The organism is Pseudomonas sp. P7779 (assembly GCF_013386315.1).
GTDB lineage: Bacteria > Pseudomonadota > Gammaproteobacteria > Pseudomonadales > Pseudomonadaceae > Aquipseudomonas.
The window spans coordinates 1-49,539 of record NZ_JACARZ010000114.1 but is presented as its reverse complement, the minus strand read 5'-3'; the positions used below and the strand labels follow the sequence as shown (position 1 = coordinate 49,539).

At 60.9% G+C, this 49,539-nt stretch carries 49 protein-coding genes and 1 pseudogene; 29 read left to right on the top strand and 21 right to left on the bottom strand.

All coding sequences use genetic code 11. The features are described from left to right. The first annotated feature begins 62 nt into the window (after positions 1 to 62). Positions 63 to 476 (top strand): alternative ribosome rescue aminoacyl-tRNA hydrolase ArfB, encoded by a 414-nt coding sequence (arfB, locus tag HX869_RS27610; protein WP_003212972.1) that lies wholly within the window; start codon positions 63 to 65, stop codon positions 474 to 476. On the opposite strand, the gene HX869_RS27605 is transcribed toward arfB, so the two are convergent. The 3 genes from HX869_RS27605 to HX869_RS31650 form a co-directional block, all read right to left on the bottom strand. After that, complete coding sequence (locus HX869_RS27605) at positions 473 to 1,672, bottom strand: MFS transporter (RefSeq protein ID WP_003212974.1); 1,200 nt, start codon at positions 1,670 to 1,672, stop codon at positions 473 to 475. The two genes, arfB and HX869_RS27605, sit on opposite strands and share 4 nt — an antisense overlap. A gap of 86 nt (positions 1,673 to 1,758) precedes the next feature. Further along, a complete protein-coding gene (locus HX869_RS27600; RefSeq protein ID WP_178903954.1) occupies positions 1,759 to 1,932 on the bottom strand; it encodes a hypothetical protein in 174 nt (57 codons plus the stop codon). A gap of 74 nt (positions 1,933 to 2,006) precedes the next feature. Next, entirely contained in the window at positions 2,007 to 2,135 is a 129-nt protein-coding gene (locus HX869_RS31650; protein WP_003212978.1) for a hypothetical protein, read from the bottom strand. 362 nt (positions 2,136 to 2,497) lie between these two features. Here HX869_RS31650 and HX869_RS27595 point away from each other — a divergent pair, with 362 nt between their 5' ends. Then, on the top strand, positions 2,498 to 3,772 hold the full coding sequence (locus tag HX869_RS27595; protein ID WP_052024259.1) for an MFS transporter: 1,275 nt from the start codon (positions 2,498 to 2,500) through the stop codon (positions 3,770 to 3,772). On the opposite strand, the gene HX869_RS27590 is transcribed toward HX869_RS27595, so the two are convergent. Beyond that, positions 3,769 to 4,353, bottom strand: a complete 585-nt coding sequence (locus HX869_RS27590) for an HD domain-containing protein (protein ID WP_003212982.1) — start codon at positions 4,351 to 4,353, stop codon at positions 3,769 to 3,771. The two genes, HX869_RS27595 and HX869_RS27590, sit on opposite strands and share 4 nt — an antisense overlap. A gap of 33 nt (positions 4,354 to 4,386) precedes the next feature. Then, positions 4,387 to 4,698: a DUF962 domain-containing protein gene (locus HX869_RS27585; protein WP_177027643.1), complete on the bottom strand. Its 312-nt coding sequence runs from the start codon at positions 4,696 to 4,698 to the stop codon at positions 4,387 to 4,389. Between the two features lie 161 nt (positions 4,699 to 4,859). Here HX869_RS27585 and HX869_RS27580 point away from each other — a divergent pair, with 161 nt between their 5' ends. Continuing rightward, positions 4,860 to 5,915 (top strand): AraC family transcriptional regulator, encoded by a 1,056-nt coding sequence (locus tag HX869_RS27580; RefSeq protein WP_003212986.1) that lies wholly within the window; start codon positions 4,860 to 4,862, stop codon positions 5,913 to 5,915. Here the strand turns inward: HX869_RS27580 and HX869_RS27575 are convergent. From HX869_RS27575 to HX869_RS27545, 7 genes are all read right to left on the bottom strand, one after another. Then, positions 5,872 to 7,326, bottom strand: coding sequence for a TrkH family potassium uptake protein (locus tag HX869_RS27575; protein ID WP_008430983.1), 1,455 nt, complete (start codon positions 7,324 to 7,326; stop codon positions 5,872 to 5,874). The two genes, HX869_RS27580 and HX869_RS27575, sit on opposite strands and share 44 nt — an antisense overlap. Positions 7,327 to 7,589: 263 nt before the next feature. Then, a complete protein-coding gene (locus HX869_RS27570; RefSeq protein ID WP_003212990.1) occupies positions 7,590 to 8,927 on the bottom strand; it encodes an imelysin family protein in 1,338 nt (445 codons plus the stop codon). 162 nt (positions 8,928 to 9,089) lie between these two features. Beyond that, on the bottom strand, positions 9,090 to 11,141 hold the full coding sequence (locus HX869_RS27565; RefSeq protein WP_003212994.1) for a bifunctional diguanylate cyclase/phosphodiesterase: 2,052 nt from the start codon (positions 11,139 to 11,141) through the stop codon (positions 9,090 to 9,092). Positions 11,142 to 11,411: 270 nt separating this feature from the next. Beyond that, positions 11,412 to 11,609, bottom strand: coding sequence for a hypothetical protein (locus HX869_RS27560; RefSeq protein WP_003212995.1), 198 nt, complete (start codon positions 11,607 to 11,609; stop codon positions 11,412 to 11,414). A 158-nt stretch (positions 11,610 to 11,767) separates the two neighbouring features. Beyond that, positions 11,768 to 12,364: a superoxide dismutase gene (locus HX869_RS27555; RefSeq protein ID WP_003212997.1), complete on the bottom strand. Its 597-nt coding sequence runs from the start codon at positions 12,362 to 12,364 to the stop codon at positions 11,768 to 11,770. A gap of 175 nt (positions 12,365 to 12,539) precedes the next feature. Continuing rightward, positions 12,540 to 13,142: a LysE/ArgO family amino acid transporter gene (locus HX869_RS27550; RefSeq protein WP_003212999.1), complete on the bottom strand. Its 603-nt coding sequence runs from the start codon at positions 13,140 to 13,142 to the stop codon at positions 12,540 to 12,542. 5 nt (positions 13,143 to 13,147) lie between these two features. Continuing rightward, complete coding sequence (locus HX869_RS27545) at positions 13,148 to 13,549, bottom strand: ACT domain-containing protein (protein ID WP_003213000.1); 402 nt, start codon at positions 13,547 to 13,549, stop codon at positions 13,148 to 13,150. Positions 13,550 to 13,647: 98 nt separating this feature from the next. On the opposite strand from HX869_RS27545, the gene HX869_RS27540 reads away from it, so the two are divergent. The 10 genes from HX869_RS27540 to HX869_RS27495 all read left to right on the top strand — a co-directional run bounded on the left by HX869_RS27540 (position 13,648) and on the right by HX869_RS27495 (position 24,821). After that, on the top strand, positions 13,648 to 14,541 hold the full coding sequence (locus HX869_RS27540) for a LysR family transcriptional regulator ArgP (protein WP_003213001.1): 894 nt from the start codon (positions 13,648 to 13,650) through the stop codon (positions 14,539 to 14,541). A 52-nt stretch (positions 14,542 to 14,593) separates the two neighbouring features. Beyond that, positions 14,594 to 15,592 carry an NAD(P)-dependent oxidoreductase gene (locus tag HX869_RS27535; RefSeq protein ID WP_178903953.1) on the top strand — a complete coding sequence of 333 codons (999 nt, stop codon included), beginning with the start codon at positions 14,594 to 14,596 and terminating at the stop codon, positions 15,590 to 15,592. Positions 15,593 to 15,710: 118 nt separating this feature from the next. After that, positions 15,711 to 16,538 (top strand): hypothetical protein, encoded by an 828-nt coding sequence (locus HX869_RS27530; RefSeq protein ID WP_003213005.1) that lies wholly within the window; start codon positions 15,711 to 15,713, stop codon positions 16,536 to 16,538. Between the two features lie 156 nt (positions 16,539 to 16,694). Next, positions 16,695 to 17,954 (top strand): AGE family epimerase/isomerase, encoded by a 1,260-nt coding sequence (locus tag HX869_RS27525; protein ID WP_003213007.1) that lies wholly within the window; start codon positions 16,695 to 16,697, stop codon positions 17,952 to 17,954. Positions 17,955 to 18,060: 106 nt separating this feature from the next. Next, positions 18,061 to 19,347, top strand: coding sequence for an ABC transporter substrate-binding protein (locus HX869_RS27520; RefSeq protein WP_177035217.1), 1,287 nt, complete (start codon positions 18,061 to 18,063; stop codon positions 19,345 to 19,347). Positions 19,348 to 19,435: 88 nt separating this feature from the next. Next, positions 19,436 to 20,344, top strand: a complete 909-nt coding sequence (locus HX869_RS27515; protein ID WP_003213011.1) for a carbohydrate ABC transporter permease — start codon at positions 19,436 to 19,438, stop codon at positions 20,342 to 20,344. Then, the gene (locus HX869_RS27510; protein WP_178903952.1) at positions 20,337 to 21,182 is read left to right on the top strand and encodes a carbohydrate ABC transporter permease; all 846 of its coding nucleotides are present in this window, start codon (positions 20,337 to 20,339) and stop codon (positions 21,180 to 21,182) included. The genes HX869_RS27515 and HX869_RS27510 overlap by 8 nt, the downstream gene beginning before the upstream one ends. Before the next feature lie 2 nt (positions 21,183 to 21,184). Continuing rightward, positions 21,185 to 22,345, top strand: coding sequence for an ABC transporter ATP-binding protein (locus tag HX869_RS27505; protein WP_178903951.1), 1,161 nt, complete (start codon positions 21,185 to 21,187; stop codon positions 22,343 to 22,345). 105 nt (positions 22,346 to 22,450) lie between these two features. Next, positions 22,451 to 23,797, top strand: a complete 1,347-nt coding sequence (locus HX869_RS27500; protein ID WP_003213016.1) for a carbohydrate porin — start codon at positions 22,451 to 22,453, stop codon at positions 23,795 to 23,797. Between the two features lie 178 nt (positions 23,798 to 23,975). Beyond that, positions 23,976 to 24,821: a D-hexose-6-phosphate mutarotase gene (locus tag HX869_RS27495; protein WP_003213018.1), complete on the top strand. Its 846-nt coding sequence runs from the start codon at positions 23,976 to 23,978 to the stop codon at positions 24,819 to 24,821. Between the two features lie 142 nt (positions 24,822 to 24,963). On the opposite strand, the gene HX869_RS27490 is transcribed toward HX869_RS27495, so the two are convergent. After that, positions 24,964 to 25,824: a MurR/RpiR family transcriptional regulator gene (locus tag HX869_RS27490; protein WP_173406104.1), complete on the bottom strand. Its 861-nt coding sequence runs from the start codon at positions 25,822 to 25,824 to the stop codon at positions 24,964 to 24,966. Positions 25,825 to 26,042: 218 nt separating this feature from the next. Here HX869_RS27490 and zwf point away from each other — a divergent pair, with 218 nt between their 5' ends. The 3 genes from zwf to HX869_RS27475 are packed head-to-tail and all read left to right on the top strand — an operon-like array spanning position 26,043 to position 28,892. Further along, positions 26,043 to 27,509, top strand: coding sequence for a glucose-6-phosphate dehydrogenase (gene zwf, locus HX869_RS27485; protein ID WP_063027707.1), 1,467 nt, complete (start codon positions 26,043 to 26,045; stop codon positions 27,507 to 27,509). Then, on the top strand, positions 27,496 to 28,209 hold the full coding sequence (gene pgl, locus HX869_RS27480; RefSeq protein WP_178903950.1) for a 6-phosphogluconolactonase: 714 nt from the start codon (positions 27,496 to 27,498) through the stop codon (positions 28,207 to 28,209). Before zwf ends, pgl begins: the two co-directional genes overlap by 14 nt. A 17-nt stretch (positions 28,210 to 28,226) precedes the next feature. Further along, the gene (locus HX869_RS27475; RefSeq protein ID WP_003213027.1) at positions 28,227 to 28,892 is read left to right on the top strand and encodes a bifunctional 4-hydroxy-2-oxoglutarate aldolase/2-dehydro-3-deoxy-phosphogluconate aldolase; all 666 of its coding nucleotides are present in this window, start codon (positions 28,227 to 28,229) and stop codon (positions 28,890 to 28,892) included. A gap of 99 nt (positions 28,893 to 28,991) precedes the next feature. Here the strand turns inward: HX869_RS27475 and HX869_RS31645 are convergent. The 3 genes and pseudogenes from HX869_RS31645 to HX869_RS27465 form a co-directional block, all read right to left on the bottom strand. Continuing rightward, a pseudogene (locus HX869_RS31645) lies at positions 28,992 to 29,099 on the bottom strand (outer membrane lipoprotein carrier protein LolA); the annotation flags it as partial. Beyond that, a complete protein-coding gene (locus HX869_RS27470) occupies positions 29,090 to 30,271 on the bottom strand; it encodes an aminotransferase class V-fold PLP-dependent enzyme (protein WP_178903949.1) in 1,182 nt (393 codons plus the stop codon). The pseudogene HX869_RS31645 and the gene HX869_RS27470, both read right to left, overlap by 10 nt. Positions 30,272 to 30,283: 12 nt before the next feature. After that, on the bottom strand, positions 30,284 to 30,520 hold the full coding sequence (locus tag HX869_RS27465; protein WP_003213031.1) for a DUF3820 family protein: 237 nt from the start codon (positions 30,518 to 30,520) through the stop codon (positions 30,284 to 30,286). A 206-nt stretch (positions 30,521 to 30,726) separates the two neighbouring features. On the opposite strand from HX869_RS27465, the gene HX869_RS27460 reads away from it, so the two are divergent. Continuing rightward, complete coding sequence (locus HX869_RS27460; RefSeq protein ID WP_003213033.1) at positions 30,727 to 31,194, top strand: PA2169 family four-helix-bundle protein; 468 nt, start codon at positions 30,727 to 30,729, stop codon at positions 31,192 to 31,194. A 55-nt stretch (positions 31,195 to 31,249) separates the two neighbouring features. On the opposite strand, the gene HX869_RS27455 is transcribed toward HX869_RS27460, so the two are convergent. Beyond that, positions 31,250 to 31,720 (bottom strand): MaoC family dehydratase, encoded by a 471-nt coding sequence (locus HX869_RS27455; RefSeq protein ID WP_003213034.1) that lies wholly within the window; start codon positions 31,718 to 31,720, stop codon positions 31,250 to 31,252. A gap of 58 nt (positions 31,721 to 31,778) precedes the next feature. Continuing rightward, on the bottom strand, positions 31,779 to 32,723 hold the full coding sequence (locus HX869_RS27450; RefSeq protein WP_003213037.1) for an alpha/beta hydrolase: 945 nt from the start codon (positions 32,721 to 32,723) through the stop codon (positions 31,779 to 31,781). A gap of 209 nt (positions 32,724 to 32,932) precedes the next feature. Here HX869_RS27450 and fadD2 point away from each other — a divergent pair, with 209 nt between their 5' ends. Continuing rightward, the gene (fadD2, locus tag HX869_RS27445; RefSeq protein WP_178903948.1) at positions 32,933 to 34,621 is read left to right on the top strand and encodes a long-chain-fatty-acid--CoA ligase FadD2; all 1,689 of its coding nucleotides are present in this window, start codon (positions 32,933 to 32,935) and stop codon (positions 34,619 to 34,621) included. Positions 34,622 to 35,015: 394 nt separating this feature from the next. Then, positions 35,016 to 36,707 (top strand): long-chain-fatty-acid--CoA ligase FadD1, encoded by a 1,692-nt coding sequence (gene fadD1 / locus HX869_RS27440; RefSeq protein WP_003213041.1) that lies wholly within the window; start codon positions 35,016 to 35,018, stop codon positions 36,705 to 36,707. A 183-nt stretch (positions 36,708 to 36,890) separates the two neighbouring features. Here the strand turns inward: fadD1 and HX869_RS27435 are convergent, their stop codons facing one another. Next, positions 36,891 to 37,268, bottom strand: coding sequence for a hypothetical protein (locus tag HX869_RS27435; protein WP_003213043.1), 378 nt, complete (start codon positions 37,266 to 37,268; stop codon positions 36,891 to 36,893). A 199-nt stretch (positions 37,269 to 37,467) separates the two neighbouring features. On the opposite strand from HX869_RS27435, the gene HX869_RS27430 reads away from it, so the two are divergent. The 3 genes from HX869_RS27430 (at position 37,468) to def (ending at position 39,322) form a co-directional block, all read left to right on the top strand. Continuing rightward, positions 37,468 to 37,653, top strand: coding sequence for a CsbD family protein (locus HX869_RS27430; protein ID WP_003213044.1), 186 nt, complete (start codon positions 37,468 to 37,470; stop codon positions 37,651 to 37,653). A gap of 181 nt (positions 37,654 to 37,834) precedes the next feature. Then, positions 37,835 to 38,779, top strand: coding sequence for a YihY/virulence factor BrkB family protein (locus HX869_RS27425; RefSeq protein WP_177008473.1), 945 nt, complete (start codon positions 37,835 to 37,837; stop codon positions 38,777 to 38,779). A 3-nt stretch (positions 38,780 to 38,782) separates the two neighbouring features. Further along, complete coding sequence (gene def, locus HX869_RS27420) at positions 38,783 to 39,322, top strand: peptide deformylase (protein ID WP_003213049.1); 540 nt, start codon at positions 38,783 to 38,785, stop codon at positions 39,320 to 39,322. 136 nt (positions 39,323 to 39,458) lie between these two features. On the opposite strand, the gene HX869_RS27415 is transcribed toward def, so the two are convergent. Together HX869_RS27415 and HX869_RS27410 are read right to left on the bottom strand one after the other, a co-directional pair. Continuing rightward, positions 39,459 to 40,277: a class I SAM-dependent methyltransferase gene (locus tag HX869_RS27415; RefSeq protein ID WP_177019384.1), complete on the bottom strand. Its 819-nt coding sequence runs from the start codon at positions 40,275 to 40,277 to the stop codon at positions 39,459 to 39,461. A 60-nt stretch (positions 40,278 to 40,337) separates the two neighbouring features. Continuing rightward, the gene (locus tag HX869_RS27410) at positions 40,338 to 40,775 is read right to left on the bottom strand and encodes a GNAT family N-acetyltransferase (RefSeq protein ID WP_178903955.1); all 438 of its coding nucleotides are present in this window, start codon (positions 40,773 to 40,775) and stop codon (positions 40,338 to 40,340) included. 334 nt (positions 40,776 to 41,109) lie between these two features. Between HX869_RS27410 and HX869_RS27405 the strand changes: the two genes are divergently transcribed. From HX869_RS27405 to HX869_RS27375, 7 genes are all read left to right on the top strand, one after another. Continuing rightward, positions 41,110 to 42,051 carry a fatty acid desaturase gene (locus HX869_RS27405; protein WP_008431594.1) on the top strand — a complete coding sequence of 314 codons (942 nt, stop codon included), beginning with the start codon at positions 41,110 to 41,112 and terminating at the stop codon, positions 42,049 to 42,051. 9 nt (positions 42,052 to 42,060) lie between these two features. Further along, complete coding sequence (locus tag HX869_RS27400) at positions 42,061 to 42,840, top strand: phosphate/phosphite/phosphonate ABC transporter substrate-binding protein (RefSeq protein WP_008431597.1); 780 nt, start codon at positions 42,061 to 42,063, stop codon at positions 42,838 to 42,840. A 218-nt stretch (positions 42,841 to 43,058) separates the two neighbouring features. After that, positions 43,059 to 43,568 (top strand): sigma-70 family RNA polymerase sigma factor, encoded by a 510-nt coding sequence (locus HX869_RS27395; protein ID WP_178903947.1) that lies wholly within the window; start codon positions 43,059 to 43,061, stop codon positions 43,566 to 43,568. Next, positions 43,565 to 44,500: a FecR domain-containing protein gene (locus HX869_RS27390; protein WP_178903946.1), complete on the top strand. Its 936-nt coding sequence runs from the start codon at positions 43,565 to 43,567 to the stop codon at positions 44,498 to 44,500. The genes HX869_RS27395 and HX869_RS27390 overlap by 4 nt, the downstream gene beginning before the upstream one ends. A 253-nt stretch (positions 44,501 to 44,753) precedes the next feature. Further along, complete coding sequence (locus tag HX869_RS27385; protein ID WP_102369756.1) at positions 44,754 to 47,393, top strand: TonB-dependent receptor; 2,640 nt, start codon at positions 44,754 to 44,756, stop codon at positions 47,391 to 47,393. 146 nt (positions 47,394 to 47,539) lie between these two features. Further along, positions 47,540 to 48,553, top strand: coding sequence for an ABC transporter substrate-binding protein (locus tag HX869_RS27380; RefSeq protein ID WP_178903945.1), 1,014 nt, complete (start codon positions 47,540 to 47,542; stop codon positions 48,551 to 48,553). Beyond that, the gene (locus HX869_RS27375) at positions 48,553 to 49,479 is read left to right on the top strand and encodes an aliphatic sulfonate ABC transporter substrate-binding protein (protein WP_087693173.1); all 927 of its coding nucleotides are present in this window, start codon (positions 48,553 to 48,555) and stop codon (positions 49,477 to 49,479) included. Before HX869_RS27380 ends, HX869_RS27375 begins: the two co-directional genes overlap by 1 nt. The last annotated feature ends 60 nt before the right edge of the window (positions 49,480 to 49,539 follow it).

The window sequence follows — 49,539 nt, the reverse complement described above, 5'->3', positions numbered from 1 at the left end:
GCCCCCAGCAGCCCAACACATTGGCGTATCCTTACCCCTCCACCCCAAGGCCCGATCAAAAAATGCTGGTGATATCCAACAACGTGCACCTCCCCGACGCCGAGATCGAACTGACAGCCATCCGCGCCCAGGGCGCTGGCGGTCAAAACGTCAACAAGGTCTCCAGCGCCGTGCACCTGCGTTTCGACATCCCGGCCTCGTCCCTGCCTGACTTCTACAAGGAACGCCTGCTGGCCCTGCGCGACACCCGCATCACCAGCGAAGGCGTACTGATCCTCAAGGCCCAGCAATACCGCACCCAGGAACAAAACCGCGCCGACGCCCTCGAGCGCCTGGTGGAACTGATCCTCAGCGCCACCAAGGTCGAAAAGAAACGCCGCCCCACCAAACCCACCCTGGGCTCAAAGAAGCGCCGCCTCGAATCCAAGACCAAACGCGGCAGCATCAAGGCCGGCCGCGGCAAGGTGGACTTCTAACTCGCCTGACGTTCTTCGCGATACTTCGGCGCCTGCCGATACAAATACAGGCTCAACAGCAACCCGCCAAACGCCGCGATCGCCGCAAACAGGAAGATCGAGGCAAACCCGAACCCCGCCGCAATCGCCCCGGCCAACGGCCCGGTGATCCCCAACGACAAATCGATAAACAGCGAATACGCCCCCACCGCCGCACCCCGGCTCGAGGCGGGCACCAGGTTGACCGCCTCCACACCCAAGGCCGGAAACACCAGGGAAAAGCCAAACCCGCTCAACGCCGCACCCGCCAACGCCAAATGAGGATCCGGCGCCAGCCACAGCAGCAGCAGCCCCAGCGTCTCCACCGACAAACAGGCAATCGCTACGCGAAACCCGCCAATGCGGTTGATCAAATTGCCGAACAACAACCGCGCCCCGATAAAGCTGGCACCGAACAGGCTCAGGCACAGCACCGCGTTATCCCAATGCTGGGTCGCGTAATACAAGGTGATGAAGGTGGCGATGGTGCCAAACCCGATCGAGCCCAGCGCCAGCCCGCAGCCGTGAGGCAACACGCGCCCCAGCACATGCATGAACGGCAGGCGCTCGCCCACCACGATCGGCGCGGCGACTTTCGGCCAGGCCAGCAGCAGGCCCAGCACCGCCAGCAGGATGATGCTGACGCCCATGCTCCACAGCCCGAAATGACTGACCAGCAACACCCCCAGCGGTGCGCCGATGGCCAGGGCGCCGTAGCTGGCGATGCCGTTCCAGGAGATGACCTTGGCGGTATTCGCCGCGCCCACCCGGCCAATGCCCCAGCCGATGGAACCCGAGCCCACCAGGCTTTCAGCGCTGCCCAGCACCAGGCGGCCAATCAGCAGACTGGTGAGGCTCAGCGCCGGCAGGTGTGACAGCCACGCCGAGAGCAACATGAACACGCCGCTCAACCCGCAACCGGCCAGGCCGTACATGACGGCGCGCTTGCTGCCGCGATTATCGATGATGCGTCCGGCATAGGGCCGGCTCAGCAGAGTGGCCAGGTATTGCACGCTGATCACAAGGCCCGCGATCACGGCGCCAAAGCCCAGGTCGCTGTGCACATAGCCAGGCAACACGGCCAGGGGAATGCCGATATTCAGGTAGCCGATGAAGGTGAACAAAACGATGGAAACGACTTGCAGCGTGACCGCCATGGGGCGCTGGGTATCTGGCATGGGGAGAGGTCCACTGTCGCAGCAGGAAAAGATAGGCTGCTTATGATACCGATGCTGGGCGCGTGCGGGGGCAGCAAAGCAAACTTTTAGCGATCGGCGGGGTTGAGCAGTTGCGTGGTTACCAACGCGGCGAGGGCGTTTTCCTGGGTGCCGAAGCGCTTGAGCAGGAGGGCCTGTTTTTCCGGGGTGAGGCGGTTCCATACGTCGACCATGTGCAAGGCAGTGTCGAGCAGGGCGGTATCGGGGGGGGTGTCGGTCATGGCGGGGCTCACGGTGTTCAGGCGGTGTGGAAAGCGCGCAATGTCACGCTTTCCACACGGTCTGGGTACGGCTCTCAGTCTTCGCTCTTGCGGTCGACCGGTTTTGCCTCTTTGGGCTCGGGCTTGGTGGCACCGGCCTGTTGCGGGGTTGGCTGCTCAGTTTCGTGCAGGCTTGGGAAGGGGAGATTAGGGATTTCGTGCATCGTCGTCGCTCCTCGCAAGATCTGTTTTATCAATCGCAGGTGATTCCGCGCGTTCAAAAAGCCTGTGCAGGATACAGCACTGTAAATGACAGAAAGATTTTATCTCAGAAAATGAACGCGTCTTCATCCCGCCGCGCAAGTGACGTGGCGCCACAGGGGTGTCGATTGTCATCGTACAACATCACCCTTCACGGATTGACATCGTACTGCGGACTGAATATAACGCTAACAGTTGTATGACGACATATGACGTTACAGTTTTATAGCGCCCGTAATACGGATGCGCTCGGTCGCAGAACGTACGCCTCAAATCTAAAAATAATTAAGGTGAAGCGATGAAAATCAAAGGCATCCGTTGGTGGATGGTCGGGCTGATGACGGTCGGCCTGATTATTAACTACCTGGCCCGCAACACGCTCTCAGTCGCAGCCCCCACGCTGATGACCGACCTGAGCATCTCCACTGAGCAGTATTCCCACATCGTTGTTGCCTGGCAGGTGTGCTACGCCTTGATGCAGCCGATCGCCGGTTATGTGATCGATGCGATCGGTACCAAGATGGGCTTTGCCATCTTCGCCATCTCCTGGTCGGTAGTCTGTGCCCTGGCGGCATTCGCCACCGGTTGGCAGAGCCTGGCAGTGGCCCGTGGCGCACTGGGGCTGACGGAGTCGGCGGGCTTCCCCGGCGGCGTCAAGGCGATTACCGAGTGGTTCCCGGCCAAGGAGCGCTCCGTCGCCATCGGCTGGTTCAACTTTGGTTCGTCGTTTGGTGCGTTGCTGGCGCCGCCACTGGTGGTCTGGGCGATTTTGCACAGCGGCTGGCAGTTGGCATTCCTGATCGTTGGCGGCATCGGCCTGGTGTGGAGCGGGCTGTGGCTGCTGCTGTACAAGCACCCGCGTGACCAGCGCCTGCTGGCCCAGGCCGAGCGTGAGTACATCGAGGCCGGCCAGGAAACCCACCTCAAGGAAGGCGTGCAGAAGAAAGCCAGCTGGAAGCGCATCCTCAAGAGCCGCAACTTTTTCGCCATCGCCTCGGCGCGGATGCTCTCGGAGCCGGCCTGGCAGACGTTCAATGCCTGGATTCCGTTGTACCTGATGACCGAGCGGCACATGAACATCAAGGAAATGGCGCTGTTCGCCTGGCTACCGTTCCTGGCCGCCGACATTGGCTGTGTGCTGGGTGGCTACCTGAGCCCGTTGTTCCACCGCTACTTCAAGGTCTCGCTGTTCACCTCGCGCAAGCTGGTGATGCTGTTCGGTTGCCTGTGCATGATCGGCCCGGCGTGCATCGGCCTGGTGGACAGTGCCTACACCGCGATTGCCCTGCTGTGTGTCGGCGGTTTCGCCCACCAGACCTTGTCGGGTGCGCTGTTTTCCATCGCCTCGGACTCATTCGGCAAGAACGACGTGGCCACCGCCACCGGTGGCGGGCAGATGTGCGGGTTTATCGGGGCTGCGGCGTTTACTGCGGTGTTCGGCGTGCTGGTGACCAAGGTCGGCTACAGCCCGCTGTTTGTGGTGCTGGCGATTTTCGACATCATTGCGGCCATCGTGATCCTGATGGTGGCCCGGGAGATCGTCAAAGATCCGGAGCCAGCCACCCAAACCGGTCACGGCGGCACATTGCTGCCGGTTTAACCCTGGCGTTCCATCGCCGCCTTGTAGAGCGAGTTCTTCGGCTGGGCAAACACCCGCGCCAGCATCGGCTCGAAGAAGCTCAGCGGCAGGGTGTCGTAGGCCGGGTCGAACGCCGCCGCGTCGTACTGCGCGCAGAACTCGATGGTTTGCCGGTACTGCGGGTGGTCGCCAAATTGCTCGCGCAGGTGGCGGTCCATCCCCAGGTGGTGGAAGAAGTAGTAGCCCTGGAAGATCCCGTGCTTCTCCACCATCCACAGATTCTCGGCGCTCACAAACGGCTTGAGGATCGCGGCGGCGATGTCCGGGTGGTTGTAGGAACCGAGGGTGTCGCCGATGTCGTGGAGCAGGGCGCACACCACGTACTCTTCATCCCGGCCATCGTGCCAGGCGCGGCTGGCGGTTTGCAGCGAGTGGGTCAGGCGGTCCACCGGGAAGCCGCCGAAGTCGCCCTCCAGCAGCCGTAGATGCGCCAGGATCCGGCTTGGCAATTGCCGTGCGTAAGCACTGAAATCCTTGGCGATGATCGCCCAGTCTTCCTGGGTACCATCCTGCATATGGGTGAAACGGGCCTGCTGGTTCATCAAAGCCTCTCTTATTATTCTTTAAGCGTGGGGCTAGAACGGCACCTTGCCCAGAATCATGTCGCGGTACATCACGAAATCCCCCAACAGGCTGTACAGCGGATGCTGGAAGGTCGCCGGGCGATTCTTTTCAAAGAAGAAATGGCCGATCCAGGCAAAGCTGTAGCCGGCCACCGGCAGCGCCAGCAGCAGTAGCCACGCACCTTTGCCGATCGCCAACGCGAGAATGAAGATAACGAGGCTGGTGCCGATAAAGTGCAGGCGACGGCACGTACTGTTGCCGTGTTCGCTCAGGTAATACGGGTAGAAATCGGCGAAGCTGTTGAATTGCCTGGCATTTTCCACAGTGGTCGGCCCTCTGGTTATTGTTCTGCCCGACAGATGTTCGGCGGGGAGCTTATTTGAGTCTAGAGTCATCAGTGGTAACAGCCAGTGACAATAGATGCCACTTTAGTATCCTTCGGATTCCTGGCTGTCGTTTCAGCCTTCCTTGTTAAGAAAACGCCATGAGCGAACGAACGACTTCTGCAAGCTGGGCGATGGGGATAGTCAAGGCGCTGGAAATGGACGGCCTGGATTGCCGTGCCTTGTTCAAGCAGCTTGGCCTGGATTACGCCGCGCTGAATGACCCGGATGCACGCTTCCCCCAGGACTCCATGACCCGGCTCTGGCAGCGCGCGGTCGAGCTGTCGGGCAACCCGGCGATTGGCTTGAACATGGGCAAGGTGGTGCGCCCGGCATCGTTTCATGTGGCCGGCTACGCCTTGATGTCCAGCAATACCCTGGCCGAAGGTTTTATGCGGCTGGTGCGTTACCAGCGAATCATTGCTGAAAGTGCCGACCTGAGTTTCCGCCTGTTACCCGAAGGTTATGCGCTGATTCTGACGGTGCACGGCGACCACCTGCCGCCTACCCGGCAAAGTGCCGAAGCGTCCCTGGCCAGTGCCCTGGCGTTATGCGGCTGGCTGACCGGGCGCACGTTGCAACCGCGCAAGGTGCTGGTGCAGGGCGATCAGCCAGCGGACCTGGCGCCCTACAAACAAGCCTTCCATGCACCGCTGGTGTTCAACGCGCCCTATGACGCGCTGATCTTCGAGCGGGCCGATATGGAAGCGCCGTTGCCCACGGCGAACGAGGCGATGGCGTTGTTGCACGATCGTTTTGCCGGGGAGTACCTGGCGCGGTTTTCCGAGAGCCGGGTGACCCACAAGGCGCGGCAGGTGCTATGCCGATTGCTGCCCCAGGGCGAGCCCAAGCGTGAAGTGGTTGCGCAGACGTTGCACCTGTCCCAGCGCACCTTGCAGCGCCGCTTGCAGGAGGAGGGCACGAGTTTCCAGACCTTGCTCGACGACACCCGCCGCGAACTGGCCGAGCAATACCTGGCGCAGCCGAGCATGACCCTGCTGGAAATTGCCTACCTGTTGGGGTTTGCCGACCCGAGCAACTTCTTTCGTGCGTTTCGCCGCTGGTTCGATGCCACGCCCGGCGAGTACCGGGCGCGGTTGCATGAGCTGCCTGTCAGTGACGCCAAAACGCCGGAATGCACAGCACAAACACCGTAATGATCTCCAGCCGGCCCAGCAGCATGCCGAATGACAGGATCCACTTGGCCGCGTCCGGCAGGGTGGAGAAGTTACCGGCCGGGCCGATGGTTTCACCCAGGCCCGGGCCCACGCCGGACACGGTACTGGCGGCGCCGGTCAGCGCGGTCATCCAGTCCAGGCCCAGCAACGACAGGGCCAGGGCGATGGCGCAGATGGTGATGGCGAAGAAAAACGAAAAGGTCAGGATCGAACGCACGATTTCTTCATCGAGGCGATGACCGTTGTACTTCTGCTTGATCACCGCCCGTGGGTGAATCAGCTGGTTCAAGTTGGCCTTGAGCAGGATGTAGGCGACCTGGAAACGGAAGATCTTGATCCCGCCAGCCGTGGAGCCGGAGCAACCGCCCACAAAGCCCAGGTAGAAGAACAGCATCAGCGAGAAATTGCCCCAGATGCTGTAGTCCCCCAGCGCAAAACCTGTGGTAGTGACTACCGAAGTGACGTTTACCGCCACGTGGCGCAGCGCCTCCAGCCAATGCAGATTGGTGGTCCACCAATACCAGGTGCCGAGCACCAGCCAGGTCACCACCAGCAAACCGAGCATGCCCTGCACCTGCTGGTCCTTGATCAGCGCCCGGCGGTTGCCGCGCATCGTGGCCACATAGAGGGTGAACGGCAGACTGCCGAGAATCATCACCACCACGGCCACCCAGTGCACCGCCGGCTGTTTCCAGTGGGCCAGGGATTCGTCGGAAGTGGAAAACCCGCCGGTGGAAATCGCCGACATCGCATGGTTGATCGCATCGAACAGCCCCATCCCGGCCCACCAGAACGCCAGGCTGCCGAGGATGGTGATGCCCACGTACGCCGCCACGATCAGGCGCGCCACCATGTGTGAGCGGGGCATGACCTTTTCCGAGCGGTCGGAGGATTCGGTCTGGAACAGGCGCATGCCACCGATGCGCAGCAGCGGCAGGATCGCCACCGCCATGCCGATAAAGCCGATACCGCCGAGCCAGTGCAGCAGCGAGCGCCAGATGAGGATGCCCGGGGACATGGTGTCCAGGCCGCTGAGCACCGTGGAACCGGTGGCGGTGATGCCCGACATGCTTTCGAAGAACGAGTCGGTGTAGCTGATGTGCTGGGTCAGCAGGAACGGCAGTGCGGCGAAGATGCACACCACCAGCCAGCTGGAGACGGTGAGCAGGTACATGTCCCGCGGGCGCAGGTGCACATGTTCCGGGCGGCCGGGGATGACCAGTGCCAGGCCCGCGATAAAGGTAATCAGGCTGGCCCAGAGGAACGACGGCAGGTCGCTGGTGCGTTCAAAAAACACCAGGGTCGCCATGGGGATGACCATGGCGATCGCCAGGGTGATCAGGAAGATGCCGATAATGAAACCGATTATCCGTAAGGTCGGCAACGCCATGAGGTCCGCTCGGGGTGACAGGAAAGGCGCCATTCTACCTGCGGTGCAGGGCAAGTAAACCGGGGGGCGTTGGAGACGTGGCAGATCAAGTGTGGGAGCGGGCTTGCTCGCGAAAGCGGTGTATCAGTCAACGGATGCATTGGCTGACCCACCGCTTTCGCGAGCAAGCCCGCTCCCACAGGAGATTTGTGCTGGTTGATGGAGCTTGGAGGGCAGGCACAAAAAAGGCGACCCGAAGGTCGCCTCATTCAACGCGGCACTGATCAGAACTCGTGATCAGCGTTATCCGGGTTCAAGTCACTGATGCCCAGCTTGCCAGCAGCCTGTTCGATCGAACCGGTCTGCTTCACCAATGCGGCGATGGCGTCACGTACGATCTGGTTGCCTTTGTCGTTACCGGCAGCAATCAACTGGTCGTAGTGTTCGCCGTTGTTGGCGTGGTCCACCATCACCTGGATCTTCGCTTCGGTGGAGGCCAGGTCAGCCTTCAACGCTTCATCGGCCGCCGGGTCGGCCTTGGCCACCAGGGAGGACAGGCTGGCGCCGGTCATCTTGGTACCGTCGGTGCGGGTGTACTCACCCAGGTAAACGTTACGAATACCCTTGGCGTCGTAGAAGTGCGAGTTGTGGGTGTTGTCGCTGAAGCAGTCCTGTTCGTCTTCCGGCGAGTTGGCTTCCAGGGAAACCTTCATGCGCTCACCGGCCAGCTCGCCCAGGGACAGGCTACCCATGCCGAACAGCATCTTGCGCAGGCCATCGGTCGCAGGTTCTGCTTCCAGCGTGGCGCGGTAGTTGTCTTCGACGTTGGGCTTCCAGTTGCCGACCATTTCTTCCAGGTCGCTGACCAACAGTTGAGTCACGGCGCGCAGGTAGGTGCGGCGGCGCTCGTTGTGGCCGCCAGTGGCGCCATCACCGGTCATGTAGTCCGACGCTGGACGGTTGCCGGCGCCCGGGCCGGTGCCGTTCAGGTCCTGGCCCCAGAGCAGGAATTCAATTGCGTGGTAGCCGGTGGCTACGTTGGCTTCGGAACCGCCCAGCTCATTCAGGCTGGCGAGTTTTTCCGGGGTGATGTCTTTGACATCGACCTTGTCTTCGCCGACCTGGATCTCGTTGTTGGCGATGATGTTGGCGGTGGCGCCAGGGTTGCCCAGGGCGTGTTCGTAGGTCTTGTCGACGTAGTCGATCAGGCCTTCGTCCAGGGGCCAGGCGTTCACCTGGCCTTCCCAGTCGTCAATGATGGTGTTGCCGAAGCGGAACACTTCACTCTGCAGGTACGGCACGCGCGAGGCGATCCAGGCGGTACGGGCCGCTTTCAGGGTGTCGTCGTTCGGGTTGGCAAGGAAAGTGTCGATCGCGGTTTGCAGGGTTTTCGCGGTGGACTCGGCATCGCTGTACACCGCGAACACCATGTCAGCGTAATGCGCGACCACGGCCTTGGCGGCGGCCTCGTCTACCTGGCCTGCCGGGGCAGCCGCCGGGGCGGTGGTGCTGGCGGCGGCCGGGGCTTGAGGCGCGGCGGCCTTGTCTTTGCCTTCACCGCAACCGGCGAGCGAAATGGCAATGGCGAGAAGGCTGGCGGTGGCCAGGGGCATACGAATCATGGCGAACATCCTGCTTCGGTTGTTGATGGGGCACGCGGGGGGCGCGCAAAACTGCGACATAATGCGAAAGATTTGCATTTTGTGTAAAGCGTTATAAGCAGGAAATATTTAGTATCGATTTGCCGGCCATCGGCGCGCGTGGCCCCGATGGCCGGCATCGCTTCAGAGGATGGCGGCGTTATTGCGCTGGGCCTGTTTCAAGTAGGCCACCAACTCCCGTGCCGGCAAGGGTTTGCTGTAGTGGTAGCCCTGACCCTCGTGGCAACCCTCGGAGATGATGTAGGCCTCCTGTTCGGCGGTCTCCACACCCTCGGCGATCACCTGCATGCCAAGGCTTTTGCCGAGCTGGATGATCGCCCGCACGATGGTCGCATCGTCGTCGTCATCCAGCAGGTCCTGGACGAAGCTCTTGTCGATCTTGATCTTGTCCAGCGGCAGGCTTTTCAGATAGCTCAGGGACGAATAGCCGGTGCCGAAGTCATCAATCGCAATCAGTGCCCCGGAGCGGCGCAGGCTCAGCAGGTGCTGGGCGGCGGTGCTGATGTCTTCCATCAGGCCGGTCTCGGTGACTTCCAGCTCCAGGCTACGCGGCGGCAAGCGGTAGATTTGCAGCAGGTTGTTGACCACCCGTGGCAGCTCGGCGTGGTGCAACTGCACGGTCGACAGGTTGACCGCCATGCGCAGCTCGGTGAAGCCCAGGTCATGCCATTCCCGCAGTTGCCGGCAGGCCTGGTCCAGTACCCATTCGCCGATGGCAATGATGGTGCCGTTCTGTTCGGCCAGGGGGATAAACAGGTCGGGCGGCACCAGGCCGTGCTCCGGGTGCTGCCAGCGGATCAACGCTTCGACACCCACCACACGGTGGTCGAGATAGCTGATCTGCGGCTGGTACACCAGGTGAAACTGCTCGCGGCTCAAGGCGTCGCGCAGATCCTTTTCCAGCTCGCGGCGGCGGCGCATTTCGCTGTCGACGCTGGCGATATAGAACTGGTAGCGGTTGCGCGAGCGGCTCTTGGCCAGGGTCATGGTCTGTTCGGCTTTTTGCAGCAGCTTCTCGGTGCTGTCGCCGTCTTCCGGGAACAGGGTGATGCCGATGGTGGCACGCAGGCGGATCTGCTCATGATCGAGGGCGAATTCGGCTTCCAGGTCGTCGAGGATGCTTTGTGCCAATTCGGCGGCTTCGTAGGGCTGCTCGATATCGGCCTGCACCAGGGCGAACTGGTCGCCGCCGAGGCGGGCGAGGGCGCCGAGGCGGCCGCTGTGGGCGCGCAGGCGGTCGGCCAGGGCCAGCAGCAACTGGTCGCCGGCCTGGTAGGTGAACTGCTCGTTGACGCTTTTGAAGTCATCCAGCCCCACGCACAACACCGCGACCCGACGTTGCCGGCGGCCGGCGTCGATCAGGATCTTGTCCAGTTGCTCCTGCAGTTTCTGGCGGTTCGGCAGGCCGGTCAGGAAGTCGTACTGGGCCATGCGCAGCAGGCTGTTTTCCGCCTCATGGCGCAAGTGCGTATTGCGCTCGATGGATTCGAGCAACTGGTTGGCGGTGTTGATCCAGAGCCCCAGCTCGTTTTTCTCGTGGCCCTTGAGCTGCGGGATCTTGTGCTCGCTGGGGCGGTCGGGGTTGATCGAACTCAGGTGCTCGATGATACGCGAGAGCGGCTTGGTCAGCAGCCAGTGATAGACCAGGTACAACACCAGCCCCATGGCCAGCGCCCGCAGCACCCCGGAGATGAAAATGATCACCGAACTGACGAGAAACCCTTTGCCATAGGTGGCGGTGTCGAGGGTGATGCTGAGGTCACCGTAGTACTCGCTGTAAGGCCCGCGCCCCACCAGCGGTGTGGTGAACGTGCGTTCCTGGCCCAGGATCAGGTCGGTCAGCCAGCGGCTCGGGGATTGTTGCAGGTCGCGGGTTTTTTCCGCGAGCATGGTTTCGTTGGGGTGGCCGATGGAGGCCATGCGCACGGCATCATCCTGGAACAGGCCTTCGATGACCTGCATGCCCATCTCCCGGTCCAGGCTGTAGACGGCCTGGGTGGACGGGTCGCGAAACATGTCGAGGATGCGCTGGGCATCACCGGCCACGGCCTGGCGCGTCTTGTACGCATCAAAGACGATCTGCGCCGCGCTCAGTACCACGCCCACGGCCAATGCCGAAAGCAGTACCACCCGTAGCAACTTCACCGACAAGCTGTTTTTGAGTTCCAGCTTCAAAGGGTTATTCCTTGTTCCATGCGGGTAGCCTCAATATGCCATGAGTATTGGCAATCCCGTGAGGGCAGTCAAAGGGACATTGCGGCCAGGGCAGGTTTTGCAGTTTAGATGAGCGCGTCCGGGGGTAAGACGTTGGGAGGGGGAATGGAAAGGCAGGCCTGGCATGGAGTGAAGTCGGCGGATCGTACGTGCCGACTTCTTGTACTGTCTTTTCAGGACGAGCGCGGGTTTTTCAGGCCAGCGAAACAAACCGTCGAGCGTCAGCGCCCATCAGGTAAACGAAATTTTCGGCGGTTGTGGCTGGTCTTGCGCCTGAGGGTCGATTTGCCCCAAGGCCTGTCGAGCTATGTCCACGGTCTTATCAAGGATGCCCAGGCTTTTGTCCAGGACGTCCAGGCCCTTATCTGTCACGTTATCGAACACGTTAAGTGCTTGAGGGGCCATGCCGATCAAAGATGCTAGATCCATATCAAGTTCTCCTGCAGTCAATCAGAGGGACATTCCTCTTACATGCTGCGTGGCGAAATCCTTTTGATGAGTTCCAGCGTTTTCCTGGCATTTTTCCATTTGTAATCGCCCACAAAAAAGCCCGGCAATCGCCGGGCTCTTTCTACTGCAAGCGGTACTTAAGCGGTGAAGGTCTTGCCTTCGAACTGCTCAGCCACGAACTTCCAGTTGACCAGGTTCCAGAACGCTTCCACATACTTTGGACGCACGTTGCGGTAGTCGATGTAGTAAGCGTGTTCCCAGACGTCGCAGGTCAGCAGCGGGGTGTCGCCGCTGGTCAGCGGGTTGCCGGCGCCGATGGTGCTGGCCAGGGCCAGGGAACCGTCAGCCTTTTTCACCAGCCAGCCCCAACCGGAACCGAAGGTGCCGACGGAAGTCTTGGTGAACTCTTCCTTGAACTTGTCGAACGAACCGAAGGCAGCGTTGATCGCCTCAGCCAGTGCGCCGGTAGGTTGGCCGCCAGCGTTTGGCGCCAGGCAGTTCCAGTAGAAAGTGTGGTTCCAGACCTGAGCGGCGTTGTTGAAGATGCCGCCCGAAGAAGACTTGACGATTTCTTCCAGGGTCTTGCCTTCGAACTCGGTGCCAGGCACCAGGTTGTTCAGGTTCACGACATAGGTGTTGTGGTGCTTGTCGTGGTGGTATTCCAAGGTTTCCTTGGAAATGTGCGGCTGCAGGGCATCGTGTGCGTAGGGCAGCGGCGGCAATTCGAAAGCCATGATGATTCTCCTAATCAGGTCAGTTGCGGTGAGCGCAAGGCCGATCACGGGCGGCCAAACAAGCGCCGGGGAGTTTGTACTCTTTGCGGCGCAGGGGCTGGATCATAGCACCGGGGGTGCGGCAAAACCACGCAACAACTGTGTGGGATAGAGGTTCCAGAGCGTTTTGGAATATCTACGCTGCGCTGATTAATTGATAGGCCACGCTGAACATCATGGCGGCTACCAGCAGGTCCAGAATCCGCCAGGTGGCGGGGCGCGCCAGCCACGGTGCCAGCCATGCGGCGCCCAGGGCCAGGGTCATGAACCACAGGAATGAAGCGCTGGCGGCCCCGGCCACGTAGGCGCCCGGTTCGGTTTGCTGGGCGCCGAGGGAGCCGATCAACAAGACGGTGTCCAGGTACACGTGGGGGTTGAGCAACGTCACTGCCAAGGCGCTGAGCATCACCGCCTTCAACGAGCGTACCTTGAGGTTCTCGCCCTCGCCCAGGCTCTGCTTCGAGCAGGCCCGGCGCAGGGCGAGGGTACCGTACCAAAGCAGGAACGCCGCGCCACCCCAGCGGGCAATCGCCAGCAATACCGGGTTATGCGCCAGCACGGTGGCCAGGCCGAATACGCCGGCGGCCACCAGGATCGCGTCGCACACCACGCACAGTGCCGCCACCGGCAGGTGATGTTCGCGCCGCAGGCTCTGCGCCAGCACAAACGCGTTCTGGGTGCCGATCGCCATGATCAAACCAAAGGCCACCAACAGGCCGTTCATATAGCTTTGCCACATAGGATTTACTCCGCGCCCGCCGCCAATTGCCGCAACACCGTCATGGCGCGCTCGGCATCGGCGCGGCCGACAAACAGGTGATCGTGGTAGTAGCCGGCAATCACGTTGCAACTGATCCCGGCCTGGCCCAGGGCCGTGGCGAACGCGGCGGTCAGGCCGACCGCTTCCAGGGCCGAATGGACGTTGAGGGTGATCCACGCAGCCACATAGTCGAAGGCCAGTCCGGCGCGCTCGGCCTGCTGGCGCTCGACGATCAACGTCAGGCCTTCCTGCTCGCGGAAGCTGCCGATCACCTCGCAACCTTCGGGGATTCGGCTGTCGGCCAGGGTGCAGAACACGTAGTCGCCGTCATTGAGCTGTGGGCTCATGCTGCGCAGCAGGGTTGCCAGGGCGGTTTCGCCAGCCATGTGGAGGTCCTTGAATAAGAAGAAGCGATGCTGGCTATTCTCCCGTCCAAGGCTGTATAAGAAAAACCAATATTGCTGATCGCTCATTAGGAAAACTGATGTTCGACTATAAATTGCTTTCCGCCCTGGCGGCGGTGGTGGAACAGGCCGGCTTCGAGCGCGGCGCGCAGGTATTGGGAATTTCCCAATCGGCGATCTCCCAGCGCATCAAGCTGTTGGAGGCGCGGATCGGCCAGCCGGTGCTGGTACGTGCCACGCCGCCGACGCCCACCGAGATCGGCCGCCGCCTGCTCAACCACGTGCAACAGGTACGATTGCTGGAGCGCGACCTGCAAAGCCAGGTGCCCGCGCTGGATGAAGAGGGCATGCCCGAGCGCCTGCGCATCGCCTTGAATGCCGACAGCCTGGCCACGTGGTGGGCCGAGGCGGTGAGCGACTTCTGCGCCGAGCAGCATTTGCTGTTGGACCTGGTGGTAGAAGACCAGACCGTCGGCCTCAAGCGCATGCGCGCCGGCGAAGTGGCAGCCTGTATTTGCGCCAGCGAACGCCCGGTGGCCGGTGCCCGCAGCCTGTTGCTCGGCGCGATGCGGTATCGGGCGCTGGCCAGCCCGGCGTTTGTCGCCCGGCACTTTCCCGAGGGCGTGCGGGCCGATCAACTGGCCCGCACGCCGGCGCTGGTGTTCGGCCCGGATGATTTCCTGCAGCATCGCTACCTGGCGTCCCTGGGCGTCGACGGTGGTTTCGAACACCATCTATGCCCCTCGTCCGAAGGTTTTATTCGCCTGACGGAAGCCGGATTGGGCTGGGGCCTGGTGCCCGAACTGCAGGTGCGCGACCAGCTGGAAAAGGGCGTGTTGGTGGAGTTATTGCCAGATAAGCCGATCGATGTGCCGCTGTACTGGCATCATTGGCGCAGTGGTGGACAATTGCTGGGCCTGCTGACGGATCATCTGGCACACACAACGGGGCAATGGTTGGTGCCGTTGGCGTGATGGCCAGCGTCAAGGCAACAGCGATGAAAAACGAAAGAATGCGGAGTAAGTCATGAAAATTCTGGTCACCGGCGCAAGCGGCTTCATTGGCGGGCGCTTTGCGCGTTTCGCCCTGGAGCAGGGCCTGGACGTGCGGGTCAACGGGCGGCGGGCCGAAGGTGTGGAGCACCTGGTACGGCGCGGCGCCGAGTTTATCCAGGGTGATTTGAATGATCCGGACCTGGTGCGCGAGCTGTGCCGCGACGTCGAGGCCGTGGTGCATTGCGCCGGGGCCGTGGGGCTGTGGGGGCGTTATCAGGACTTCCACCAGGGCAATGTGCTGGTTACCGAAAACGTGGTGGAGGCCTGCCTCAAGCAGCGGGTCGGGCGCCTGGTGCACCTGTCTTCGCCGTCGATCTACTTCGACGGCCGTGACCACCTGGGCTTGACCGAAGAACAAGTGCCCAAGCGTTTCAAGCATCCGTATGCAGCCACCAAATACCTGGCGGAGCAAAAGGTGTTTGGCGCCCAGGAGTTTGGCCTCGAAGTGCTGGCCCTGCGCCCGCGCTTTGTCACGGGGGCCGGCGACATGAGCATCTTCCCGCGCCTGTTGAAGATGCAGCGCAAGAACCGCCTGGCGATTGTCGGCGATGGCCTGAACAAGGTCGATTTCACCAGCGTGCACAACCTCAATGAAGCCCTGCTCAGCAGTTTGCTGGCGACGGGCTCGGCGTTGGGCAAGGTCTACAACATCAGCAACGGTGCCCCGGTGCCGGTGTGGGATGTGGTGAACTACGTGATGCGACAGATGGACATGCCTCAGGTCACCCGTTATCGGTCCTACGGCTTGTCTTACAGCGTTGCGGCGCTCAATGAAGCTTTCTGTGCCATCTGGCCAGGGCGCCCGGAACCGTCTTTGTCACGGCTGGGCATGCAGGTGATGAACAAAGATTTCACCCTCGACATCACCCGCGCACGGCATTATCTCGACTACCAGCCCAAGGTCAGCCTGTGGGCGGCCCTCGACGAGTTCTGTAGCTGGTGGAAGGCCCAGGACGTGGGACTTAAATAACCGGCAACACACCGGGAACCGAATTTGCGAACCCGGGTCGATCAGTGCGGCAGGTCGGGGGTTTATACTCCGACGCCTGGCTATCCATATGCCACCTCAAAGGATTTAAGGTTGATTCATGCGTAACGATGCTAACGACGACTTCGACAACGTTCCCAGCCTGCGGGCCGACACCTCGGACGACGATGATTTCGAGCCCACGCCGGCTACCTCCGTGCGCTCCCGGCCTGCGCCGGTTGTCAAGGTCAAGAGCGCCAGTACCGGGCCGCTGTGGGCATTGGTCGGTGCGCTGCTGTTCGCCTTCGCCGGCCTTGCCTGGTGGAGCTTCCAGCAGATTTCCCTGATGGGCCAGCAACTGGTGGCGACCCAGGAAAGCTTCGCGCGCATCAGCGAGGAAGCGGCGGGGCGCCTGCAGGATATTTCCGGCAAGGTGGTGGCCAGCGAAGCCAATGTGAATAATGGCAGCGAGGCCCTGAAACTGCAGATCAAGCAGCTGGAGACCCAGTTGCTGGAGCAGGGCAAGCAGCAGATGGGCGTGGCCGGCCAGGCAACTGACCTGGACAAGCGCCTGGAGCAGATGACCGCCAGCACGACCCAGCTGTCCAGTGCCAACGCGCAATTGCAGGGCCAGGTCCAGGCGCTGACGGAGGCGGTGGCTACCCTCAAGTCCCGGGACGCCGAGTTCAAGGACCTCTCCGCCGACGTCGCAGCCCTGAAAAAACAGGGCAACCCCACGGCCGCCATCGCCCGCCTGGAGCAGGACCTTGTGGTCCTCAAGAGCGAACTGGACAACCGCGCCGCGGCTTCGGACGGTCCGTCCACCAAGGAGTTCGACGTGTTCCGCATCCAGACCACGCGTAACGTCACTGCCTTGCAAAGCCAGGTGCAGAACCTGCAGCAGCAGATCAACCAGCCGGCCCGGATCACCCCTCTCGGGCAGCAGTGATGTGAGGTGCTGCAGGCGTCACTACACATGACGCCTGCAGGCCCTGGCACAATCAATGTCACCAATCGGTGACATTTCCCGTCTCCTTCGTTACTTGCCCTCGCGCCGCCCTTGTTTAGACTCCCGTCATCCCGCACATAATAAAAAGGGCTAATCATGACCACGCAACCACTGCCTGCCAGTAGTTGGCTGAACGCACCTGCCCATCACGCCTGGCTTGCCACTGAAGGCCAGCGCCTGCTGTCATTCGCCAAGGCTTCCAGGCTGCCTGACGGCTTCGGCAACCTCGACGATCACGGTGTTTTGCCGCCCGATGCCGTCGCTGAAACCATGAACACCGCCCGTATGACCCACAGCTTTGCCATGGCTCATGGCCTGGGCCTGCCAGGTTATGCCGACCTGGTGGAACACGGCGTCGTGGCCCTCAGCGGCCCGCTGCGCGATGCCCGGCACGGCGGTTGGTTCGCCACGCCCGACGCCCGCGACGGCAACACCGGCAAGGCCGCCTACCTGCACGCTTTTGTCGCCCTGGCCGCCAGCTCCGCAGTAGTGGCCGGCGCGCCCGGCGCGCAAACCTTGCTCAACGACGCGATCCACATCATCGACCAGTACTTCTGGAACGAAGAGGAGGGCGCGATGCTCGAGTCCTTCGCCCAGGACTGGAGCGGGGTAGAAGCCTATCGCGGCGCCAACAGCAACATGCACGCCACCGAAGCCTTCCTGGCCCTGGCCGATGTCACCGGTGAAACCCGCTGGCTGGACCGGGCACTGCGCATCGTCGAGCGGATTATTCATACCCATGCGGCGCAAAACCGGGACATGGTGATCGAGCATTTCGACAGCCATTGGCAACCCCTGCGTGGTTACAACGAAGACAACCCGGCCGATGGTTTTCGTCCCTACGGCATCACCCCCGGCCACGGCTTCGAATGGGCGCGACTGGTGTTGCACCTTGAGGCTGCGCGCCTGGATGCCGGGCTCGTCACCCCTGAGTGGCTAGTGACCGACGCCAAGGGCCTGTTCGCCAGCGCCTGTGAATACGCCTGGGCCGTCGACGGCGCTCCCGGCATTGTCTACACCCTCGACTGGAGCCAGCGCCCCGTGGTGCGCGAGCGCCTGCACTGGACCCATTGCGAAGCCAGTGCCGCTGCCCAGGCGCTGCTCAAACGCACGGGGGAGCTGCATTACGAAACCTGGTACCGGCGCTTCTGGGAGTTCTGTGAAACCCGTTTCATTGACCGCACCCACGGCAGTTGGCACCACGAACTGAGCCCGAAAAACCAGCCCAGCGCGAAAATCTGGGGTGGCAAACCGGACCTCTACCACGCCTGGCAGTCTGTCTTGCTGCCGGGGCTACCCTTGTCACCGAGCATGGCCAGTGCCGTGGCCACCGGGCGCTATGTCACCAAGTGGTGACATTTTGGCGTCCCTTTGTTACCTGCACCTGAAAAATCCCTGTTTAAACTCGTTTGCAGCGCAAGCACCGACTTGCATGCATAACAACAAGAAAAAAGGTACTCAGATGAAAGCGATCAGTCGCCTCGCCGTAGCTATTTCCGTTGCCTCGTTGTTTCCCCTCAGTGCTTTTGCCGCCGACTCGAAAGGGACGGTTGAAGTTGTGCATTGGTGGACCTCGGGTGGCGAGAAAGCGGCAGTAGATGTCCTGAAGGCCCAAGTTGAAAAAGACGGTTTCACCTGGAAAGACGGTGCCGTCGCCGGCGGTGGCGGTTCCACTGCCATGACCGTACTGAAAAGCCGCGCCGTTGCTGGCAACCCGCCAGGCATGGCCCAGATCAAAGGCCCCGACATCCAGGAATGGGCGTCCACCGGGCTGCTCGACACCGACGTCCTGAAGGAACCCGCCAAAGAAGAGAAGTGGGACAGCCTGCTGGACAAGAAAGTCTCCGATACCGTGAAGTACGAAGGTGATTACGTGGCCGTGCCGGTGAACATTCACCGCGTGAACTGGCTGTGGATCAACCCGGAAGTGTTCAAGAAAGCCGGTATCGAAAAACCGCCTACCACCCTCGAAGAATTCTACGCCGCTGGCGACAAGCTGAAAAAAGCCGGCTTCATTGCGCTCGCCCACGGCGGCCAGCCTTGGCAGGACAGCACCGTCTTCGAAGCGGTCGTGCTCTCGGTCATGGGGGCTGACGGTTACAAGAAAGCCCTGGTGGACCTCGACGAAAAAGCCCTGACCGGCCCTGAAATGATCAAGTCCCTGACCGAGCTGAAGAAAGTCGCGACCTACATGGACGCCGACGGCAAAGGCCAGGACTGGAACCTGGAAGCCGCCAAGGTCATCAATGGCAAGGCCGGCATGCAGATCATGGGTGACTGGGCCAAGAGTGAATGGACCGCCGCCAAGAAAGTCGCCGGCAAAGACTACGAGTGCGTAGCCTTCCCGGGCACCGACAAGGCCTTCACCTACAACATCGACTCCCTCGCAGCCTTCAAGCAGAAAGACAAAGGCACTGCTGCCGGTCAGCAGGACATCGCCAAGGTCGTGCTAAGCGAAAACTTCCAGAAAGTCTTCAGCATCAACAAGGGCTCGATCCCGGTTCGTATCGACATGTTGCAAGACATGGGCAAATACGGCTTCGACTCCTGCGCCCAGACTGCTGCCAAGGACTTCCTGGCGGATGCCAAGACTGGCGGCCTGCAACCAAGCATGGCCCACAACATGGCAACCACGCTGGCGGTACAAGGCGCGTTCTTTGATGTCGTGACCAACTACATCAATGACCCGAAAGCTGACCCTGCCGATACCGCGAAGAAACTCGCGGCAGCGATCAAGTCGGCCAAGTAACGGTTAGTACCGAATGGCCTTGTGGGGGGACCCCTAACCCCCACAAGGCATGTTCCTGTAGTCCTTTTTCCCTGTACTGGATTTTCCCATGAGTTCTGTTGCTGTGTTCAGCAAAGCCTCGCCGTTCGATGCACTGCAGCGCTGGCTACCCAAACTGGTGCTGGCGCCGAGCATGTTCATCGTTCTGGTGGGCTTCTATGGCTACATCCTGTGGACGTTCGTGCTGTCGTTCACTAACTCGACTTTCCTGCCGACCTACAAGTTCGTAGGCCTGGCGCAATACGTGCGCTTGTTCGACAACGACCGCTGGTGGGTCGCGAGCAAGAACCTCGCGGTATTCGGTGGCATGTTCATCGGCATCACCCTGGTGATCGGCGTGACCCTGGCGATTTTCCTCGACCAGAAAATCCGTCGCGAAGGTTTTATCCGCACCATTTACCTGTACCCGATGGCGCTCTCGATGATCGTCACCGGTACCGCCTGGAAATGGCTGCTCAACCCAGGCATGGGCCTGGACAAACTGCTGCGTGACTGGGGCTGGGAAGGCTTTCGCCTGGACTGGCTGATCGACCCGGACCGTGTGGTGTATTGCCTGGTGATCGCTGCTGTGTGGCAAGCCTCGGGCTTCATCATGGCGATGTTCCTCGCCGGCCTGCGCGGTGTTGATCAATCGATCATCCGTGCGGCGCAGATCGACGGCGCGAGCATGCCGCGCATCTACTGGAAAGTGGTGCTGCCAAGCCTGCGCCCGGTGTTCTTCAGTGCGGTAATGATCCTGGCGCATATCGCGATCAAGAGCTTCGACCTGGTGGCTGCAATGACGGCGGGTGGTCCGGGTTACTCCTCCGACCTGCCGGCGATGTTCATGTACTCCTTCACCTTCAGCCGCGGCCAGATGGGCATGGGTTCGGCCAGTGCGATTCTGATGCTCGGTGCGATTCTCGCGATCATCGTGCCTTACCTGTACTCCGAGCTGAGGACCAAGCGCAATGACTAGTCTTGCTGGCAAACCTGCCATCAGCCTGAGCCGCGTCGCGATCTACGCGGTGCTGATTCTCGCTGTCCTGCTGTACCTGGTGCCGTTGGTGGTCATGTTGCTCACCAGCTTCAAGACCCCGGAAGACATCAGCACCGGCAACCTGCTGAGCTGGCCCACCGTGGTCACCGGCATCGGCTGGGTGAAAGCCTGGGCCACGGTTGACGGCTACTTCTGGAACTCGATCAAGATCACCGTTCCGGCGGTACTGATCTCCACCGCCATCGGTGCGTTGAACGGCTACGTGCTGTCGATGTGGCGCTTCCGTGGTTCGCAGTTGTTCTTCGGCCTGTTGCTGTTCGGCTGCTTCCTGCCGTTCCAGACCGTGCTGCTGCCAGCTTCGTTCACCCTCGGCAAGATGGGCCTGGCCAGTACCACCACGGGCCTGGTGTTCGTGCACATCGTCTACGGACTGGCGTTTACTACACTGTTCTTCCGTAACTACTACGTCAGCATTCCCGATGCACTGGTGAAGGCGGCTCGCCTGGATGGCGCGGGGTTCTTCACGATCTTCCGCCTGATCATCCTGCCGATGTCGACACCCATCATCATGGTGTGCCTGATCTGGCAGTTCACGCAGATCTGGAACGACTTCCTGTTCGGCGTGGTGTTCTCCAGCGGTGATTCGCAGCCCATCACGGTGGCGCTGAACAACCTGGTCAACACCAGTACCGGGGTCAAGGAATATAACGTTGATATGGCGGCGGCGATGATCGCCGGGCTGCCGACCCTGCTGGTCTATGTGGTCGCAGGCAAGTATTTCGTGCGCGGCCTGACGGCCGGCGCGGTCAAGGGGTAATCATGGCAACGCTCGAACTTCGTAACGTAAACAAGACCTACGGTACCGGCCTGCCGGACACCCTGAAGAACATCGAACTGTCGATCAAGGAAGGTGAGTTCCTGATCCTGGTCGGCCCTTCGGGTTGCGGCAAATCGACCTTGATGAATTGCATTGCCGGCCTGGAAAACATCACCGGTGGCGCGATCATGATCGGCGACCAGGACGTCAGCGGCATGAGCCCCAAGGATCGTGACATCGCCATGGTGTTCCAGTCCTACGCGCTGTACCCGACCATGAGCGTGCGCGAGAACATCGAATTCGGCCTGAAGATTCGCAAGATGCCCCAGGCGGCGATTGATGAAGAAGTGGCGCGAGTGGCCAAGCTGCTGCAGATCGAGCACCTGCTCAATCGCAAGCCGGGCCAACTCTCCGGTGGCCAGCAACAACGTGTGGCCATGGGCCGTGCACTGGCGCGTCGCCCGAAGATCTACCTGTTCGACGAACCGCTGTCCAACCTCGACGCCAAGCTGCGGGTCGAGATGCGTACCGAAATGAAACTGATGCACCAGCGTCTGAAAACCACCACCGTCTACGTCACCCACGATCAGATCGAAGCGATGACCCTGGGCGACAAAGTGGCGGTCATGAAGGACGGCATCATCCAGCAGTTCGGCACGCCGAAAGAGATCTACAACGACCCGGCCAACCTGTTCGTGGCGAGCTTCATCGGTTCGCCGCCGATGAACTTCATTCCACTGCGCCTGCAACGCAAGGACGGCCGCCTGGTGGCGCTGCTGGACAGCGGCCAGGCCCGCTGTGAATTGCCATTGAACGTGAACGATGCCGGTCTTGAAGACCGCGAAGTGATCCTGGGCCTGCGCCCGGAGCAGATCGTGCTGGCCGCCGCCGAAGCCACCGGCGCGCCGACCATTCGGGCCGAGGTGCAAGTCACCGAGCCGACCGGTCCGGACACCCTGGTGTTCGTGCAAATCAATGACACCAAGGTCTGCTGCCGCCTGGCGCCCGATGTGGCGCCGCAAGTGGGCGAGACCCTGACCTTGCAGTTCGACCCGGCCAAAGTGTTGCTGTTCGACGCCAAGACCGGCGAGCGCCTGGGCACTGCCGCTTCGTTGCCTGCCCAGGACCGTGCCGACAACGTCGCTCAATTCAAGGGACGCTGAAGTTTCAAATGATGTGTAGGGGCTTTTGTGAGAGTCCTGCTCTCACAAAGAAGTAAACCGCGTTAGATAAAAACAGTTAATAACAATAAAGACGAGGATGTAGGGATGAAAAAGCACCACAACAACACCCGGCTGATCTGCCAACTGTCAGCAGCAGCCGCCCTGGTACTGTCCGCCAATGCGATGGCGGACGACGCGTTCAGCGCCGATTCCAAGTGGATGACCGGCGATTGGGGCGGCGAGCGTACCAAGCTGATCGAGCAAGGTATCGACATCAAGGCGGATTACGTCGGTGAAGTCGGTGGCAACCTCAGCGGTGGCTACAACAACGACAAGACTGCCCGTTACGCTGACCAGTTCGGTCTGGGCGTGGCACTGGACCTGCAAAAGCTGTGGGGCTGGGATAACACCCAGGCCAAGATCCAGTTGACCAATCGTAATGGCGCAAACATTTCCAACGACCGTATTGGTGACCCGCGTGCCGGCACCTTGAGCTCGTCTCAGGAAGTCGACGGCCGAGGCCACATGGTGCGTCTGACCCAGTTCTGGATTCAGCACCAGATGTTCGACAACAAGCTGGACGTGAAACTCGGTTACTTCGGTGAAGGCGAAGACTTCAACACCTTCCCGTGCGACTTCCAGAACCTGTCGTTCTGTGGCTCGCAGGTCGGTAACTATGTAAACACCTGGTACAACTGGCCCGTCAGCCAGGCGGCTATCCGCGTGAAGTACAACATCACGCCTGAGCTGTATGCGCAAATCGGTGCGTACAACCAGAACCCGTCGCAACTGGAGCACGGCAACGGCTTCAAGCTCAGCGGCAGCGGCACCAAGGGCACCGTATTGCCGGTTGAATTGGTCTGGTCGCCGAAGGTCAATGGCCTGCCGGGCGAATACCGTGTGGGTTACTACAAGAGCACCGCCGACGCTACCGACGTACGTGAAGACGTCAACGGTAACGATGCTGGCACCACGGGCGCAGCTTTCCGCGTTCGCAGCAGCAAAAGCGGTTACTGGGGCGTTCTGCAACAGCAACTCACCACCCACAATGGCGATGCTTCCCGCGGCTTGAACATTGCGGCCAACGTCACCTTCCACGACAAAGACACCAACCTGGTCGACAACTACCAGTCGCTGATGCTTGTGTATAAAGGTCCATTCGACGCACGTACAAAAGATGACGTGGGTATCGGTGTATCCCGTATCCATGCCAACAGTGACGTGAAGAAAAATGCTGAGTTGCTCAACGCGGCCGGCGGTTTCACGGATTACGACCAATCGGGTTACGCACCGCTGCGCAACACCGAATACAACGTCGAACTCAACTACGGCATCCACGTCACCAACTGGCTGACCGTGCGTCCCAACCTGCAATACATCGCCAACCCAGGTGGTGTTAAGCAAGTCGACAACGCGGTGGTAGCGGGCCTGAAAATTCAGTCTACGTTCTAACGTTGTTGCGATAAGCTCCTTCTCTCTGTGCGCATTTTGCGGATAGCCATGGCTATCCGCTTTTTTTTGTGTGGGAGCTGGCTTGCCTGCGATGCGCGCCCCGCGGTGTATCTGCCACACCGAGGCGATGCCATCGCAGGCAAGCCAGCGCCTGCAAAGATATTCAGGACCGTGGCACATGCATGAGCATCCGCTGCAACGCTTTTTCAAATCCCTGCGCGAGCGGCCGGTATTCGCCTGGGAACGCTTCCAGATGCGCGATGTGCTGGTGATTGATCACCCGCTCTGCCAGGCGGTGTTCAGTCGCCAGGGCGCGCAATTGCTGCACTTTCAGCCCACGGGCCAGAAGCCCTGGCTGTGGTGCGCTGCCAAGTGGCCGCAGGTCGGCGCCATTCGTGGCGGCGTGCCGGTGTGTTGGCCGTGGTATGGCCGCCATCCCAGCGAAAACGCCTGGCCGTCCCATGGTTGGGCACGGCTGATCGACTGGAAATTGCTGGACAGCAGCACCGACGACGACGGCGTGCGTTTGCACTGGCAATTGCAGCTATGCGACTGGCAAGTGGACCTGCATGCACACCTAGGGGAAACTCTGGAGCTGCGCCTGGCCACCGAGCACCAGGACGAGCTGCCGTGCCAATTGAGCCATGCTTTGCACGCTTATTGGCGGATTGGCAACGTTGGTGAGATAGCGCTGTCTGGGCTCGATGGCGCGCAGGGCTACGACCAGCTGAATCGCCAGGCGTGCCAGCAGGAAGGTGAGTTGCGTGTCGATGGTGGGTGTCAGCGGGTGTTCCAGCACGACGGCGAACTGCACCTCAAGGACCATGCCTGGCAGCGCGAATTGTGCATCGACACCGGCGAGAGTGCCGACACGGTGGTGTGGCACCCGGGGAGTCGACCATTGCTGGGGGTGAGCTTCAACGAGGCTGCGGGGTTTGTGTGTGTGGAGTCGGCGATGGCTGCTGCGAGCCTGGCGCCGGGGGAGAGGGCGCATTTGAGCTTGCAGGCGCGGGCGGGGGCTTGATCCGGATGTTCCGGTGTTGCTGATGCCGCTTTCGCGAGCAAGCCCGCTCCCACATTAGACCGAGTTCCACTTTTGGAATGCAGTCGAATGTGGGAGCGGGCTTGCTCGCGAAGAGGCCGGCACATTCACAGTAGATTCGGGCCTAGTTGAATTCATCCCCAACCGGATACCGGCTGTCGTTCAAGCTCTCTTTGATCTTGCGCAAGTGCGGCTGGAAATCCACTCCGCGACGCAAGGTCATGCCCGTCGCCAGTACATCCAGCACCGTCAACTGAATGATCCGCGAGGTCATCGGCATGTAGATGTCGGTGTCTTCCGGCAACGGAATGTTCAGGCTCACCGTACTGGCCTTGGCCAGCGGCGAATTTTCGGCGGTCACGCCCAGCACCGAGGCGCCGTTTTCCCGCGCAATACGTGCTACTTCCACCAGTTCACGGGTACGCCCGGTGTAGGAAATGATCACGAACAACTCCCCGGTGTGGGCCACCGAGGCGATCATCCGCTGCATCAGCACATCGGCGTGGGCCGTGACCGACAGGTTGAAACGGAAAAACTTGTGCAGCGCGTCCATGGCCACCGGCGCCGAAGCACCCAGGCCGAAGAAGTGGATCTGCCGAGCCTGGATCAGCAGGTCGACGGCCTTGCTGATCAGGTTCGGGTCCAGGGCCTGGCAGGCGCTGTCGAGGGACGCGATGGCACTGCCGAAGATCTTCTGGGTGTAGGCCTCCGGGTTATCATCGGCCTCCACCGCGCGGCTGACATACGCCGCGCCGCTGGCCAGGCTTTGCGCCAGCTGCAATTTAAGTTCAGGGTAACCACTCACGCCGAACGAGCGGCAGAAGCGGTTCACTGTAGGTTCGCTGACCGAAGCGGCCTGGGCGAGGGCGGCGATAGAGAAGCGGGTCGCCTGCTGCGGGTTGAGCAGGATGACCTCGGCGACTTTACGTTCAGCCTTGTTCAGTTCTTCGAGGCGTTTCTGGATCTGTTCCAGTAGATTTCGCACGCGGTCCATTCATGTTTCCTTAGGGCGACGATGCAAATAAGGGTCGTCAACCAATCGACGAGCGGCCCTTTGCGGTGGCCTATCCTACTGAGGGTAGTTGAACACCACCACTCGGAATACGTTTTTCGGGAAAATGTTGTGGTTATTACTACATTTTTCCTTGAGTGATGCCTTAAAAAAAGGTATTTGTAGCTTAACTTGATAAAAGAACAAACATCATGCCTTCGATAACCGTAGAACCCTGCACCTTTGCCCTGTTTGGCGCCTTGGGTGATCTGGCGCTGCGCAAGTTATTTCCTGCCCTCTATCAACTCGATGGTGCGGGCCTGCTGCACGAAGACACGCGCATCCTGGCCCTGGCCCGTGAGGCCGGTTCCGAGCAACAGCACCTGGCCCACATCGAAAAAGAATTGCGCAGCTACGTTGGCAAGGAACTGGACGAAACCGTCGCCCAACGTTTCCTGGCACGCCTGACGTACCTGCATGTCGACTTCCTGAAGGCCGACGACTACGTCGCCCTGGCAGAGAACGCCGGCACTGAACAACGCCTGATTGCCTACTTCGCCACCCCGGCGGCGGTGTACGGCGCGATCTGCGAGAACCTGTCCAAGGTCGGCCTGGCGGAAAATACCCGCGTGGTCCTGGAAAAACCCATCGGCTCGGACCTGGATTCCTCGCGCAAGGTCAATGACGCCGTGGCGCAGTTCTTCCCGGAAAACCGCACCTACCGCATCGACCACTACCTGGGCAAAGAGACCGTCCAGAACCTGATCGCCCTGCGTTTTGCCAACAGCCTGTTTGAAACCCAGTGGAACCAGAACTACATCTCCCACGTGGAAATCACCGTGGCCGAGCAAGTAGGCATCGAAGGTCGCTGGGGCTATTTCGACAAGGCCGGGCAACTGCGGGACATGATCCAGAACCACCTGCTGCAGCTGCTGTGCCTGATCGCCATGGACCCGCCCGCCGACCTGTCTGCCGACAGTATTCGGGACGAGAAGGTCAAGGTGCTCAAGGCCCTGGCGCCCATCAGCCCGGACGGCCTGACCACCCAGGTGGTGCGTGGCCAATACATCGCCGGCTACAGCGCCGGCAAGCCGGTACCGGGTTACCTGGAAGAAGAGAACTCCAACACCCAGAGCGACACCGAGACCTTCGTCGCCCTGCGTGCCGATATCCGTAACTGGCGTTGGGCCGGGGTGCCGTTCTACCTGCGTACCGGCAAGCGCATGCCGCAAAAACTGTCGCAGATCGTCATCCACTTCAAGGAACCGTCCCACTACATCTTCGCCCCCGAGCAGCGCTTGCAGATCAGCAACAAACTGATCATCCGCCTGCAACCGGACGAAGGGATTTCCTTGCGCGTGATGACCAAGGAGCAGGGCCTGGACAAGGGCATGCAACTGCGCAGCGGCCCGCTGCAACTGAATTTTTCCGACACCTATCGCAGCGCACGGATTCCCGATGCCTACGAGCGGCTGTTGCTGGAAGTCATGCGTGGCAACCAGAACCTGTTTGTGCGCAAAGATGAAATCGAAGCTGCGTGGAAGTGGTGTGACCAGTTGATCGCCGGGTGGAAAAAATCCGGTGATGCGCCCAAGCCGTACGCGGCGGGGTCCTGGGGGCCAATGAGCTCGATTGCACTGATCACGCGGGACGGGAGGTCTTGGTATGGCGATATCTGATTTGAAACTGCCTCAGGGCGTGACTGCCCATGAGTACCGCAACCCGGTGCTGCTGGCGGATGGCTTGGCCAATGACGTGGCCGAACAACTGCGCGCGGCCATCAGTGCCCGTGGCGAGGCGACCCTGGTGGTGTCCGGCGGCCGCAGCCCGGTGGCGTTCTTCCAGAACCTCGCCAAGCAAGGCCTGGACTGGTCCAAGGTGACCATCACCCTGGCCGACGAGCGCTGGGTGCCGGTGGAACATGCCGACAGCAATGCCGGCCTGTTGAAGAAGTATTTGCTGCAAGGCCCGGCGGCCAAGGCCAAGTTCCTGAGCCTGTACAGCGTCGCCGCCACCCTTGACGACGCTGCCGAGCAGGCCGATCGCCTGCTGGCCGAGTTGCCGGCGATTGATGTGCTGGTACTGGGCATGGGCGACGACGGCCACACCGCGTCGCTGTTCCCCAACAGCCCGAACCTGGCTGAAGCGTTGAAGCCGGACGCCAGCCGTCGTTGCTGGCCGATGCTGGCGCCGACCGTGCCGCACCAGCGCCTGACCATGAGTCGCGCGCTGCTGGCCACCGCCCACTACACCGTGCTGTCGATTTCAGGCAGCTCGAAATTGACCACCTTGAGCGCCGCGCTGGCCAGTGACGACGTTGCTGCCATGCCGATACGCGCGTTTTTGCAACCTACTCTAGAGATTTACTGGTGCCCATGAGCCAAGGATCAGCCGCGATGAACAGCCCTCAACCTACCGTTTCCATGGCGGACAAAGTTGCCTTGATCGACAGCCTCTGCGCCAAGGCGCGGATCCTGCCGGTGATCACCATTGCCCGCGAACAGGACATCCTGCCGCTGGCCGATGCCCTGGCAGCCGGTGGTTTGACCGCACTGGAAGTGACCCTGCGTTCGCAGTTCGGCCTCAAGGCCATCCAGGTACTGCGTGAGCAGCGTCCGGAGCTGTGCACCGGTGCCGGTACCGTGCTGGATCGTCATATGCTGGAAGCGGCCGAAGTGGCCGGTTCGCAATTTATCGTCACTCCCGGGATTACCCGTGACCTGCTGGAAGCATCGGTACACAGCTCGATTCCGCTGTTGCCGGGCATCAGCAATGCCTCCGGGATCATGGAAGGTTATGGCCTGGGTTATCGCCGTTTCAAGCTGTTCCCGGCTGAAGTCAGCGGTGGCGTGGCGGCGATCAAGGCCCTGGGCGGCCCGTTTGGCGAAGTGAAATTCTGCCCGACTGGCGGGGTTGGCCCGGCCAACATCAAGAGCTACATGGCGTTGAAAAATGTGATGTGCGTGGGCGGTAGCTGGATGCTTGATCCGGAGTGGGTCAAGAACGGCGACTGGGCACGCATCCAGGAAACCACCGCCGAGGCGCTGGCCCTGCTGGACTGATTGGATTTACCGAATCGTTGTTGCTGTGTTCTACGGCATTTTTGCGGTGCACTTGGTCGGTGTACCGCTTTTTTTTGCCTGCGGAAAATGGCCCACTCCCACTGTAGGAGCGAGCTTGCTCGCGAAAAAACCGAGAGCACCGCTGGGTGTCAGGTTTCCCGTGTCATCGTTAACGACCTTCGCGAGCAAGCTCGCTCCTACAGTGATATCGCGCTCAGTTCGGTGATGGCTTTGATCAGCGCATGAATGTCCGCCGCTGACGTCAAAAAGCCTGGTGTCACCCGAATACAACTGCCGAACGACGCGCCGCTGCGGGTTGTGGTGAAGAGGTTGTATTCCTTGAGCAGTCGGTCCGCCATCACCTGCTGATCCGGCTTGTCAGTGAACTTGAACGACGTGATCGCGCAATACAGCCGTGGGTCGTCCGGCGTCAGCACTTCAATCCCCGGCAACTGCCGCACCTCACTCACCCACAAATCCCGCAGGTAATTAAGGCGGGCCCCCTTGGCCTTCGACCCGCCCAATGCCCGATGCTCTTCGAACACCAGCGGCAAGGTCATCAGCGCCGGGAAATTCGGCGTGCTGTACGGCGTGCGGGCACGTACATCGGTCACCGGATAGTGAAACTCACCCATGTCCGGATCAATGTCCGCCAAGCGTTGTGGGTCGATGTAAATAAAGCCCAGGGTCAACGGCGCACCGATCCACTTGTGCAGGTTGAAACCGGCAAACGCGATACCCAACTGCGCCAGGTTGAACTCGATCTGCCCCAGCGCATGGGCGCCATCGAGGATCACATCAATTCCATGTTCCCTGGCAGCGCCGGCAATCGCCTCCACCGGCATCACCAGCCCGGTGCGGTGAGTGACGTAGGTCAGTGCCAGCAGTTTCAGGCGGGGATAGCGCAGGAACGCATCGCGATACGTCTGCACCAGGCTGTCGAAACTGGCCGGGTGTTCGTGGGCAATCTCGATCACTTCTACGCCGCGATTCTGCGCCAGCCAGCGCATGGCGCCCTTGACGGTGTCGTACTCCAGGTCGCTGATCAGCACCTGGTCGCCGGGCTGCAAGCGGTTGTAGTTGCGGATCAGCGACTGCAACGCATCCGAGGCGCAGCGGGTGAGGGCGATGGCTTCAGGATCGGCGTCCATCAACTGCGCCAACTGGTTACGGATCTCGACGTTTTCGCCCTGCTCGAAACGCTGGCGCACATGGATCGAGTTGCTGCGGTTGATGAAGGCGACGTTGTCCTGATACTGCTCAAGTACCGCGCGGCTCATGCGCCCGAAGTAACCGTTTTCGAGGTTGATCGGGCCGGGCTCCAGGTCGTAGCGCTGGGCGATGGCGTGCCAGTGTGGTTCGTCGCGGGTACTGTCCATGTGCGTGCTCTATTAATGACGAGGGGCAGGCTTGCCGTGTTTGGCGCGTAGGGGTTCCAGCAGTTCGGATAAACCGTTGTGGTCGATTTCCTGCATCAGGGCCAGCAACCCGCCCAGTTCGCCGTGGGGGAAACCTTCACGGGCGAACCAGTTCAGGTAGGGGCCGGGCAGGTCGGCAATGATCCGGCCCTTGTACTTGCCGAAGGGCATTTCGCGGGTGATCAGCAGTTCAAGTTTTTCAGGGTTCATTGCGGCTTCAGGTGTTTGAGTCGGTGGTTTGGAAAATACAGGCATTCTGCATGGAGGCCAAATGACAGATCATGCAAATAAAGCGGATACAGATTTTTGTGTATTGGCTAACTTATTGAAATTTAAGTAATAAATTGTTTTTCAAAAGCTGGCACGGGCGCTGCAATTACTAATACACGTTTCTTAACCCGCGAAGGAATTGAAAAATGACTGATATCAACAAAGAATCGATCTCCGTACTCAACGACCTGATCGAGACCAGCAAAGACGGCCAGGAAGGCTTCAAGACCTGCGCAGAAGACATCAAGCACCCAGAACTCAAAGCCCTGTTTGCCAAACGTTCCGTTGATTGCGGTACCGCCGCTGCCGAACTGCAGACCGCAGTAAGAGCACTGGGTGGCGATCCGGAAGATTCCGGCAGCGTCGCCGGTGCCTTGCACCGTGGTTGGGTCGACGTGAAGTCGATGGTGACCGGTAAAGACGAAGAAGCCGTGCTGAACGAAGCCGAGCGCGGTGAAGACCACGCACTGAAGGCTTACAAAGAAGCGATCGAGAAGATCAACAAGCACAACCTGCTGGGCATTCGTGACCTGGTAGAGCGTCAGTTCCACGGCGCGCAACGCAACCACGACCAGGTGAAAGCCCTGCGTAACCAGGCTCGCGCTCAGTCTTGAGCCCCGCCTGAATAAAAAAGCCCCGCAGATGCGGGGCTTTTTCATGGGCGTTCGTTCAACCGATGCTGATGGCCGGCAGTTCGGTCAGGGTCACGGTCTGCTGCTTGCGTGGCGCGAGGATCTCGGCTTCGCCGTCTACCACCAGTTCATCGCGCTGGTTGAATACGCGGGTGGCGATGCGCACGCGGAATTTCGGCAGCTTCTCGAGGATTTCCAGACGCACGGTCAGGGTGTCGCCGATTTTGACCGGCTTCTGGAAGGTCATTTGCTGGCCGATGTATATCGTGCCGGGCCCAGGCAACTCGCACGCAACCGCCGCGCTGATCAGGGCGCCGCTGAACATGCCGTGGGCAATGCGCTCCTTGAACATGGTCGCCTTGGCGAATTCGGCGTCCAGATGTACCGGGTTGTGGTCGCCGGACATTGCCGCGAACAACTGGATATCGCGCTCTTCGACGGTCTTGCTGTAGCTGGCGGTCTGGCCGACTTCGAGGGCTTCGTAAGGCGTGTTGGTAACCTGGGTCATCAGTTGGTGCATCCTGTGGCTAATCAGAAATCTTAATATATTGATTTTAAACGAAAAATCATTCGCAGCGAGTAGGGCGGCGCAGCACTGCTGCCTGGGCCAGCCACGTCAGCACGTCGGCTGTGACCGCATCACGGTTGGTTTCGTTGAATAATTCGTGGCGCGCCTGTGGGTAAATGCTCAGCTCCAGGTGCTGGCAGCCGGCTTCACGCAACGCATTGGCCAGACTTTTGAGACGCTTGCCTTCACTGACCGGATCACATTCACCGCCCATTATCAGGATGGGCAGCCCCGGGTCTATCTGAGCGAGATTGGACGCTTTGCTGATTTGCTGCAAGCCGCCCAGCAGGTCGATCCACAGCTGGTTGGTGCAACGGAAGCCGCAAAGCGGGTCGCTGACGTACTTGTCGACCTCGGCCGGGTCACGGCTGAGCCAGTCGAAAGCGGTGCGATTGGGTTTGAACGCCTTGTTGAACGATCCAAATGACAGGAAATCAATCAGCGCACTGCGCCCGCGCAACCCCTGGCGCAGGCGTTCGACATGGGCAATCACCTTGGCCGCGCCGTACAGCGCCACCGGCTGGAAATTCGAGCCGCTGAGAATCGCCCCGTTAAGGCTCGCGCTGTGGTGCAGCAGGTACGCCTGGGCAATGTAGCTGCCCATGCTGTGGCCCAGCAGGATGATCGGCACCCCCGGCGCTTGCTGGCCGATATGCTGGTTGAGGCTCGCCAGGTCGCCCACCACCTTGTTCCAGCCGTCTTTCTCGGCGAACAGCCCCAGGGTGCCCTCGTCGGCGGTACGCCCGTGGCCGCGCTGGTCGGGGGCGTACAGGCCGTAGCCGGCATCGCACAACGCCTGGGCCAGGCGGGCATAGCGGCCACTGTGCTCGGCCATGCCGTGGGCCAGCATGATCAGCGCCTTGGGCGGCCCGTCCGGCAGCCACTGGTTGACGTACACCCGACTGCGGTCATTCGCGGTCAGCCAGAAAGTGGTGTGGTTCATGGCGCTTCCTTTGCTCAGGGTCGTTGCAGTGTATAGCTCATTCACCGCAGGCCGCTGGATCAGCGCTGGCCTTGGCGGGGAGATTCACACAATCAATGACGCATCTTGTTGTATTTGCCTGATTGACCATAGCTGCTAACGTCCCCAAAGCTCCGCTTTCATCGCAACATCAAAAGCGGCCGGACCACTCAGGTAAGAGGACAAGAATAATGCAACCTGATTTCTGGAATGACAAACGCGCAGCCGGGGTTCCCAACGAGATCGACCTCACAGCCTATAAATCGGTGATCGAAGTCTTCGAGCGTTCCTGCAAGACCTTTGCCGATCGTCCGGCGTTCAGCAACATGGGGATCACCCTGACCTACGCCGAGCTGGATCGGCGCAGCGCCGCGTTCGCCGGTTACCTGCAGTGGCACACCGACCTCAAGCCGGGTGACCGCATTGCCGTGCAGATGCCCAACGTCCTGCATTATCCGATTGCCGTTTTCGGCGCCCTGCGCGCCGGGCTGATCGTGGTCAACACCAACCCGTTGTACACCCCGCGGGAAATGCGTCACCAATTCAAGGATGCCGGCATTCGTGCGCTGGTGTACCTGAACCTGTTTGGCTCGCGTGTTGAAGAAGTCAGCAAGGACACCGAGATCGAATACCTGATCGAAGCGAAGATGGGCGACTTCATGCCCGCCGCCAAGGGCTGGCTGATCAACACCGTGGTCGACAAGGTGAAGAAGATGGTCCCGGCCTATAACCTGCCGCAAGCCATCTCCTTCAAGCGCGCCCTGCGCATGGGCGCCGGCCAGGCACTCAACCGCCACCCGGTGACCCTCGACGACATCGCGGTGCTGCAATACACCGGCGGCACCACCGGCCTGGCCAAGGGCGCAATGCTTACCCACAGCAACCTGGTGGCCAACATGCAGCAAGTGCGGGCGTGCATGTCGCAACTGGGGGACGACGGCCATCCGCTTATCAAGGAGGGGCAGGAGGTGATGGTGGCGCCGCTGCCGCTGTACCACATCTATGCCTTCACCGCGAATTGCATGTGCATGATGGTGTCGGGCAACCACAACGTGCTGATCACCAATCCCCGGGACATCGGCGGCTTTATCAAGGAGCTGAAAAAGTGGCGCTTCACCGGGCTGCTGGGGCTCAACACCCTGTTCGTGGCCTTGATGGACCACCCGGACTTCAAGAGCCTGGATTTCTCCCACCTCAAGCTCACCAACTCCGGCGGCACCGCACTGGTCAAGGCCACGGCCGAGCGCTGGCAGCAACTGACCGGCTGTGCGATTGGTGAAGGCTACGGCTTGACCGAAACCTCACCGGTGGCCAGCACCAACCCCTATGGCGGCAAATCGAAGCTGGGCACCGTGGGCATTCCGGTGCCGGGCACGGCGATGAAGATCATCGACGACAACGGCGCGGAGCTGCCGCTGGGCGAGCGGGGCGAGCTCTGCATCAAGGGCCCGCAAGTGATGAAGGGCTACTGGCAGCAGCCGGTGGCCACTGCCGAGACCCTGGACGCCGAAGGCTGGCTCAAGACCGGCGATATCGCGGTGATCGACCCGGACGGCTTTGTGCGCATCGTTGATCGCAAGAAGGATCTGATCATCGTCTCGGGGTTCAACGTGTACCCCAACGAGATCGAAGACGTGGTGATGGCGCATCCGGCGGTGGCCAGCTGCGCGGTGATCGGCGTACCGGACGAGCGTACCGGCGAGGCGGTGAAGCTGTTTGTGGTGGCCCGTGCCCAGGGCGTGAGCCTTGAAGAGCTGAAGACCTACTGCAAGGCCAACTTCACCGGCTACAAGGTGCCCAAGCATATTGTGTTGCGTGAGTCGTTGCCGATGACGCCGGTGGGCAAGATCCTGCGGCGCGAATTGCGCGACATAGCCTGATTTGAAATAAGGTCAAAAAATGTGGGAGCGGGCTTGCTCGCGAAAGCGGTGTACCAGTCGACATATCCTGTGACTGACACTGCGCTTTCGCGAGCAAGCCCGCTCCCACATTTGGTTTTTATTCATTCAGTTTAAATGCGTAGAAGCCCATTCCAGAGCCCTTTCTTGGCTTATAGAATCTTTGCTCTAAAAATGACCATTGGATATTCTTGAGTCATGTTTATGACCGTAGGGGCCTCTTTTGGCTCTAGGCGGCCCTTGGCAAAGCTGCTACTCTCGGCGCGCTTTGTGACCTCTTGGCCTGCTTTTAACCGCCAGACTCACCCAAAAACAAACAAATAATAATCGCATCAAATGCGATGAATGAATTCGCGTCGCTGAGGAGTGGGCTTCCATGATCGAAGACTTTTGGAAGGATAAGTACCCCGCCGGGATTGCTGCAGAAATCAATCCAGACGAGTATCCGAATATTCAGGCGGTACTGAAGCAGTCCTGCCAACGCTTCGCCAACAAACCGGCTTTCAGCAACCTGGGCAAGACAATCACCTACGGTGAACTGTACGAACTGTCCGGCGCCTTCGCCGCTTACCTGCAACAGCATACCGACTTGCAGCCCGGTGATCGAATCGCCGTGCAACTGCCCAACGTCCTGCAATACCCGGTCGCCGTATTCGGTGCCATCCGTGCCGGCTTGATCGTGGTCAACACCAACCCGCTGTACACCGCGCGGGAAATGGAACACCAATTCAACGACTCCGGTGCCAAGGCCCTGGTCTGCCTGGCCAACATGGCGCACCTGGCTGAAAAAGTCGTGCCCAAGACTTCCGTCAGGCACGTGATCGTCACCGAAGTCGCCGACCTGTTGCCGCCGCTCAAGCGCCTGCTGATCAACAGCGTCATCAAGTACGTGAAGAAGATGGTCCCGGCCTATCACTTGCCCAAGGCGATCAAGTTCAACGACGTATTGGCCAAGGGCCACGGCCAGCCGGTGAACGAAGTCAGCCCCGCCAGCGACGAAGTCGCCGTATTGCAATACACCGGCGGCACCACCGGCGTGGCCAAAGGCGCGATGCTGACCCACCGCAACCTCGTCGCCAACATGCTGCAGTGCAAGGCGCTGATGGGCTCCAACCTCAATGAAGGCTGCGAGATCCTGATCACCCCGCTGCCGCTGTACCACATCTATGCCTTCACCTTTCATTGCATGGCGATGATGCTGATCGGCAACCACAACATCCTGATCAGCAACCCGCGCGACCTGTCGGCGATGGTCAAGGAACTGTCGAAGTGGAAGTTCAGCGGCTTTGTCGGCCTGAACACCCTGTTTGTTGCCCTGTGCAACAACGATGCCTTCCGCAAGCTGGATTTCTCGGCGCTGAAGGTCACCCTGTCAGGCGGCATGGCCCTGCAACTGGCGGCGGCCGAGCGCTGGAAAGCGGTCACCGGCTGCTCCATCTGCGAAGGTTACGGCATGACCGAAACCAGCCCGGTGGCCACCGTGAACCCGATCCAGAACATCCAGATCGGCACCATCGGCATTCCGGTGCCGTCGACCCTGTGCAAGGTCATCACCGATGACGGCGTCGAACTGGCGCTGGGTGAAGTGGGCGAGTTGTGCGTCAAGGGCCCGCAAGTGATGAAGGGCTACTGGCAGCGCGAAGACGCCACCGCCGAGATTCTCGACAGCGAAGGCTGGCTGAAGACCGGTGACATCGCGATCATCCAGCCGGATGGCTACATGCGCATTGTCGACCGCAAGAAGGACATGATTCTGGTCTCCGGTTTCAACGTCTACCCCAACGAGCTGGAAGACGTGCTGGCGACCCTGCCGGGCGTGCTGCAATGCGCGGCCATTGGTGTGCCGGACGAGAAGTCCGGGGAACACATCAAGATCTTCATCGTGGTCAAGCCGGGTGCCAGCCTGACCAAAGACCAGGTGATGGAGCACATGCGCGCCAACGTCACCGGCTACAAGGTGCCCAAGGCCGTGGAATTCCGCGATGCGCTGCCGACTACCAACGTGGGCAAGATCCTGCGCCGCGAACTGCGGGATGAAGAACTGAAAAAGCTGGGTTTGAAGAAGTAACTCGGCCCCCAACAAAAAGCCCCGCAGATGCGGGGCTTTTTATTGAACGCTGATTTTCCCGCATTGAAATGCAATCCAAATGTGGGAGCGGGCTTGCTCGCGAAAGCGGTGTGCCAGTGATATACCGGTTACTGACACACCGCATTCGCGAGCAAGCCCGCTCCCACAGTTTTTACCATATTCCTACAGTGCGAACTGCGCGAAGCTCACACCGGCACCGGCCGGGCGTACGTCCTTGAGGAACGAGTCCTTGTCGGCACTCAGCTCCAGGGTAATCTCCGGCTTGCGCTTGCCGGCATTGCGCACCACCAGGCCTTCCAGCTTCTCGCGCAAAAACACCGTTGGCACCTTCAAGTGCAGCAACTGGTCGCTCTCGGCGTTGTGCATCAACAAGTGGATCCACTCGTACTGGCCCACGGCAATCCGGCCCACCGGCAGGTCGAACCACCAGATGTTGCGTTTGCGGTCCAGGTCGGTGAAGTGGCAGTTGTTGACACCGAGTACGGCACCGCCCAGTTCCTGGTTTCTGCGGGCAATGGCCTGTGCTTTATTGAGTTTCATAACCTTCCTACGGGATCTGTTACCCAGCGCTTGCGCCTGGATGTGCCCGGCATTCTCGTGGGTTGGCCGCAAAACATAAAGCCAAACCTGTACGGCGCGATGAAATGCCGCTGAAAAAATAATTGAAACTCTCTGGAAAGGCCAAGGGTCAACGTTTACGTAGTGACCAAAATCCTTGATTGTTCCCAGGAGAAATACCATGAGTAGCACATCGGATAAGGCAAAAGGTTTGGCGAACGAAGCCGTAGGCAACATCAAGCAAGGTGTTGGCAAAGTCACCGGCAACGACAAGTTGCGGGCTGAAGGCGTGGTTCAGGAAAAGAAAGGTGAAGTGCAAAAAGCAGTCGGCGACACCAAGGACGCAGTAAAGAAAGCGGTCAAATAGTCCCGACCTGGCTGCCTGCACTCCAGCAGCCCGACGGCCATCCACGGATGGCCGTTTTTGTGTCACCTGCAGTGATTAAAGTTTGGAAATTGTTTCAAGGTCGCCAAATAAGCTACCTTGATGTAGAAAACGGCCCCTGAGTCGCCCACGAACTCAACTTTTTGCGGCGAAAGGAGACGCTATGATTTTTCCGGTATTACAAGGCTTGCCCCTGCACAAAGTGCTGGTGCGCACTGTCACAGAGTTCCTCGATGACGAGATGCCTACGTACGCCTCGGCGCTGGCCTACCAGATGCTGTTCTCGCTGTTTCCCTTCCTGCTGTTCCTGATTGCCCTGATCGGTTTCCTGCACCTGCCGGACTTCTTCACCTGGCTGCGCATGCAATCGGAACTGGTATTGCCGCCCCAGGCCCTGGAGCAGGTCAACCCGGTGATCGACCAGTTGCAGCAATCCAAGGGTGGCCTGTTGTCGGTGGGTATCGTGATCGCGCTGTACACCGCCTCGGCGGGTGTGCGCCTGATGATGAGTGCGATGAATGCCGCCTATGACGTGGTGGAAGGCCGACCGATCTGGAAGCGCTTCCCGCTGTCGATTTTCTACACCGTAGGCTTCGCCGGCATGCTGTTGGCCGCCGCCGCCTTGATGGTGCTCGGGCCCCAGGTGATGGAATGGCTGGCGGGGCAGATCGGCATGCAGGAATTCGTGGTCACCCTGTGGACCATCCTGCGTTGGCCGCTGATCGTCATCCTGTTGATGTTCTCCGTGGCGTTGATGTACTACGTGATGCCTGACGTGAAACAGAAGTTTCGCTTTATCACCCCGGGATCGGTGCTGGCGGTGGTGGTCTGGATCGTCGCTTCCCTGGGGTTTGGCTACTACGTCAAAACCTTTGCCGACTACAACGCCATGTATGGCAGTATCGGCGCGATCATTGTGCTGCTGTTGTACTTCTACATCTCGGCTGCCGTGCTGTTGCTGGGGGCGGAGATGAATGCGGTGATCGAACACATGTCGGCCGAAGGCAAGGATCCTGGTGAAAAGGACTTTGGCGAGCACGACGACAAACAACATGTCTCAGGCCTTGGCCGGGACCACTCACTCAAGCCCACTACCGATGAAGTCTGATCGATGATCCGTGAAATCCTGAAAATGGGCGATGAGCGCCTGCTGCGCATTGCCCCGCCGGTTCCGCCGGAAATGTTCGACAGCCCCGAGCTGTGGCAGTTGATTGATGACATGTTCCAGACCATGGAACACGTCGGCGGCGTCGGCCTGGCCGCACCGCAGATTGGAGTGGACCTGCAACTGGTGATCTTCGGTTTCGAGAGCAGCGAACGCTACCCGGACGCGCCCGCCGTGCCCCAGACCATCCTGATCAACCCGCTGATCACGCCGCTCAGCCCGGTGCTGGAAGAAGGCTATGAAGGGTGCCTGTCGGTGCCGGGGTTGCGCGGGGCCGTGGACCGTTACCAGCAGATTCGCTACGAAGGGTTTGACCCCAAGGGCGAGCCGATTGTGCGGATTGCCGAAGGCTTTCACGCGCGGGTGGTACAGCACGAGTGCGATCACCTGATCGGCCGGCTGTACCCGTCGCGGATTACCGATTTCAGCAAGTTCGGGTTTATCGAAGTGATGTTCCCGGATATGGATCCCACCGCAGACGAATAACCCTCAGGCAAAACACACCTCAAACTGTGGGAGCGGGCTTGCTCGCGAAAGCGGTGTGCCAGTCACCGAAGATATAGACTGATCCACCGCATTCGCGAGCAAGCCCGCTCCCACATTTGTTCTGCGTGCATTCAGCTTATTTTGCGGGCTTCACAAACCGCAACGTCATCCGGTCCGACTCACCAATCGCCACATACTTGGCCTTGTCCTTTTCCCCCAACGTCAACGCCGGCGGCAAGGTCCAGACCCCATCCGGGTAGTCCTTGGTATCTTTCGGGTTGGCATTCACCTCGCTCTGCCCCTCAAGCTTGAACCCCGCATCCGTCGCCAGTTTCACCACATACGCGGTGGTCAGGTAACCGCTGTGCTTGATGTCTTCCAGCGATGCCCCGTCCTTGGCCCGGTGATCCACCACCCCCAGCACGCCGCCCGGTTTCAACACCTTGAAGAACGCCTCGAACATCGCCGGCGCCGTATCCGCCATCACCCAGTTATGCACGTTGCGAAAGGTCAGCACGGTGTCGGCCGAGCCAGGCTTGCCCAGCACTGGAGCCTTGGGGTCGAACTCGGCGAAGCCGGCCTTGGAATAATGCACCGGGTCTGCGGCGAATTTCTTTTTCAGGTTTTCTTCTGATGTACGCGCGTAGGCACTGCTGTTCGGCGCCTGCACGGCAGCGATGTAGTGGCCGTTATCCTTGAGCAGCGGCGCCAGCAGCTCGCTGTACCAGCCACCACCGGGGGTGATTTCGATCAGGGTCTGGTCGGCCCGCAGGCCAAAGAATTCCAGGGTCTGCTGCGGGTGGCGATAAATATCGCGCGCGCTGTTGGCAGGCACGCGCCAACTGCCGGCGAGCACGGTTGCATACTGCTCGGCGGAAACCGGCGCTTCGGCTGCCTGGCTCAAGGCCGGGGCGAGGAGGGCTGCAAGGGATAAGGCTGCAAGGGTCGCTTTCATGATCATCCTGTAATAGGCCGCTGGTGCCGCCGAGGCTAGCATGGGGCCCACAACGGCTGATCACACTTTATTGAAGGTCGACCTCACCAACGGTTCTAAGCCCATGGCGATCATCGGCTTGTTGCGTTTGTAGCGCACCAGGCGCTCCGACAAGGACTGCGGCAGCAACGTGTCCTGGGTAAAACCCTGGCGTTGATAAAAGCCTTCCAGGTCCGGATGGCACAGCAGCCACACCGTGCCTTCAACGCTTGCGACCGAGGCGCGGATCAATTGCGCCGCCAGCCCCTGGCCACGCAGCGCCGGGTCGACAAACAGCCCGGTCAACCACTGCCCACCCACCACCGGCGTCAGGCACAGGCCCGCGACAACCTCGCTGCCCCTAGCCACCCACAACTGGCCACCCTTGAGGGCCTTCATCGGTGAGTTATGGCTGCGGTAGAACTTGTTCAGCAGCGGCCACAACGGCTCTGCCAGTCGGTCGATGTGCAACTCGGGCATGGTTTTCAAACACGCGAATCCAGGGGGTGCAGATTATAAGTCGGGCAAAGCGCCTTCTGTTGGGCAATCGGTGTTATACCCAGTGTTACATCCCCTGTAAGTGGAGCACGCATCATGGCCAAAGGTCTGAATTCCAAGAAAGCTGACAAGAAGAAACCGGCAAAGACCGCCGATGAAAAACGCGCCGAGAAAAAGGCCAAGAAAACCGACAGCAACCTGTTCGGTCATTAAGTTCTAAGCTAAGCACCAAACGATCTGCAAGATTTTCCCGCCCCATTGCACAGAGCAGGATGAAGCCGACTTTTTCGTCGGCCACGCCTGCCCTGAGCTGCCGATGTCCAACTACCTTGATGAAACCCAGCGCCGGGAAATCGAAGCCCTGGCCCAGACCTTTACCGCCCGCACCGAGTGGCCGACCTGGCTGCTGTTGATCGGCGTCTATGCCGGCTGGTTTGCGGTGATCCTCGCCAGCCACTGGCTTGGCCTGTGGCTGAGTACCGCACTGTTGATCCCGCTCGTGACGCTGTGGATGTCCCTGCAACACGAACTGCTGCACGGCCATCCCACGCGCTTCACTGCTTTGAACAAACTCCTCGGCTACGCACCGTTTGCCGTCTGGTACCCCTACACCCTGTACCGCAACTGCCACCTGGTGCACCACAACGACGAAGACCTGACGGTGCCCGGTGTCGACCCGGAAAGCCGCTACCTGAATCAGCGGCAGTGGGATGACAGTTCGCTGTTCGAGCGCACCTTGCATTGGCTGACCAAGACCGTCCTGGGGCGCTTCCTGTTGGGTTCGCCGCTGGCGCTGTGGAAGCTGGCGCGCAACGAGGTCAGACGCCTGCGCAAAGGCCAGCGCCAGGCGTGGCTGATGTGGCTGAGCCATGGCACCGTGACCGTGCTGATGCTGACCTTCATCGCCCACTACAGCGTGCTGCCGGTGTGGCACTACGTGGCGCTGGTCAGCGTGCCGGCCTTGTCGGTGGCGGCGATCCGTTCCTACTATGAGCATCGCCCGCACCCACAACCGGAACAGCGCACGGTGCTTAACGAAGCCGCCTGGCCGTGGACCTGGCTGTTCCTCAACAACAACCTGCACCTGGTGCATCACGACTTGCCGAAGCTGCCGTGGTATTTGCTGCCCACCGTGTACCGCGCGCGCCGCGAACAATGGGTGGCGCGCAGCGGCGGGTTCCTGGTGCAGGGTTACGGCCAGTTGATCGGCCGTCACGGGCTCAAGGCCATCGACAGCCCACGGCACCCCTTTGCTTGAGAGACGACCATGAGTGACCGCTACGCCGAACTGCTGATGTACGTGGCGCCGCAGCAGGTGCAACAGGCCAATGAGCGCTGGCTTTCGCGCATCCTTGAGCGCCTGGGCGCGACCCGCCGCAAGGCTGATCATCTCGACCTGCGCAGCCTGTGGCGTGCCCCGCAATTGCTGCTGACGCAAACCTGCGGCTACCCGCTGATGACCGAGCTGCGCGGGCAAGTCCAGGTGATTGGCCGCCCGCGCTACGAACTGCCCCACAGCAGCGGCGGCCAGCATTGCAGCCTGCTGCTGACCCGCGACGACAATCCCCGCGTTGCCTTGGCGGACTTCCAAGACAGCCGCGGTGTGATCAACGGCCATGACTCCAACAGCGGCATGAACCTGCTGCGCGAACGCCTGGCGCCGCTGCAGCAGGGCGGTCGGTTCTTTGCCGAAGTCGGCATCAGCGGCGCCCATCGCGAAAGCCTGCGCTGGCTGCGGGAAAACCGCGCCGACCTTGCCGCCATCGACAGCGTGACCTACGACTACCTCGCCCGTTTTGCGCCAGAGGAAGTGGCCGGGCTGCGGATCGTCACCCGCAGCGCGCCCAGCCCGACGCTGCCTTACATCAGCGCGCCGGGCTCAAGTGAACACCTGCGGGAGGTCATGAACCTGGCCTTGCAGGATCTGCCCGAAGTGGTGCAAACCCTCGGCGTACACGAAGTGCTGCCCGCCACCGAAGCGGATTACCAGGTGCTGCTGGATTACCGGCAGCAGGCTGAAGCCTTGGGTTATCCACGCCTCCAATGATCGTTCCCACGCTCCGCGTGGGAATGCATCCTGTGACGCTCTGTCTCACGATTTCAAAGCAGACGCAGAGCGTCCAAGGCGGGATTCCCACGCAGAGCGTGTGAACGATCGGTTATATAAAAATACCTTTTAAATATTATTAAAGAATAAGCAGCCTTGCTAGGATCGCTCCACCGGAACACCGGACATAACGCGCAACCTACTCAGATGGAGCCACTATGTCCGGCGCCGACACTTCTCACAGCGATTACGTGGGCGGATTATTCCGCAGTCATTACGACTGGCTGTGCGGCCGTTTGCACCGCCATCTCGATTCCCGTGCCCACGCCGAAGACATCGCCGCCGACACCTTCGTCCAGCTCCTGAGTTCCCCGGGCGTGGCGCCGATCCGCCAGCCACGCGCCTTGCTCACCACCATTGCCCAACGCCTGATGTACCAGCTGTGGCGTCGCCGTGACTTGGAGCGCGCTTACCTCGACGCCCTCGACCAGGACGAAACCTCGCCCGCGTCATCCCCTGAGGATTTGGCGCAGATGCTCGAAGCCCTGCAGGCCATCGACCAGTTGCTCGACGGCTTGCCGGCCAAGGTCAAGGCGACCTTTCTGCTGTCGCAACTCAATGGCCTGACCTACCCGGAAATCGCGGCCGAGCTGGGCATTTCCCAACGCTCGGTCAGCGACTACATGACCCGTGCCGTCAACCGCTGCCTGCGGCTGTGCCTGGAATGAGCGACGAACTGATCGACAGCGCCACTCGCTGGGTGGTGTTGCTGCGCTCCGGCGAGGCGAGTGCCGCCGACTGGCAGCGTTACCATCAGTGGCGCGCCGCAGACCCGCGTCACGAAGCCTTGTGCCAACAACTGGAAACCCGCCTCGGTGTGTTTCAAATTCCGCAGACCCAAGGCGTCAGCGGCAAGGTATTGCAGCAGGCACTGGACGCGCCATCCAGCCGCCGCACCGTATTGCGCGGCGCCCTGGTGGGCGCTGGCCTGATGCTGGGCGCCGGTTGGCTGGCCCGGCCGGTGGTGGAGGATTTGACCGCCGATATCCGCACCGGCACCGGCGAACGGCGCACTGTAGCGCTGGCCGATGGCAGCGAGTTACTGCTCAACGCCCGCAGTGCCGCCGACATCCAGTTCGACCCGCAACACCGCTTGGTGCGCCTGCGCGATGGCGAGTTGCTGGTGAAGATTGCCAGGGACAGCAACCGACCGTTTTTCATCCAGACCGATCAAGCTCGACTGCATGCCTTGGGCAATCGCCTGTTGCTGCGCGAGCGCGAAGGGCAGGGCCATGTGGTGGCGCTCAACGGTGTCCTGGAGATCGACGGCCAGAACGGTGAACGCCTGCAACTGGAGGCCGGGCACGAGGTGACTTATGACCGCTTCGGCTTCGGCCCGGTGCTGGCCAGTTCCTCGGGGGCGACGGCGTGGATCGACGGTTTCCTGCAAGTGCGCGACCGCCCGCTGGTGGAAGTGATCGACGCACTGCGCCCGTATCACAACGGTGTGCTGCGCCTCGATCCGGCGGTGGCAGAGTTGCGGGTCAGCGGCCTGTACCGCCTCGACAATCCCGACCAGATCCTCGACACCCTGGCACGCACCCTGCCGATCCACATCACCCGCCGGACCGGGTTGTGGGTGACCGTCAGTGCCACCTGAAAACGGTTCACCTCGGTCAATGTGGGAGCTGGCTTGCCTGCGATGCGAGCACCTCGGCCTCTCAGATGTACCGCAGCGATACCATCGCAGCCTCGCTAAAGCTCGACAGCTCCCACAGTTGACCGCGTCGTTTCCGAATGTCGGTTCTAACGCCATAACCAAACGATCTGCAAGTTTTCCCCCGGCCATCCCACATCACTCCCGTAAGCGCTGCGGGGAGCAGCGCTCAGGAGTTTCCTTGGGGGGAGCCAACGTGAGCCCATTCAACCGTACACCGCTTCGAACCTTTGCCCTGGTGCCGTTGGCCAGTCTGTTCCTGTCTTTCGCTGCCAGCGCCGAAGAGGCGCGGCAGGTCTACCACATCGCGCCCGGCCCGCTGGATGAAGTGCTGCTGAACATCAGCCGCCAGAGCGGCCAGGTGATTTCCTTCACGCCACAATTGGGCAACTATTCCTCGGCGCGGGTCGACGGTTCGCTGTCGGCGCAACAGGCGGTAGACGCCGCGCTCAAGGGCACCGGCCTGCAAGTCCAGGTCAGCCCGGACGGTGCATTCATCATCAAGGAAGGCGCCAAAGTCGCGCCTGCCAGCAACAGCATCAAGGCGCAAACCGCCGAAGCCCAGGCGCCGACCCTCGACCGTGTGGTCGCCATCGGTACCCGTCGCAGCGACGCCACGGCCCTCACCAGCAGCGCCCCGGTGGATGTGATCAACGCCGAAGAACTCAAGCAAACCGGCGCCACCAGCCTCAACCAGGCGCTGTTCCAACTGCTGCCCTCGTTCAACTTTCCGCAGAACAACAGCGCCACCCGCGGCCAGGATCCGAAAGGCGCCTCCCTGCGCGGCTTGTCCCCGGACCAGACCCTGGTGCTGATCAACGGCAAGCGCCGGCACACCTCGGCGGTGGTGAACATTTCCGGTGGCGTGCCGTTCATTGGCGCGCAGCCGGTGGACCTCGACATGATCCCCATCAGCGCCATCGACCACGTCGAAGTGCTGCGCGACGGTGCCTCGGCGCAATACGGTTCGGACGCGGTGGCGGGGGTGGTCAACATCGTGCTCAAGGAGCGCGACAGCGGTGGCGGCATCAACACCCAACTGGGCAAATACGCCCAGGGCGACGGCTTCAGCAAAACCACCGATGGCTGGTACGGCATCGGCTTGCCGGGGGATGGTTTCCTGACCCTGAGCTTCAATACCCTGAACAACAAACCCGATGACATCGGCGACAAATACGTCGCCGACGGCCAGGTACAAGACCCGCGCTGGGGCGGTGCCGGGCGCGACAAATACAACTTGGCGGCCAACGCCGAAATCGGCCTGAACGACCAATGGCGCCTCTACAGTTTCGCCACCTTCGGCCAGGACACTTCGGTAAACAACACGCCGCCGCTGCTGGCCAGCAGCCCGAACAACGTGGCCGGGATCTACCCCAACGGCACCATCCCGAAATACCGCTATCGCTATGAAGACGGCGCCGTCACCGTCGGCACCCGCTATGAAGACGAGAGCATCGGCCGCTTCGATTTGAGCGCCACCTATGGCCGCGACGAGCACGACGAACTGGCTTTCAACACCGTCAACCCGAGCTACGGGATCAACAGCCCGACCAAGTTCAACGTCGCCACCCTGGTCAACGACCAGACCAACATCACCCTGGATTACGCCAAGGATCTGAACGTCGACTGGTCGAGCCATCCACTCACCGTGTCGGCGGGCGTCGCCTACCGGCATGAGCAATACCGGCTGGAGGCCGGCGACTACGATTCCTATTCCTACGGTGGCATCGACGGCGTGCAGGTTGGCGCGGTGCAGGCTTCGGGCCTGACCCCGGATGACGCCGGCACCTTCAAGCGTGATGTGGGCGGCGTGTATTTCGGCCTGGAAAACCAGGTCACCGACAAGCTCCAGGTGGGCATTGCCGGGCGTACCGAGCACTACTCGGACTTCGGTTCAGCCACCACCGGCAAACTCTCGGCGCGCTATGACTTCACCCCGAAAGTCGGCCTGCGGGCCACGGTCAACAATGCCTACCACGCGCCCAGCCTGGGCCAGATCGGCACCTCCTGGACCACCACCACCAACCTCGACGCCAACGGCAACCCGGTGCTGACCCGCATGCTGCCGGCCGACAACCCGGCCGCCCGTGCCCTCGGTGCGCAGCCGCTGAAGCCCGAGAAGTCCACCAACTTCTCCCTGGGCCTGGTGCTGCGCCCAACCGACCAGGCCTCGCTGACCATCGACGCCTACCAGATCTCGATTCGTGACCGCCTGCTGTTCAGCGGTGGCATTTCCGGGCCGCTGGCCGAGCAGATCCTCAAGGACGCCGGCTACGGCCAGTACTCCTGGGCGCAGTTCATGACCAACGCCGCCGACACCCGCACCCGTGGCGTCGACATCGTGGGCAAGTACAACCTGGACCTTGAGCAGTTCGGCAACCTGAACCTGTCGGCGGGCTACACCAAGGCCCGCACCACCATCGAGAAGGTCCACGAAAACCCCAACGGCTTCGAAGTGCTGACCCGTGAATCCCGTGGCTTCCTGGAGCACGGTTACCCGGAAGACAAGCTGGTGTTTGGCGCGGTCCACAAGCTCAACCAATGGACCATCGCCCTCAACGAAACCCGTTACGGCAAGTACCGCAAATACGCCTCCAGCGAAGCCAACGCCCAGTACGACCAGACCTTCAGTGCGCAATGGACCACCGACCTGGACGTGAACTACGCCTTCACCAAACAACTGCGGGTGTCGGTGGGCGTCAACAACCTGTTCGACAGCAAGCCTGACGACTACAACACCCGTTTGCGCCAGACCCCGGGCCAGCAATACAGCTACCTGTCGCCGACGGCGCCGGAAGGGGCGTTTTACTACACGCGGCTCAGTTATGACTTTTAAACCCTGATGCAAAACCTGTGGCGAGGGAGCTTGCTCCCGCTGGGGCGCGTAGCGGCCCCAAGCACTTTGGGCCTGCTGCGCAGTCCAGCGGGAGCAAGCTCCCTCGCCACAAGAGCACTCTTCATGGAATCACCACGAGGTAACACATGAAAACAATCAAGAACCTGCTCGGTGGCTCGCTATTGGCACTCACCGTCCTGGCACAATCAGCCACGGCCGCCGAACCTGCCAAACCGATCCACTTCGGTGACATCACCTGGGAAAGCGGCAGCCTGATCACCGAAGTGCTGCGCCTGATCGTCGAGAAAGGCTATGGCCTGCCCACCGACACCTTGCCCGGCAGCACCGTGAGCCTGGAGGCCGCCCTGGCCAAGGACGATATCCAGGTGATCGGCGAAGAGTGGGCCGGGCGCAGTCCGGCGTGGGTCAAGGCCGAAAGCGAAGGCAAGGTGTTCGGCCTGGGCGACACCGTCAAAGGCGCTACCGAAGGCTGGTGGGTGCCGGAATACGTGATCAAGGGCGACGCCGAACGGGGCATCAAACCCCTGGCCCCGGAGCTTAAATCCGTCGCCGACCTGGCCCGCTACAAAGACGTGTTCCGCGACCCCGAAGACCCGACCCGTGGGCGCTTCCTCAACAGCCCCACCGGCTGGACCTCGGAGATCGTCAACAGCCAGAAACTCAAGGCCTATGGCCTGGCCGACAGCTACGTCAACTTCCGTACCGGCTCCGGCGCGGCGCTGGATGCCGAGGTTGCATCCTCGATCCGTCGCGGCAAGCCGGTGCTGTTCTACTACTGGTCGCCGACGCCACTGCTGGGGCGCTTCAAGTTGATCAAACTGGAAGAACCACCGTTCAACGCCGAAGCCTGGAAGACCCTGGCCGACGCCAACAACCCGCACCCCATCGGTACTCGTTCGATGCCAGCGCACCTGGCGATTGGCGTGTCGGCGCCGTTCAAGGCGCAGTACCCGCAACTGGTGACGTTCTTTGAAAAAGTCGACCTGCCGATTGACCTGCTCAACGGCATCCTCGCGCAAATGGCCGAGAAACGTACCGCGCCGCGCCAGGTGGCCGAAGCGTTCCTGAAAGAACAGCCGCAGGTCTGGCAGCAGTGGGTGCCGGCGGACGTCGCGGCCAAGGTCAAGGAGAGTCTCTGATGCGCAAGTTCATCGCAGCCACACTGCTGGCACTGTGCGCCGGGCCGCTGCTGGCGGCAGAACCGGCCACCCTGCGCGTCGGCTACCAGAAAAGCTCGGTGAGCATGGTGCTCGCCCGTGAGCATCACCTGTTCGAGCAAGGGTTGCCGGGCACCAAGGTCGAGTGGATCGAATTCCTCGGCGGCCCGCCGCTGATCGAAGCCCTAAATGGCGGCAGCATCGACATCGGCAATATCGGCGACATCCCGCCGATCTTCGCCCAGGCTGCCGGCATCGACATTCGCTACATCGGCGTCGAGCCCAATGACGGGCGCACCGAAGCCATCCTGCTGCCCAAGGACAGCACCGTGCAAAGCGTGGCCGAACTCAAGGGCAAGCGCGTGGCGTTGCTCAAGGGTTCCAGCGCCCACAACCTGTTCCTCAAAAGTTTGCTGCGTGCCGGCTTGCAGTGGAAGGACGTGAACGTGGTGTACCTGTCGCCCTCCGACGGCCGTGCCGCGTTTGAACAAGGCAAGGTCGACGCCTGGGTGGTGTGGGACCCGTACTACTCGGCGGCCGTGGTGGACGGTTCGGCGAAGGTGCTGGGGGATGGCCAGGGGCTGAACCCGGCGGGCAGTTTCTTCATCGCCAGCGGACCGTTTGCCAAGCAGCACCCGCAGGCGATTGCGGCAATTCTCAAGGTGTTTGCCCAGGCGCAGCGGTTGTCGCTGGACCAGCATGATGAAAGCGTCGCGCTGATGGCCAAGACATTGGGCTTGCAGCCGGCGGTGGTGGAGAGTTACTTCCAGCATCGCTCGCCGACGCCGAGCCGGCCATTGGAAGCGGTGGATATCGCCAACCAGCAACGTACGGCCGACGCGTTTTTTGCCAACGGCCTGATCCCGAAAAAGGTCGATGTGCAGCAGGTTGTGTTCAAGGCCCCATAACTTTATCCCTGTGGCAAGGGAGCTTGCTGTGGGGGGGAGTTTGCTGTGGCAAGGGAGCTT

Bases quoted from the DNA above. Each gene is read 5' to 3' on its own strand.
- HX869_RS27550 (WP_003212999.1), bottom strand. From the start codon at position 13,142: ATGTGGCAAAGCTATATGAACGGCCTGTTGGTGGCCTTTGGTTTGATC.
- HX869_RS27415 (WP_177019384.1), bottom strand. From the start codon at position 40,277: ATGAAAGCGACCCTTGCAGCCTTATCCCTTGCAGCCCTCCTCGCCCCG.
- zwf (WP_063027707.1), top strand. From the start codon at position 26,043: ATGCCTTCGATAACCGTAGAACCCTGCACCTTTGCCCTGTTTGGCGCC.
- HX869_RS27435 (WP_003213043.1), bottom strand. From the start codon at position 37,268: ATGAAACTCAATAAAGCACAGGCCATTGCCCGCAGAAACCAGGAACTG.
- HX869_RS27395 (WP_178903947.1), top strand. From the start codon at position 43,059: ATGTCCGGCGCCGACACTTCTCACAGCGATTACGTGGGCGGATTATTC.
- HX869_RS27515 (WP_003213011.1), top strand. From the start codon at position 19,436: ATGAGTTCTGTTGCTGTGTTCAGCAAAGCCTCGCCGTTCGATGCACTG.
- HX869_RS27545 (WP_003213000.1), bottom strand. From the start codon at position 13,549: ATGGCTGGCGAAACCGCCCTGGCAACCCTGCTGCGCAGCATGAGCCCA.
- HX869_RS27605 (WP_003212974.1), bottom strand. From the start codon at position 1,672: ATGCCAGATACCCAGCGCCCCATGGCGGTCACGCTGCAAGTCGTTTCC.
- HX869_RS27425 (WP_177008473.1), top strand. From the start codon at position 37,835: ATGATTTTTCCGGTATTACAAGGCTTGCCCCTGCACAAAGTGCTGGTG.
- pgl (WP_178903950.1), top strand. From the start codon at position 27,496: ATGGCGATATCTGATTTGAAACTGCCTCAGGGCGTGACTGCCCATGAG.
- HX869_RS27375 (WP_087693173.1), top strand. From the start codon at position 48,553: ATGCGCAAGTTCATCGCAGCCACACTGCTGGCACTGTGCGCCGGGCCG.
- HX869_RS27525 (WP_003213007.1), top strand. From the start codon at position 16,695: ATGACCACGCAACCACTGCCTGCCAGTAGTTGGCTGAACGCACCTGCC.
- HX869_RS27530 (WP_003213005.1), top strand. From the start codon at position 15,711: ATGCGTAACGATGCTAACGACGACTTCGACAACGTTCCCAGCCTGCGG.
- HX869_RS27390 (WP_178903946.1), top strand. From the start codon at position 43,565: ATGAGCGACGAACTGATCGACAGCGCCACTCGCTGGGTGGTGTTGCTG.
- HX869_RS27520 (WP_177035217.1), top strand. From the start codon at position 18,061: ATGAAAGCGATCAGTCGCCTCGCCGTAGCTATTTCCGTTGCCTCGTTG.
- HX869_RS27470 (WP_178903949.1), bottom strand. From the start codon at position 30,271: ATGGACAGTACCCGCGACGAACCACACTGGCACGCCATCGCCCAGCGC.
- HX869_RS27570 (WP_003212990.1), bottom strand. From the start codon at position 8,927: ATGATTCGTATGCCCCTGGCCACCGCCAGCCTTCTCGCCATTGCCATT.
- arfB (WP_003212972.1), top strand. From the start codon at position 63: ATGCTGGTGATATCCAACAACGTGCACCTCCCCGACGCCGAGATCGAA.
- HX869_RS27600 (WP_178903954.1), bottom strand. From the start codon at position 1,932: ATGACCGACACCCCCCCCGATACCGCCCTGCTCGACACTGCCTTGCAC.
- HX869_RS27475 (WP_003213027.1), top strand. From the start codon at position 28,227: ATGAACAGCCCTCAACCTACCGTTTCCATGGCGGACAAAGTTGCCTTG.
- HX869_RS27460 (WP_003213033.1), top strand. From the start codon at position 30,727: ATGACTGATATCAACAAAGAATCGATCTCCGTACTCAACGACCTGATC.
- HX869_RS27580 (WP_003212986.1), top strand. From the start codon at position 4,860: ATGAGCGAACGAACGACTTCTGCAAGCTGGGCGATGGGGATAGTCAAG.
- HX869_RS27510 (WP_178903952.1), top strand. From the start codon at position 20,337: ATGACTAGTCTTGCTGGCAAACCTGCCATCAGCCTGAGCCGCGTCGCG.
- HX869_RS31650 (WP_003212978.1), bottom strand. From the start codon at position 2,135: ATGCACGAAATCCCTAATCTCCCCTTCCCAAGCCTGCACGAAACTGAG.
- HX869_RS27430 (WP_003213044.1), top strand. From the start codon at position 37,468: ATGAGTAGCACATCGGATAAGGCAAAAGGTTTGGCGAACGAAGCCGTA.
- HX869_RS27455 (WP_003213034.1), bottom strand. From the start codon at position 31,720: ATGACCCAGGTTACCAACACGCCTTACGAAGCCCTCGAAGTCGGCCAG.
- HX869_RS27400 (WP_008431597.1), top strand. From the start codon at position 42,061: ATGAGTGACCGCTACGCCGAACTGCTGATGTACGTGGCGCCGCAGCAG.
- HX869_RS27500 (WP_003213016.1), top strand. From the start codon at position 22,451: ATGAAAAAGCACCACAACAACACCCGGCTGATCTGCCAACTGTCAGCA.
- HX869_RS27555 (WP_003212997.1), bottom strand. From the start codon at position 12,364: ATGGCTTTCGAATTGCCGCCGCTGCCCTACGCACACGATGCCCTGCAG.
- HX869_RS27560 (WP_003212995.1), bottom strand. From the start codon at position 11,609: ATGGATCTAGCATCTTTGATCGGCATGGCCCCTCAAGCACTTAACGTG.
- HX869_RS27540 (WP_003213001.1), top strand. From the start codon at position 13,648: ATGTTCGACTATAAATTGCTTTCCGCCCTGGCGGCGGTGGTGGAACAG.
- HX869_RS27590 (WP_003212982.1), bottom strand. From the start codon at position 4,353: ATGAACCAGCAGGCCCGTTTCACCCATATGCAGGATGGTACCCAGGAA.
- HX869_RS27575 (WP_008430983.1), bottom strand. From the start codon at position 7,326: ATGGCGTTGCCGACCTTACGGATAATCGGTTTCATTATCGGCATCTTC.
- HX869_RS27595 (WP_052024259.1), top strand. From the start codon at position 2,498: ATGGTCGGGCTGATGACGGTCGGCCTGATTATTAACTACCTGGCCCGC.
- HX869_RS27410 (WP_178903955.1), bottom strand. From the start codon at position 40,775: ATGCCCGAGTTGCACATCGACCGACTGGCAGAGCCGTTGTGGCCGCTG.
- HX869_RS27405 (WP_008431594.1), top strand. From the start codon at position 41,110: ATGTCCAACTACCTTGATGAAACCCAGCGCCGGGAAATCGAAGCCCTG.
- fadD2 (WP_178903948.1), top strand. From the start codon at position 32,933: ATGCAACCTGATTTCTGGAATGACAAACGCGCAGCCGGGGTTCCCAAC.
- def (WP_003213049.1), top strand. From the start codon at position 38,783: ATGATCCGTGAAATCCTGAAAATGGGCGATGAGCGCCTGCTGCGCATT.
- HX869_RS27495 (WP_003213018.1), top strand. From the start codon at position 23,976: ATGCATGAGCATCCGCTGCAACGCTTTTTCAAATCCCTGCGCGAGCGG.
- HX869_RS27535 (WP_178903953.1), top strand. From the start codon at position 14,594: ATGAAAATTCTGGTCACCGGCGCAAGCGGCTTCATTGGCGGGCGCTTT.
- HX869_RS27380 (WP_178903945.1), top strand. From the start codon at position 47,540: ATGAAAACAATCAAGAACCTGCTCGGTGGCTCGCTATTGGCACTCACC.
- HX869_RS27450 (WP_003213037.1), bottom strand. From the start codon at position 32,723: ATGAACCACACCACTTTCTGGCTGACCGCGAATGACCGCAGTCGGGTG.
- fadD1 (WP_003213041.1), top strand. From the start codon at position 35,016: ATGATCGAAGACTTTTGGAAGGATAAGTACCCCGCCGGGATTGCTGCA.
- HX869_RS27505 (WP_178903951.1), top strand. From the start codon at position 21,185: ATGGCAACGCTCGAACTTCGTAACGTAAACAAGACCTACGGTACCGGC.
- HX869_RS27465 (WP_003213031.1), bottom strand. From the start codon at position 30,520: ATGAACCCTGAAAAACTTGAACTGCTGATCACCCGCGAAATGCCCTTC.